Raw genomic sequence first — 57,671 nt, 5'->3', positions numbered from 1 at the left:
GACCGAACCCTTTAACTTCTGATACTGTCATCCCTTCGATACCGACATCAGCCAATGCTTCTCGTACATCGTCTAATTTAAACGGCTTAATAATGGCATTGATTATTTTCATTGAGTTATCTCCGAAGCTTTCATCCTGAAACACTTCTTATAATCCAATCTACGTGCCAAGTTTTTAAGTCATTGAATAATAAAAGCTAACCTCAATTTACATATCTATAAACAAAAAGAGCGCACCATATCGGTGCGCCCTTTTCACAAATTTAAAGCAACGGCAGAGAAATCACCCAAAACTGTGCATTAAATGTTCAAAAAGTCTTTCCACTGTTCGATAAGTGCCATGAAATCCTCTATCCCACAACTTGCTGTACTTTCTGCATTGTAGAAGTCGAACTCACTTTCCATCTCGACATCATATTCATGGGCTAATGCGTTTTCTTGAACAAGAACTTCATCGCCCTGAATCATCAAGCTAATTTCCGTGCCTGTTAGGTTATACTCCTGAGAAGGCGCTGAAAATGACTGCTCAATTAGCTTTTCAACCTGTGCAATCTTCATCGGATCGTTGCCAATTTCTTCTTGCAACCAGCGCCCTACAATCTCATGTCCCATGCTACATTTTACGTAGTACTCGCCCATCAACGTGTTACGAATGAATTCAAATTCCACCGAGATTGCCTATTTCGTATCAATTTGGTGCGAGTATAGCGAATTGCTCCCATAAAAAAAGCACCTCATATGAGGTGCTTTTGAATTGTGCATTTCTGATTATGCCGGTTCTTGGAAGATCACTTCGTCCGCTTTCTTGGTGTATTGATCCATTTTATGGAAGTTCAAGTAGCGGTACGTATCCGTTGCCGTAGCGTCGATTTGCTTCGCGTATTCTAGGTATTCTTCTTTGGTTGGAATCTTACCTAGAATTGCACCTACTGCAGCTAGCTCAGCTGACGACAGGTAAACATTCGCACCAGTACCCAGACGGTTCGGGAAGTTACGCGTTGAAGTCGACATTACTGTTGATTTATCTGCAACACGCGCTTGGTTACCCATACAAAGTGAACACCCTGGCGTTTCAATACGCACCCCTGCACGTCCGAAGATACCGTAGTAGCCTTCTTCAATCAGTTGGTCTTTATCCATCTTTGTTGGTGGCGCTACCCAAAGGCGCGTCGCTAACTGGCCATTGAACTTATCAAGCAATTTACCTGCCGCGCGGAAGTGACCGATATTCGTCATACAAGAACCGATGAACACTTCATCAATCGCTGTGCCTTGTACTTCAGACAACAAACGAGCGTCATCTGGGTCATTCGGTGCACATAGCACTGGCTCATTGATTTCAGCCATATCGATTTCAATCACATGTGCGTATTCAGCGTCTTTATCTGCTTGCATCAGCTCAGGGTTTGCTAGCCACTCTTGCATTGCAGTAATGCGGCGCTCGATAGTACGGCGATCACCGTAGCCTTCAGAGATCATCCACTTCAGCATCACGATGTTAGAGTTTAAGTACTCTTCGATCGACTCTTGAGACAATTTCACAGTACAACCTGCCGCAGAACGTTCTGCAGATGCATCAGAAAGCTCAAATGCTTGCTCAACCGTTAGCGTTTCTAAGCCTTCAATCTCAAGGATACGGCCAGAAAATTCGTTGATCTTGCCCGCTTTTTCTACCGTTAGTAGACCTTGCTGAATCGCGTAGTAAGGGATGGCATGAACAAGATCACGCAGTGTAATACCCGGTTGCATTTCACCTTTAAAACGAACCAAGATTGACTCTGGCATGTCTAGCGGCATAACGCCTGTCGCAGCAGCAAAGGCAACCAGGCCCGAGCCAGCTGGGAATGAAATACCCAGAGGGAAACGAGTATGTGAGTCACCACCCGTACCGACAGTATCCGGTAGTAGCATACGGTTTAGCCATGAGTGGATAATACCGTCACCAGGACGAAGAGATACACCACCGCGGTTCATAATAAAGTCCGGAAGTGTATGGTGAGTGTTAACGTCTACTGGTTTTGGATAAGCCGATGTGTGACAGAAAGACTGCATGACAAGATCAGCAGAGAAGCCGAGACACGCCAAGTCTTTAAGTTCATCACGAGTCATAGGGCCAGTAGTATCTTGCGAACCTACTGTCGTCATTTTCGGCTCACAGTAGGTTCCAGGACGGATGCCTTCTACGCCACATGCTTTACCAACCATTTTCTGTGCAAGCGTGTAACCCTTGCCAGAATCTGCGATTTCACCAGGTTTGCGGAATACGTCCGAAGGCTCAAGACCTAGCGATTGACGCGCTTTGTCTGTCAAACCACGACCGATGATCAATGGGATACGACCACCAGCACGAACTTCATCAATCAGTACTTCTGTTTTTAGCGAGAACTCAGCTAGAACCTCACCAGTTTCGTGGTTGCAAACTTTACCTTCATATGGGTAAACATCGATAACATCGCCCATGTTGAGCTTAGTTACGTCAACTTCGATTGGTAGTGCGCCAGCATCTTCCATTGTGTTAAAGAAGATAGGGGCAATTTTGCCACCAAGCACATACCCACCAGCTCGTTTGTTTGGAACGTAAGGGATATCATCACCCATAAACCAAAGCACTGAGTTGGTTGCAGATTTACGTGAAGAGCCAGTACCAACAACATCACCAACGTAAACCAATTGATGACCTTTGTCTTTTAACTCTTCAATTTGCTTGATCGGACCAATAGTACCCGGTTGATCAGGGTTTATTCCTTCACGCTCGTTTTTAAGCATCGCCAGTGCGTGTACTGGGATATCAGGACGAGACCAAGCGTCAGGTGCAGGTGAAAGGTCATCCGTGTTCGTTTCACCTGTTACTTTAAATACGGTTAGAGTGACTTTTTCTTCAAGCTTAGGCTTAGAAAGGAACCACTCAGCATCAGCCCATGATTGAAGTACTTTCTGTGCATGCGCATTGCCTGCTTTTGCTTTCTCTTCTACGTCATAGAAAGCATCAAACATTAGCAGCGTATGAGACAGCGCTTTTACTGCGATCTCTGCCAGTGCTTCATCATCCAATAGCTCAACTAGCGGTTCGATGTTGTAACCACCTTGCATAGTGCCTAGCAGTTCAGCCGCTTTTTCACGACTCACTAATGGTGATTTAACTTCACCTTTTGCTACTGCTGTTAGGAAACCCGCTTTTACATAAGCAGCTTCATCAACACCTGGAGGGATACGGTTTTCAAGTAGGTCAAGAATGACTTTTTCTTCACCTTGCGGGGGATTTTTCAGAAGTTCTACAAGTCCAGCAACTTGTTCTGCGTCTAGCGGTTTAGGAACAACTCCTTCAGCAGCACGCTCTTCGACGTGTTTACGGTAGGCTTCAAGCACGACTTTTTCCTCTCATTGCGGTTCCTCCTCTATTATTACTATTGTTAAAGTAAAGGAGTGAACATCCTTGGAAACTTGGCTCTCCATTGCCCTTGTTTTCATTCAATTATGATTGAGAAACAGCGCCGTAGAGGCCAAACTGTGGGCAAAATAATAGCAAATTTAACCTTAAATTAAAATCTTATCATTTTGACCAACATAGCAACTTACGACTAAAGTTCTGCTAATTTTGACCAAATATGCCAAGTTTTTGCTTTCTCATACCCGATTAATTAAACGATGTTCCTACGATCAAATACACAGCATCCAAATCTTGCTCGGTACGACCGTATGCCAACATTATTGGTCCTATTGGTGAGTCAACACCAAAGAAGATGGAGCCAGCATTGTAAAGCGGCGCTTCGTTTAGTTTCAGATCATTATCAGACCAAACACCGCCATATTCGACCGATGCGCCCAGGTAGACTGGAGCTTCAAACAATCCGAAATCATTATCAAACCACTTATATCGGTACACCAAACTGCTGAAAAATAAGTTCTGTCCGATCAGGCTATTTCTTGGGATTCCCGATAGGCTTAAGAAGCCGCCCAACTCTCTGGGATCAAGCGGTAAAGATGAGTTTTTACTCTCTACAAAACTATATTCAGCATGTCCGACTAAAGTATGACGCTGATGACTCACTGCACCTTTAAATCGTGCAGAGATTTCATAAACGGTATCTTCAATAATTTTGTCAGTTTCTAAAAGGCTAACGCCTTGAGGACTTTGATCATGAGACACTAAATATTCGAGATCGACTAAAAGCCCACGAGTCGGAAATGCGAAATCATCAAGTGTATCTAGGCGATAATTGGCAAACAGGCCACGACGTTCAAAATCCAATTTACCAGCAGAAGCCAAAGTAGAAAGCTCAATATCTCCGGTTGAGTAGCGAGCGCCAAATCGAAGTTCTTGCCACAATGTGGGTTGGATACCTATCGCTAACTCTGTTGTAAAATCATCGTAAGTGACCGGAAAAAAATCATTTACTGACTCTAAATCTGGTGCTTGAGGCTCTGTTAAAGGTAAGTTTCGGCTCTCACTGCCATAGGAAATACGCCCCGATACAAAAAGTTCTTGGCTAGATAAAACAGGGGAATACAACTCAGCTTCAATCAGCTTATCCGTGCCCATTTCTACGTTGAACGCCAACTCCGCGCCATGAGAGTTCAAGTTGGTAAAGTTGGTTGATATCCCTATGCCGTACTGGCTATCTGTATCGAAGTCATCTTCAAGAAAAAATCGGAAGTTGAGATAATTAGGCCCCCACGACTTCTCGTTAACATCAAAAACCAACAATGTCTCACCATCAACCTCTTCAAAGTGATAAGTGATGAGCTCGAACCGATCTAACGCGTAGAGGTTTTCAACGGCTTTCTCAATTTCGGCCGTTGAAATACGACGTCCGGTTTCTAATTCAATACGATTCGTCAATAGCACATCGCTGTAGTGCGTGTTATTTACAATCACAATGTCATCAACCACACGCTGATCGCCATAAATCAAAGTTTTACGAACTTCTTGTTTGCGGTCGATGTATTTTTGATAGTCCGCGTTGGACAAGCGTAACTCTTTCAGCTTGTCTTTTAATTGCTTGGTAATATCGTACCCAGCTTGAAAAGCCCAAGGCATTTTGTCGAACTCGACGGTTTCCATGGTGCCCACATTGGGACGAATATAGATATCTTGAGGTTCAAGCTCGTCCACTTGCTGTTGTGTACTACGACGAACGAGATAGTTAGAGAGTTGGTCCGCGACAGTAAACAGCCCCGTAAATTCATCTTCGGTTTTGTAGTCGGTGCTAATATCGACGGCAATAACGACATCAGCCCCCATGGCGCGAGCCACATCGACAGGCATGTTATTGACGACGCCACCATCGACAAGCATATGACCATTGAGCTTATAGGGAGGAAGTGCTCCTGGTACAGACATGCTAGCCATCATGGCATCCACAAGGTAACCATTACCCAGTACGACTTCTTCTAGGGCAAGAATATCAGTCGCAACAGAACGATAAGGAATGGCAAGCTCATCAAAAGAATCGAATCGCCCTAAGTTCCCTGTAGTCTCACGCAATACTCGCAACATGTTCTGGCCTTGCACCACACCCGTTGGTGCTCGTACCTCACCGAACCTTAAGCCGAGGTCGGTATTAATTTGATAGCGGTCTTCATACTCTTTGTCACGAACTCGACGTTGGCTACGGTCAACACGATCTCGATAACCGCTGCCCCAATCGACGGTGTAGATAAAACTCTCAATTTCATCAGCACTCATCCCCGTGGCATAGAGCCCACCCACATAGGCGCCCATACTGGTACCGGTCACAATATCGACAGGGATCTGCATTTCTTCCAATGCTTTTAAAACCCCAATGTGTGCCGCCCCTTTCGCTCCGCCACCAGCGAGCACAACCGCCACCTTTGGTCGAGGTTCCAAGTCATCCGTTTTTGTTAGAGAGTTTGCGAGGGAAACAGAAGGAGTGATCATCAAAAAGGTACTAACCCAAAGCGCAAAGTTGCGAACCGATGGGCTTGATAACAGCTTTTTGAACATTCACTTCTTCCTTTATTGAATATCTGATCAAGTAGGGCGTGCTAGCAGTACTGTACTAACACGCCCTAATATGTACTAAGAATTAATCAGATAAACAAGCTAATGTTGTTGATTTGGCGATGCTACCAATCAAATATGCTATTTAACCAGTTTGATTTCTTCTCACACTGTTGCTTTATCTGACCGGTTTTATCCCAAACCGGCAGTTTGTAATCACTACGGCAGTTCATTTCTAAACCTCCATCAGATGTAGGCTTGAACCCTAATGTGGTGATTTCTCTTGGCCATGGGAGCTCTAAGCGCTCAGGAATACGCTGCTTCAAGTACTCTGCGTACACTCGTAATGCACCACTCGACCCCGTTAGATTCACGGGTTTATTATCGTCGCGGCCTAGCCAAATTGTCGTCACCTCACGACCATCAACACCGACAAACCAACTATCGCGGTTGTCATTACTGGTACCCGTTTTTCCTGCCAATGCAGCCCAACCAAACTGGCTTTGTAAGAAGCGGCCAGTGCCTTGAGCAACCCCTTGTTTCATCGCGTAGGTCGTTAGCCATGCAGCTTGTTCATCCACGGCTCTTGATGAACGAGGCAAGGATTGATACAGCACATTACCTTCCATATCCATGACTGAGCGCAGAGCGGTCAGTTTTGCACGCTTACCTGAATTTGTCAGAGTCTGATACATCTGTGCGACTTCGAATGGCGTCAAAGAAAACGAACCCAAAAACATCGAAGGCACTGGGCGAATTTCGTCTTTGTTCACGCCCAAACGCTCTAAAGTATTGGATACTTCAGGAATGCCAAGTGCCATACCTAAGCGCACGGTTGGTACGTTAAGTGATTTCGCTAAAGCAATGTAAAGTGGCACATCACCACGATATTTTCTATCGTAGTTGCGCGGCGTCCACACGTTACCTTTACTGCTCTTCAGACTTAACGGCGTGTCGTGTAGCGTCGTGCCTAGGTTGTATTTATCCGGTTGTTCTAGAGCCGTTAAGTAAATCGCTGGTTTCACTAAAGAACCAATTGGACGACTGGCATTGAGCGCGCGGTTAAAGCCTTCATAACCGACACGTTTACCACCAACCATCGCACGGATTTCACCACTATGGCGATCAACGGCCACAGCAGCGGCTTCTAACTCTTTACCACCCCGTTTAGCTAGTTCTGGGATCTTTTTCGCGATAGCTTGTTCCATTTTGCTTTGCGATACTGGGTCCAGAGACGTAAACACGCGCAGTCCGGTCTCTGCTTTAAATCGCTCCCCAACTTTTTCTTTTAATTCAATGCTCAATTGTTGGAAATAAGCTGGCTGACGGCTCGCAATACGTGGCTTGCTTTGCGTATCGAGTGGACGACTTACAGCTTGTTCATACTGCTCTGAAGTCAACATGTTTTGCTGCATTAACAGGCGCAGAACGAGATCACGACGCTCTTTCGTTCTCTCAGGGTAACGAATTGGGTTGTAGTAAGACGGTCCTTTTACCATCCCAACTAACATCGCCAGCTGATCGATTCGCAACTCCTGGATTGGCTGCCCAAAATAGTAACGCGACGCCAAGCCAAACCCGTGGATCGCTTCACCTCCACTTTGACCTAGGTACACTTCGTTGAGGTAGGCTTCTAAGATACGATCTTTGCTGTAACGGTAATCCAAAATTAGCGCGATATACGCTTCTCGAACTTTACGCCACAGTGTTTTATCACGAGTCAAAAACAGGTTTTTTGCCAATTGCTGAGTCAGCGTACTACCACCTTGAACAGTACGACCGGCCTTAATGTTCGCAACCAATGCACGTGCAATCGCGAGCGGTGACACCCCGTCATGTTGATAAAAATCCCGGTCTTCGGTCGCAAGCAGTGCATCCACTAAAATTTCAGGGAACTGATCACGACGTAAGAAAAGACGCTGTTCATCACGGTCTTTCTCCAGCATGCCCAACATCTTCGGTTCTAGGCGCAAGTAACCAAGGTCTCCTCGAGATTCTAAAGACTGAATACGTTGCAAGCCGGAATCAGAGAAATGCAGCATAATGTGACGATCCGGCTCGGGACCATCGGCAAACTCGAATGGACGGCGAATCAATTCAATCCGAGTGGAAGAAGAGGAATATTCGCCTGGGTAACGAGGTTGACTCACTTTACGATAATTCAACACATCTAGCTCGTTGCGCAGTTCTTGGATGGTGATATTCTCACCAGGGCTTAGATTCAAGATACGGGCATAAACCACCGTTGGCAGCTCAAACAGCTGGCCTTCAAAGCGTTCTTTCACCACACTATCTAAGTAAATCCCAACAAACAGCAAAACAGCGGCAAGTGCAACGCCAGCTTTCCAGCTAAACGACCACAGAACTTTCAACCACGAACGTTTCTCGTTAGTCGGTTTTTTACTCGGCGTACGTCGAGTCTGTTTTGCGGTTCCTTTATTGGTTGTACTTTTCTTCGCTGGCGCTTTTTTCGCGCTAGGCTTCTTGCTGTCAGTCATTATTCAATTGTCTTTTTGTTTTCGTTGTTGCTACATGATTGGCAGGATCATCTGGCCAAACGTGTTTTGGGTAGCGCCCTTTCATCTCTTTTTGAACGTCTTTGTAGCTTCCGTTCCAGAAAGCCGCCAAGTCCGACGTTACTTGCAATGGACGTTGTGCCGGTGAAAGCAGTTCAAGCACCAAACGCTTGCGGCCAAGAGCCACCGTTGGGGAACCACTCTCCCCAAATACTTCTTGCATACGCACCGATAATATCGGCTCATGGCCATATTGGTAACGGATACGCTTCTTTGAACCTGTGGGCAGTTGGTAATGCTCAGGTAACCATTCATCCAGTTGTTGATTGAGTGGCCAACCTAATCGAGCATTAAGTGCTTCGACCAAGTTTATCTTGCTCAGGTCTTTAACCGAACTGACAGACGTCATGTATGGTTCTAACCACTCCTCTAATGAATCCAGCAAACTGGCTTCATCAAACATTGGCCATGACTGCTCAGGTAACCATTCCACCGCACAACGAATCCGAGCCAACAAGCTCTCCGCTGCCGGTGTCCAGTTTAGACTCTGTAAGCCCTGGCGGCGGACATACGTGAGTAAAGCTTGTGTCATTTTTTCTTTGCCCGGGCTTGGCAACGGCTCGCGTTCAACGACCAGCAGACCGAGTTTTGTTTGTCGCTCAGCTATTAGACGGCCTCTTTTTTCATCCCAGTCCACTACTTCTTCAGACGAAAATAGCGTATCAAAGGTCGTTCGCAATATATTGACATCCAATTCACATGCCGAATGAATTTGACTTGAATTAGAATGAGAACGCATTAAGTCAACGGCAACCAAATACTCACAGCCACCTAGCATGTCTTCCTGACGACATTCTGCACCATGACCATTAGCCAAAGTAAATCGCCCAAATTGATTTGTGCGCTGCTGTGCAATGCGATCTGGAAATGCCAAACTTAACACCAGCGGTAATGCATCTTCATCCACGCCTTTCAGGTCAAATACCGTATCCAATTTGTACGCTAGAGATTGAGCACGCTTGAACAACATCGACTTTTTTGGATGAGTACCAACAAGCCAACGATGCAAGCTATGAGCGATATTGGTAACACTCCTCTCTGGCTCTTCAATCAGTGCGACCGCCGCCAAAGCAGCATTTAACATCTTATCACTGTAAGATTGCGCTTTAATTAGCATCGCAGCCGCACGAGGCTCAACGCCTAGTTCATGCGCCTGTTTTCCTTCGGACGTTAATTGCCCTTTTTCCGTCAGTAGTCCCAATGACACCAATAGCTGCTTCGCTTGTTCCAATGACGCATTAGCGGGAACATCAAGCCACTTTAGATCGTGGATATCACTCGCTCCCCAAAAGGCAAGCTCCATAACTAAACTAGCTAAATCGGAATGCAAAATTTCGGGTTGGGGAACCAGCGGTTGCTGCTTGAACTGGCTTTCAGAATAAAGACGAACACAAATGCCCTCTTCTATTCGTCCCGCTCGTCCTGCACGCTGAATCGCTGAAGACTGTGCAATGCGTGTTTGCTCTAAGCGTGTTAAACCGTTTTTCAAATCAAAGCGGGCAATACGCTCTAACCCAGAATCAACGACGAGGCGAATGCCTTCAATCGTTAGTGAAGTTTCTGCAATGTTGGTCGCTAGAACGACTTTACGCTTACCTTGTTCTGCTGGCGTAATCGCTTTTTGTTGATCTGCAAAGCTCAGTTGACCATAAAGTGGGCATACGTCGATATCATCCGCTAAATGAGACAACCGCTCTTCAACTTGTTTTATGGCACCAACACCCGGCAGGAAAGCCAACAAAGATCCGGACTCTTTGTTCATAAGACTTTCTATTGTTTTTGCCATACTCGTAGGTAAATGCTCGTTCACACCTAACGGCTGGTAACGCATTGCCACATCAAAGCTGCGCCCTTCAGATTCAATGTAACTGGCTTCTGGCAACAGCGATTGTAATGCTTGTTGGTCAAGCGTTGCCGACATTACCACCAGCTTGAGATCGTCTCGCAATGCCTCTTGAACTTCTAAACTGAATGCCAAAGCGGTATCGGCATGAATGCTGCGTTCATGAAACTCATCAAAGATCAGTAGATCAACCCCATCCAACTCCGGGTCCGTTTGAATCATCCGAGTCATGATCCCTTCGGTCACGATCTCCAGCTGCGTTGCAGAACTTACCTTTGCCTCACCACGGACTCGATAACCCACGCGTTGACCTACTTGCTCTCCCAATTGCTCAGCAAGATAACGGGCAATGTTACGCGCCGCGAGTCGTCTTGGCTCAAGCATGATGATTTTTCCAGCAACCGAATGATTTAAGAGTAACTGCAAAGGGAAGTAAGTCGACTTACCGGCACCAGGCGCCGCTTTTAAGATCACTTGATGTTGATTTTTGACCGCCGTCAGCAACTCAGGCATCACGGCTTCAATCGGCAATTGTGACAAAGGAAATACCTTATGGTGTAATGGTGGCAACATTGTACATAAAAAATTTTTTGTCTAAATAAGCAAATGCATTTCACACCCGCTTTAGAGTCCGCCACTCTACTCAAACGTTATAAACGCTTTCTTGCCGATATCGAGCTCGATACTGGTGAAATCCGTACAATCCACTGCGCAAATACAGGTGCAATGACGGGTTGTGCAACGCCCGGAAACAAAGTTTGGTTTTCTACTTCCGACAACCCGAAACGAAAATACCCCAATAGTTGGGAGTTGAGTGAGACCGAACAAGGCCACCGTATTTGTATCAACACCGCGCGCGCCAATCAATTAGCCGTAGAGGCTATTGAAAATAATGTCATTTCAGAGCTTTATGGTTATGACACACTTCAAACTGAGGTGAAATACGGCAATGAAAATAGCCGAATTGATATCTTGCTCAGCGCAGACGACAAGCCAAAGTGCTATATAGAAGTGAAAAGCGTCACTCTTCTTGATGAGACCGACTCTACTGGACAAGGATACTTCCCAGATGCGGTCACGACTCGGGGACAAAAACACCTGAGAGAGCTCACAGAAATGGCACAAAATGGAAGTAGAGCCATACTTTTATTCACTGTTTTACATTCAGGTATTGAAAAAGTATCCGCGGCGCACCATATAGACGCGAAATATTCACTATTACTCAAACAAGCACAAGACGCTGGAGTGGAAGTTCTCTGCTACAAAGCTGAACTGAGCGATACTGGAATGAAGCTGATTTCCGCTATTGATTTTATCAATTAAGAGAAAAAATGATGTCGTCTTCACATTGACGATAACTTTGCGATTCAGTATTTGCTTGCACCGCCTCTTTTTGCTATAGATACCCGCCTTAAATTGACTGCGTAGCAGTTGACTAGGTGTAAGTAGGAGATGCTGTATGCCAGAATCAAAGAAGAAAACGATAGGCATCCTAGCCATTGCCGGCGTGGAGCCATATCAGGAAAAACCTGGTGAAGAGTACATGTCACCAGAGCAGGTTGAACACTTTACGAAAATCTTAACAGCTTGGCGCGACCAGCTAAGAGCTGAAGTGGATCGTACTGTTCACCACATGCAGGACGAAGCAGCAAACTTCCCAGATCCAGTTGACCGCGCCTCTCAAGAGGAAGAGTTCAGCCTAGAACTGCGTAACCGTGACCGCGAACGCCGTTTGATCAAGAAGATTGAAAAGACTTTGGATAAAATCAAAGAAGACGATTTTGGCTTCTGTGAGTCTTGTGGCGTAGAGATTGGCGTTCGCCGTCTTGAAGCACGTCCAACCGCTGACCTTTGTATTGACTGTAAAACACTTGCAGAAATCAAAGAGAAGCAAATGCAAGGTTAATCACCCAGCATTATGATTGTTGAAGGGAGCTCAGGCTCCCTTTTTGTTTTGGCTATCTTCGCACCCTATTTGTTTACTAAATTCGAGATACACGCATGACACGCTATGTAGGTCGATTCGCCCCATCTCCTTCTGGTCCACTGCATTTTGGTTCACTGATTGCCGCTCTTGGCAGTTATTTTCAAGCGAAAGCACAAAACGGAGCTTGGTTAGTACGTATTGAGGACTTAGACCCACCAAGAGAAATGCCAGGTGCAGCGCAACTTATCCTAGAGGCACTCAAGGCCTATCAGCTGCATTGGGATGGAGAAGTGGTATACCAGAGCGAACGTCACGACCTTTACCAAGCTCAAATAAACAAATGGCTCGAAAATGGAGAAGCCTATTATTGCCAATGTACTCGTAAGCAAATTAAAGAGCATGGCGGTTTTTATCCTGGCACTTGCCGCGATAAAAACTTGAAAGACGGCGCGATTCGCCTAAAAATGACCAAGCCTGTCGCTCATTTCCTCGACCAAAAGCGGGGAACCATTACTATTCCAGAGCAACTCGTTAATGAAGATTTCATTATTAAACGTCGAGATGGATTATTTGCTTATAATCTTGCGGTAGTATTGGACGACATCGACCAAGGCGTCACAGAAGTCGTGCGAGGTGCAGACTTAATCGAGCCGACAGGGCGTCAAATTAGCCTGTACCAAATACTTGGTCAGCCTGAAGTTAGCTACTTGCATTTACCATTGGCGATGGACAACAACGGCAATAAATTGTCGAAACAAAATCACGCGACGGCTATTGATATAGATACACCAAAACCTACTCTATTGCGCGCCATGACATTTTTAGGTTTCGAGATACCTGAAACCGTAAGGGCGGCCAACATAGAAGATATTCTTCGTTGGGGCTGCGAAAACTGGCGGTTGGAACAGCTTCCAGCAGAGATCGAGATCACACCGTGATTCTCAAATGGCATTGTGTAGGCTATCATTAGCCGCAAATTAGGCCCTAGAGGCGTATAAAACTAACCAAAGCAAGATTGGATTAAACCCAGTTATTGCCAGATGCACATGAATACAAACGACTATACACCAAGCGAACCTGCCACAATTCCAGAGCTCGCTCTCAATGTAATAACTCGTGAAGAGCACAACATTTCGCGTAAGCAGATCAGTGATAATGCGCTGAAGGTACTGTACCGCCTAAATGGTGCTGGTTTCGATGCTTTTCTTGTGGGTGGCGGGGTTCGAGACTTACTGCTTGGACAAAAACCAAAAGATTTTGACATTGCGACCAACGCAACGCCGGAACAGATCAAACAGCTATTTCGTAACTGCCGTTTGATTGGTCGCCGCTTCCGCTTGGCTCATATTATGTTTGGCCGAGACATCATTGAGGTTGCGACATTCCGTGGTCACCACCAAGAGCAAAAGAATAAGAGCATTTCTCAGCAATCAAAAGAGGGTATGCTGCTGCGTGACAACGTCTACGGCACCATCGATGAAGATGCTGAGCGCCGTGATTTTACGATTAACTCGATGTACTACAACATCGCAGATTACTCGATTCACGACTACGCACGTGGTATTGAAGATTTAGAAGATCGCCTAATTCGACTGATTGGTGATCCAGAAACACGCTACCGTGAAGACCCTGTGCGCATGCTGCGTGCGGTTCGTTTTGCGGTAAAACTAGACTTTGATATTGAAGAAGACACCGCAGCGCCAATCGAACACATGGCACCGTTGCTCGGTGACATTCCGTCAGCGCGTCTTTTTGAAGAGTCACTCAAATTATTGCAATCCGGTCATGGCTTAGAAACCTACCACCTACTGCGTGAGTACAACCTATTCCAGCAACTGTTCCCGACGATTGCAGCGCACTTTACAGAAGATTACTCCTCTCACACTGAGCAGATGTTGGATCTTGTCCTAGATTCTACCGACATGCGCATCGAAGATGGGAAACGCATCAATCCAGCATTTATGTTTGCTGCAATGCTGTGGTACCCACTGTGTGCGAAAGCCGATGAACTGATGGAAGAGCGCAACTTAGGCCATTACGACGCCATTATGGAAGCGAGCAACATCATTCTTGACGAGCAAGTTCGCACAATTGCCATTCCAAGACGCCACACTGCAACCATTCGCGAGATTTGGCAGTTACAGCTTCGTCTTCCACGACGTAACGGTAAACGTGCATTCCGTCTTATGGAGCTCAATAAATTTAGAGCTGGCTTTGATTTTCTTGAAATGCGCGGTGAAATTGAAGGTGGTGACACTCAGAAGCTTGCCAAGTGGTGGGAAACTTTTCAAAATGCAGGCCGAGAAATGCGTCAAGCAATGGCTGCCGACTTAGACGGTCAATCACCGAAAACAGGCCAGCGCCGCCGTAAAACTTATCGCAAGAAAAAGAGTAAGCCCAAATCATGATTACAGCGTACATTGCGGTAGGCAGTAACTTGGCTGATCCTGTCAGCCAAGCGAAGCAAGCGATTGAAGCATTAAAAACGCTGCCTAAATCAGAGTTTGTTCAAGCTTCTTCGCTATACAGCAGCACGCCAATGGGGCCACAAAACCAACCGGATTACATCAATGCGGTTGTGTCTATTAACACCAGTTTGACGCCTATTGAATTGCTCAATTGCACACAAGCTATAGAGCAAGAACAAGGGCGTGTCCGTAAAGACGAACGCTGGGGACCAAGAACCTTGGACCTCGACATTGTGCTTTATGGCAATGAGGTGATTAATTCCGAGAGGCTGATCGTTCCTCATTATGGAATGAAAGAGCGTGAATTCGTACTCTACCCTCTTGCGGAAATTGCACCAAGTTTACAACTCCCTGATGGGACCGAGGTCTCTGAACTACTGGAACAAGTAGATAGAAACGGCCTCAGTATCTGGCAGTCATAGCCAACTCCTAGTAAGGATAAAACCATGAAAAAAATGACCATCAACGACCTAATCAAGTGGAAGCAAGAAGGTCGTAAATTTGCTACTTCAACCGCTTATGATGCGAGCTTTGCCCAACTGTTTGAAAGCCAAGAAATGCCAGTACTTCTTGTTGGTGATTCTCTAGGTATGGTTTTGCAAGGTCACAACGATACTCTGCCAGTAACGGTCGATGATATCGCTTACCATACTCGTTGCGTACGCGCTGGTAGCCCAAATTGTTTGTTGATGGCAGACATGCCATTCATGAGCTACACCACGCCAGAGCAAGCTTGCGAAAATGCGGCTAAACTGATGCGTGCTGGTGCCAATATGGTAAAAATTGAAGGTGGTGACTGGCTTGTCGACACGGTGAAAATGCTCACTGAACGATCAGTTCCAGTTTGTGCTCATCTTGGTTTAACTCCTCAAGCTGTTAATATTTTTGGTGGTTACAAAATCCAAGGTCGCGATCAAGAAAAAGCAGATCGCATGGTAAAAGACGCATTAGCGCTGCAAGAAGCAGGCGCTCAAATCGTCTTACTAGAATGCGTACCAGCTGAGCTTGCTGAACGTATTACGCAAGTGCTTGACGTTCCTGTTATCGGTATTGGTGCAGGTAACGTAACAGATGGTCAAATTCTCGTAATGCATGATATGTTTGGTATTTCTGCCAACTACATGCCGAAATTCTCCAAAAACTTTCTTGCTGAAACAGGTGATATGCGCAAAGCCGTTACTAAATACATTGAAGATGTAGCCAACGGTGTATTCCCAGACGACGCTCATACCATTGCCTAGAGGATAAATGCATGCAAACTTTTGCGGAAATCTCAGCAGTTCGTGAACACCTTAAAACCTTTAAACGTGAAGGTCGTAAAGTGGCGTTTGTCCCTACCATGGGCAACCTTCACGAAGGCCACTTAACTTTAGTGCGTAAAGCACGCGAATACGCTGATATCGTTGTCGTAAGCATCTTTGTTAATCCGATGCAGTTTGATCGTGCAGACGATTTAAATAATTACCCACGCACGCTAGAGGAAGACTTAAGCAAGTTAACCTCTGAAGGGGTCGATGTGGTATTTACGCCAACACCAGAAGTTATCTACCCAGAAGGTCTGGATAAGCAAACCTTCGTCGATGTCCCTGGCCTATCAACAATTCTCGAAGGCGCGTCTCGACCAGGTCATTTCCGTGGCGTGACGACGATTGTGAATAAGCTGTTTAACATCGTACAACCGGATGTCGCGTGCTTCGGCGAGAAAGACTTCCAACAACTTGCTGTTATCCGCAAGATGGTTGATGACCTAGCAATGGACATTGAAATCATCGGTGTACCAACCGTACGTGAAATGGACGGTTTAGCAATGAGTTCACGCAATGGCTTGCTTACGCTGGACGAGCGTCAACGTGCGCCTGTACTTGCTCGTACAATGCGTTGGATCAGCAGTGCCATTCGCGGTGGCCGCGATGACTACGCATCGATCATCGAAGATGCAAGCGACCAACTTCGAGCTGCAGGTCTGCACCCTGATGAGATCTTCATTCGTGATGCTCGTACATTACAAGTGATCACACCAGAAACGACACAAGCTGTCATTCTGATGTCTGCGTTCCTAGGCAAAGCTCGTCTTATCGATAACCAAACGGTAGATATGGTTGTCGAAGCGAAGGAAGAAGCTGAATCTAACAATACAAACTCAGAGAACGCAGAGTAAGCTCTGAGTCATAAAAGTAAAAAGGTCGACTCTTAGTCGACCTTTTTTATACTCTACGTATAGACGCAATCTAACCCTTCAGGGCGAGTTTTAAACCGCTTGTGCAGCCACATCCACGCTGGAATATCACGTTTTATCATTTTCTCAAGCTCTTGATTCAAGATGCTTGCCGCTTTAACCGCATTACGTCTCTCGAAACGCTCGCTAATGTCTTTTCCAATGTACAGCGTGTAATGGTGATTTTTACTCACTGTAACGCCAGATATAACCGCGCACTTTGTTGCATCAATGAGAACACTAGACCCGACGGTACTCGCCGCTTGTTCAACAGCAAAAAACGGCGCAAAAACAGAATGGCTAACGCCATAATCATGGTCGGGCAAATACCAAAGTCGATGACCATTTTTCAGAACTTTGAGCATTGATTTCACGTCTTTTCGATCAATCATTTGATGTCCAAAACGAGTTCGACCTCGATGTTGAATAAACTCATAAGCAGGATTCGAATTTGGGCGATAAACGCCATAACCTTGGGCAAACTGGCTAAAAATACGAGCGGTTATCTCCAAGTTTAAATGGTGACTGCACACCACCAACACACCACGTCCATTCTTTTCCTCAGCGAGTAAACGATCTTTTCCAACAATAGAGGTTATCCGACGTATCCGCCAATCTGGCCAAAACCAAGCGATACCGGTTTCGATGATCGCCATTCCAGTATATTGAAAGTTTTTTCGTACTACGTCCTTACATTGCCAATCCGTAAAATCAGGGAAACACAGCTGGAGATTACGCAGAGCGATCTTGTGTCGGCGCTTCATTACATGCATCGCAATACAGCCGATGCTTCTACCTAAGATTCGCAATACTACGTATGGCAGTACATTAACAAGAATCGCTAAAGATCCAAATGCCAGCCATACAGACCAATATTTGGGCTTAAGTAACTGATAGGAGAAAGGCGGCGGCGGGACAATATTCATAGGATCACTCATTTATTACAAATGATTGAAACCTACCATGATAAAAACCGAAAAATTGTATGGGTATGTATTGTTATGCATGCGAAAGAGCAGCGTGAATCGCCGCTCTTTGCTTTATGAGAATGGCTTAGCTTCTTAGCCCAATCCCTTTGGTTACTAGATAATGCGCAATGGCATACAGTGCAACAACAAACACTGCAAGTACACTAAATGAAGTGATAATGCCTACATCCGAGACACCTAAAAAGCCGTAACGGAACGCATTCACCATGTAGACGATTGGGTTGATCTTAGAAACGCCTTGCCAAAATTCAGGCAGAAGACTAATCGAATAAAAGACACCTCCCAAGTAAGTTAGAGGAGTCAATACAAACGTAGGGATGATCGAAATATCATCAAATGTTTTTGCGTAAACCGCATTGATCAAGCCACCGAGAGCAAATACCACCGACGTCATGAAGACAGTCGCGACAATAATGCCCCAGTGCTCCACTTGCAAATCAACGAACAAAAGTGACACACAAGTAACAATTGCACCGACCAACAAACCTCGAGTCACGCCGCCCATCACATAGCCAGCAATAATCACATAGTTTGGTACCGGTGCCACCAGCAGTTCTTCAATATTCTTCTGTAGCTTTGCACTAAAGAATGAAGACGCAACATTCGAGTATGAGTTGGTGATCACCGACATCATGATCAAACCTGGAACAATGTACTCCATGTAACTAAAGCCGCTCATCTCACCAATTCGAGAGCCAATAAGATTACCGAAAATGATGAAGTACAACGTCATCGTAATGGCTGGCGGCACTAAGGTTTGCACCCAAATACGTGTAAAACGAGTGACTTCTTTGCTCAGCAAGCTGCGAAATGCCGTCCAATATAAACCGTACATTTAATTACTCCCCTCTCTTACAATGCTGACAAACAACTCTTCAAGTCGGTTGGCTTTGTTACGCATTGAGAGAACTTTAATGCCATGCTCTGTTAACTGACTGAATACCGAATTCAATCCTTGGCTCTTATCTAGTTCTATCTCTAAAGAGCCATCAACAATACTTTGTCGATTAACACCTTCAAGCTCAGGCACCTCGACTTCTGACTCAATATCCAAGATAAATGTCTCGACGCTTAGCTTACCTAGTAACGCCTTCATGGTGGTATTTTCAATCAGCTCACCACGATTAATAATGCCGATATTTCGACACAGCATCTCCGCTTCTTCTAGGTAGTGTGTCGTTAAAATAATCGTAATTCCTTGCTCTTGGTTGATCTCTTTCAGAAACCCCCACATTGAGCGGCGTAGTTCAATATCCACTCCAGCCGTTGGTTCATCTAAAATGAGTAATTGCGGCTCGTGCATCAAAGCTCTTGCGATCATTAAACGACGCTTCATCCCACCGGATAGGTTACGAGCACGCTCTTGGCGTTTTTCCCATAAATCCAATTTTTTCAGGTATTTTTCTGCTCTTTCTTTGGCTAACACTTTAGACACACCGTAATAGCCAGCTTGCTGCATCACAATTTGCTCAACGGTTTCAAACTGGTTGAAGTTGAACTCTTGTGGCACCAAGCCTAAATTCTGCTTGGCCAATTCGAGGTCGGTATCAATGTCATAACCGAAAACTTTCGTCGTTCCGGAGGTTTTATTCACTAAGGAGGAAATGATGCCAATCGTGGTCGATTTTCCTGCACCATTGGGACCCAGAAGCGCGTAGAAGTCACCCTTTTTCACTTGGAGACTTATACCTTTTAACGCCTCAAAGCCACCTGCATACGTCTTGCGCAGTTGTTCAATTTCTAATGCGTACATAAGGTCTTGATTGCCGTTTGTTTGTGATTACTAATACCGACTCATATTTAGCAGCGGTTTACTACAAAATCGCCTTGGGTATCGTATTGGAGGTCCATCAGTTTATCGTTGAATAACGATGATTACAAATAAACCTTTCGATAATATTGGAAATATAACCCTTACCTTGTAAAGGTTATCTCTGAGTAAGACAAAATAGAGCATAAAAAAACGCAACAGGACACTGCTGCGTTTTTAACTGTCAGAATGATTACGCCGTTATGCGCTGATACTGGTCTGCCTCAACATGTGCCACCGCCGCATTCAATGCTTCGTAACGGAATTGGTACATATTTTCATCAGGCACAAGGTCAATCACATGGAATTTCTCTAGCTGTTCTCGTGTTCGCTCATTCGGGCATAATAAATACACGGCACAATTGGCATCGAGAGCATCCTTAATCGCATTCTCTAACGCCAAACCGACGGTCACATCAATCATTGGTACATCCGTAAGATCGAGAATCATCACGTCATAGTCCGAAATACTAGAGTGCTGACGTGAAATGGCTTTAGAAACACTAAAGATCATCGGACCGGAAAGATAAAAGAACAGCACTTTACCATTCGCACGATCCAACAAGCCACGCTCGCTGTCAGTCAGCGGCACATCATCTTCATCCGCGTCGCTGATCGCTTTTACTTGTCGCGCCTGCTCTCGGCTCAAACGCTCGATGATGATAATGTTCGAGATAAAGACGCCTAAACCCACCGCAACGATAAGATCAACGAATACTGTAAGCAACATAACGCCATACATCACCGCCATTCCGGAAAAGCTTACCTTATGTGCCCTCTGAATAAAGCTCCAGTCTAGGATGTTAAAGCCAACATACACCGCAATGCCTGCTAACACAGCCATCGGGATTGGCTCTGTTAACCCGCCAGCAACCAGTACAACCAACGCCAACATTAGTGCACGAATCACACCAGATAATGGCGAACGAGCCCCAACTTGGATATTCGTTACCGTCCCCATGGTAGCCCCCGCCCCCGGCAGCGCACCAAACAAGCCTGAGATCATGTTAGCTAACCCTTGACCTCGCAGCTCTTTATCTGAGTCGTGTTCTTTACGAGTTAATGAGTCACCGATAACCGCCGTTAACAAAGTATCAATACAACCTAATGTGCCGAGCACTAATGCATCAATGACCATCTCGACAAACATATCTGTGTCAATATAAGGGGCGACGAGAGAAGGTAACCCAGCAGGAATTTCACCGATACGACGAATATCTTCTGTATCAAAGAGAATCACAGACAATAAAGTCACCGCGACCAATGCCACGAGCTGTGCAGGAACGTATTTACGATATTGCTTAGGGAAGAAAAAAAGAATCCCCAAAGTCAGTAGTCCCAAAAACAACTCACTGAACTTAAGGTTAGAAATGGTCTCCGGCAAAGCAGATAACGTTCCGAGTACTCCCCCTGAAGGCGCAGCATGCCCCATCAAAGGCGATAACTGCAGAATGATAAGAATCACACCAATGCCAGACATAAACCCGGAAATAACGCTATAAGGCATTAAGGTAACGTATTTACCCAGTTTTAACGTCCCCAATAGGATTTGGAACGCGCCAGCCATCATGACAACCGTGAAAGTCATAGCCATGCCCGTTTCTGGGTATTTCGCCATCATACTGGTTAATACTGCGGTCATGATTACCGTCATTGGCCCTGTCGGTTCTGATATTAACGTATTAGAACCACCAAATAACGAGGCAAACAAACCGACCATTATTGCTCCCCAAAGGCCGGCCTCAGCACCGGCTCCGGATGCAACACCAAACGCTAACGCCAGAGGGAGAGAGATAATCGCCGTGGTTACCCCGCCAAATACATCCCCTTTGAAATTGATATCTTCAAAACGACTACCGAACACTGCTGATTTTCCCTGCATTCAATTTTAAAAAGTAAAATATCACTACTTTAACGAGCTAGGCGAAAATTTAAACCATAAATAGATTAAGCCTAAATTCACACCACAAATAGTTTCATCAGATTTTACTTTTTTCTTAATGAAAACTAGTCAGATGAGTCCTATCTGACGAATATTTAACGAGATCGAAATTGTAACATTGTGTATAGTTACAACACTGATCGCTTGCATGTGCACACAAACAGCGGCAGCGATTTTGTCTTTTAAGGGAAGTAGTTTGCAAAATGCCGGAAATAAAACAGTTATTTGAAAACAATTCGAAATGGTCTCAAGAGATCAAATCTGATCGACCTGAATACTTCGCAAAACTCGCTGAGGGGCAAAAGCCTGATTTTCTTTGGATTGGCTGCTCTGATAGCCGCGTCCCTGCCGAGCGACTAACCGGACTATACTCAGGTGAACTCTTTGTTCATCGGAATGTTGCAAACCAAGTTATCCATACTGATCTCAACTGTCTATCCGTCGTCCAGTACGCCGTAGACGTTCTTAAGGTTAAACACATCATTGTCTGTGGACACTATGGATGTGGTGGCGTAAATGCAGCCATTGATAACCCTAAGCTAGGTCTTATTAATAATTGGCTGTTACATATCAGAGATATCTATTTCAAACACCGCACTTACCTAGATCAAATGCCGCAACAAGATCGAGCGGATAAACTAGGCGAGCTTAATGTTGCAGAGCAAGTGTACAACTTGGGTAACTCAACCATCCTGCAAAACGCTTGGGAGCGTGGACAAGATGTTGAAATTCATGGTGTGGTATACGGAATTGAAGATGGTCGCTTAGAGTACTTAGGCATTCGTTCTAACTCTAAGGAAACCGTAGAAGCGTCTTACCAGAAAGCTCTTTCGACGATTCTAAATACAGATAACAAGCTGCTTTGTCGCTAAGTCATATCTAAAAGTTGAACAAAAAACGCCCATCTTAGATGGGCGTTTTTTTTATATTTTTAATGCTGCTCTCAATGATTATTCTTGAGGTACAACTTTACCGATGTATGGTAAGTGGCGGTATTTCTGCGCGTAATCAATACCCACCCCAACGACAAATTCATCTGGAATTTCGAAACCAATCCAATCCACAGGAACATTCACTTCACGACGAGATGGCTTATCTAGGAGCGTACAAATCGCGATAGACTTCGGCTCACGTAGCGAAAGAATCTCACGGATTTTATTTAGTGTGTTACCAGTGTCAATGATGTCTTCAACAAGCAGAATGTCTTTACCTTTGATGTCATCATCCAAATCTTTCAAGATACGAACGTCACGTGAGCTTTCCATCGTGTTGCCGTAGCTTGACGCTGTCATAAAATCAACTTGGTGAGTCAGTTCGATAGCACGTGCCAAGTCTGCCATAAATACAAATGAGCCACGCAATAAGCCTACCAACACAAGATCTTCACTACCTTGATAACGCTCTGTAATTTGTTTGCCTAATTCACGAACTCGCTCCTGAACTTCTTGCTCAGAAATCATGACTTCTATTGTATGTTTCATACTGTGCTCAATCTAAATTTGTGGGTTGAGGTAAGTCGCACGCAAACGATCACCTAATCTTACGGCGTGTAGTGTATCACCACGTTCATTGGGTTGAAAGTCGCATCCTGTTGCCAAAAAATCTTGGAAGAAGGTCTTAGTTTTATAAAGTTCATAGCTAAATTTATCAATAATAATGACATTACTGTATATAAATTGTTCTACAGATGTTGACCTTGTGCATATGCACCATTACACTCATCACTGCTTTAAGCAACTATTAAAATAATCAATTAGGGGGTTACCCCCAATATCAACTCAAATGGCAAGGAAAATGGATATGGACTCAATTGCAAAGAGACCTAGAACTAGGCTTTCTCCAATTAAGCGTAAGCAACAGTTAATGGAAATCGCATTGGAAGTATTTGCGCGCCGCGGCATCGGTCGTGGTGGTCACGCAGATATCGCAGAAATTGCTCAAGTTTCTGTAGCGACTGTTTTTAACTACTTCCCTACACGCGAAGACTTGGTGGATGAAGTTCTCAATCACGTCGTACGTCAGTTCTCAAACTTCCTATCGGATAACATAGACCTAGACTTACATGCACGTGAAAACATCGCCAATATTACTAATGCGATGATCGAGCTTGTCAGCCAAGATTGTCACTGGCTAAAAGTATGGTTCGAGTGGAGTGCTTCAACACGTGACGAAGTATGGCCATTGTTTGTTTCAACTAACCGTACTAACCAGTTGCTGGTACAAAACATGTTCATTAAAGCAATTGAACGTGGCGAAGTGTGTGACCAGCACGATTCAGAACACTTGGCAAACCTGTTCCACGGTATTTGTTACTCACTGTTTGTCCAAGCGAACCGCGCTAAAGGTGAAGCGGAGCTGAAACATCTAGTGAATTCATACTTAGATATGCTTTGCATTTACAACCGTGAACACTAAAGCTTAGCTCGTAATATATGTCAGCCCACCGTTTGGTGGGCTTTTTATTGTCTGCTGTCAGCTAAGCACACATTTATATTTCTATATAACAAGCATAAAAAAACCGCTGCAATGCAGCGGCTTCTATCATTCAGTCAGAAAAAGCTTACTTCTTCTTAACTGCTTTTTTGTTTGGCAGGTCAGTGATTGAACCTTCAAATACTTCAGCAGCTAGACCTACAGACTCGTGTAGAGTTGGGTGAGCGTGGATAGTCAGAGCGATATCTTCTGCATCACAGCCCATCTCAATTGCAAGGCCGATTTCACCAAGTAGTTCACCACCGTTAGTACCAACGATAGCACCACCGATTACGCGGTGAGTTTCTTTGTCGAAGATTAGCTTAGTCATACCGTCTGCACAGTCAGATGCGATTGCACGACCTGATGCTGCCCATGGGAATGTTGCTACTTCGTACTTGATGCCTTCTTCTTTCGCTTCTTTTTCAGTCTTACCAACCCAAGCCACTTCTGGCTCAGTGTACGCAATTGAAGGGATAACTTTAGGGTCGAAGTAGTGCTTCTTACCAGAGATAACTTCAGCAGCTACGTGACCTTCATGCACACCTTTGTGAGCAAGCATTGGTTGACCAACGATATCACCGATCGCGAAGATGTGAGGAACGTTAGTACGCATTTGCTTATCAACGTTGATGAAGCCGCGCTCGTCAATTTCTAGACCCGCTTTTTCACCGTCGATTAGCTTACCATTTGGTACACGACCGATAGCAACTAGAACCGCATCGTAACGCTCAGCTTCAGCTGGCGCTTTCTTGCCTTCCATTGAAACGTAGATACCGTCTTCTTTTGCTTCAACTGCTGTTACTTTCGTTTCTAGCATTAGCTTGAACTTGTCTTTAATACGCTTAGTAAATACTTTCACGATATCTTTGTCTGCTGCAGGAATTACCTGGTCAAACATTTCAACAACTTCAACTTTAGAACCTAGAGAGTGGTAAACCGTACCCATTTCTAGACCGATGATACCACCGCCCATGATAAGCAGTTTTTCTGGCACTTCTTTTAGTTCTAGAGCGTCAGTAGAGTCCCAAATACGTGGGTCTTCATGCGGGATAAATGGCAGTTTGATTGGACGAGAACCAGCCGCAACGATTGCGTTGTCAAAGTTAACAACTGTTGGCTCACCTTCGCCTTCTACAAGGATAGAGTTAGGGCCAGTGAACTTACCGTAACCGTTAACTACTGTTACGTTACGCATCTTAGCCATACCGCTTAGGCCGCCAGTTAGTTGGTTAACAACTTTTTCTTTCCAGATGCGGATTTTGCTGATGTCTGTTTGAGGCTCACCGAACACAACGCCGTGGTCAGCCATCGCTTTCGCTTCTTCAATTACTTTAGAAACGTGAAGCAGTGCTTTAGATGGGATACAACCCACGTTCAGACATACACCGCCAAGCGTGCTGTAACGTTCAACTAGTACAGTTTCAAGACCTAAGTCCGCACAACGGAATGCAGCGGAGTAACCAGCAGGACCAGAACCAAGTACAACAACTTGGGCTTTAATTTCTTTGCTCATTTTGACCTCTTGTAGTCATTATCCCTAACAGGCTGAGTGGGTATCGATTTTTTATGTTTAAGAGAGATTTGTTTTAAACAGTTATTTTCAGACCGCTAACAGTTTACAGAGATGTTAATGGTGTGAAAAGTAAATCAATTTAGCCTGTGAGCTAGACAACAATTCGATTGTGAAAACCCTGAACGAAGCAAGGCTGATAACCAAATTGTCGGTAATTATGATTAGCAGAGGCGGCTAAGTTGCCGCCTCTCATTCATCTAATTTCTATTACAGAACTAGACGACGAATGTCAGATAGACATGAGTTTAGGTAAGTGATGAAGCGCGCACCTTCAGCACCATCGATCACACGGTGGTCGTATGATAGAGACAGTGGAAGTTGTAGACGCGGTTCGAACTCTTTACCGTTCCATACCGGTTTCATTTCTGACTTAGACACACCTAGGATACCAACTTCTGGTGCGTTTACGATTGGAGTAAACGCTGTACCGCCGATACCGCCTAGGCTAGAGATAGTGAAACAGCCACCTTGCATGTCAGCCGCAGTTAGCTTACCAGCACGTGCTTTCTTAGAAACCACCATTAGCTCTTCAGATAGCTCGTAGATGCCTTTCTTGTTCACGTCTTTAAATACAGGAACAACTAGACCGTTTGGTGTATCTACCGCGATACCAACATTCACGTATTTCTTCAGAATTAGGCTCTCACCGTCTTCTGATAGAGAAGAGTTGAACGCTGGGAACGCTTCAAGCGCTTTAGCTACCGCTTTCATGATGAACACAAGTGGTGTGATCTTCATGCCAGTGTCTTTCTTCGCTTCAATCGCGTTTTGCTCTTTACGGAATGCTTCAAGAGCAGTGATGTCTGCGTTATCCCACTGTGTAACGTGCGGGATCATTACCCAGTTACGGTGTAGGTTTGCGCCAGAGATCTTCTTAATGCGAGATAGCGGTTGAACTTCTGTCTCACCAAACTTGCTGAAGTCCACTTTTGGCCATGGTAGTAGACCAAGAGCCGCGCCGTCGCCTTTGCCAGATGCTGCTGCACCTGCGCCAGACTCAAGACGCTTAAGTGCATCTTTCACGTAAGCTTGAACGTCTTCTTTTAGGATACGGCTCTTACGACCAGAACCTTTAACCTTAGAAAGATTAACGCCAAATTCACGCGCTAGACGACGAACAACTGGAGACGCGTGAGCGTACTCATCGTTTTCTTTGAAATCGCCAGTCGCTGCTGGAGCTGCTGCCGCTGGAGCTTCTGCTTTAGGAGCCGGAGCTGCAGGTGCTGCCGCTTGAGCTGGAGCTGCTGCAGGAGCAGGTGCTGCACCCGCCACTTCGAATACCATGATTAGTGAGCCAGTAGACACTTTGTCGCCAGCTGCAATCTTGATTTCTTTAACTGTGCCAGCGAATGGTGCAGGAACTTCCATAGAAGCTTTGTCACCTTCAACAGTGATTAGAGATTGCTCTTCTTCCACTGTGTCGCCAACAGCAACCATGATCTCAGTAACTTCAACTTCGTCGCCGCCGATATCTGGAACGTTCACTTCTTTTGCCGCAGACGCTGCTGGAGCTGCTGCCGCAGGAGCTTCAGCAGCCGCTGGTGCTGCTGGAGCGCCTGAACCTGCTGTTTCGAACACCATGATAAGTGAGCCAGTCGATACTTTATCGCCTGCTGCAACTTTGATCTCTTTTAGAGTACCTGCGAATGGCGCTGGAACTTCCATAGAAGCTTTGTCGCCTTCAACAGTTAGAAGAGATTGCTCTTCTTCGATGCTGTCGCCAACGGCAACCATGATTTCAGTAACTTCTACTTCATCACCACCGATGTCTGGTACGTGAACTTCTTTTAGTTCTGCCGCTGCTGCTGGAGCTGGAGCTGCTGCTGGAGCTGCTTCTGCCGCAGGAGCAGGTGCAGCGTCAGCTGCACCCTCGGCTTCGAAAATCATGATTAGAGAACCAGTAGAAACCTTGTCGCCTTCTGCAACTTTGATTTCTTTAACGATACCCGCTTGAGAAGCAGGAACTTCCATAGAAGCTTTATCGCCTTCAACTGTGATCAGAGACTGCTCTTCTTCAACCTTGTCGCCAACGCTTACAAGAATCTCAGTAACTTCAACCTCATCCGCACCGATGTCTGGTACATTAATTTCGATTGCCATTTCTTATCTACCTTCTTAATTAAGCGTATAGCGGGTTTGTTTTCTCTGTGTCGATGTCGAATTTCTTAATTGCTTCTGCAACTACAGATTTCTCAACTTCGCCACGTTTCGCTAGTTCAGTTAGCGCTGCTACTACTACGTAACCTGCGTTCACTTCGAAGTGACGACGTAGGTTTTCACGGCTGTCTGAACGACCGAAGCCATCAGTACCAAGAACTTTGAAAGACTCAGCAGGAATGTATGCACGAACCTGCTCTGCGTAGTTCTTCATGTAGTCAGTTGCTGCGATAGCAGGTTCAGTACCCATTACTGTTTGGATGTAAGGTACTTTCGCTTCCGCTTCTGGGTGAAGCATGTTGAAACGCTCTGCATCTTGGCCATCGCGAGTTAGTTCGTTGAATGACGTTACAGAGTAAACATCAGAAGCAACACCGTAATCTTCGCTTAGGATTTGAGCTGCTTTACGTACTTCATTCATGATAGTACCAGAGCTCATTAGCTGAACTTTCGCTTTGTCGCCCGTGTAAGTTTCTAGCTTGTAGATACCTTTACGGATGCCTTCTTCAGCGCCTTCTGGCATTGCTGGCATTGCGTAGTTTTCGTTCATTAGCGTTAGGTAGTAGAACACGTTTTCTTGTTCTGGACCGTACATGCGACGGATACCGTCTTGCATGATTACTGCTACTTCGTACGCGAATGTTGGGTCGTAAGAAATACAGTTAGGAACCGTACCCGCCAAAATGTGCGAGTGGCCGTCTTCGTGCTGTAGACCTTCACCGTTCAACGTTGTACGACCCGCAGTTGCACCTAGTAGGAAACCACGTGCTTGTTGGTCACCAGCCATCCACGCCATGTCGCCAACACGTTGGAAGCCGAACATTGAGTAGTAGATGTAGAACGGGATCATTGGTAGGTCGTTTGTCGAGTATGAAGTCGCAGCAGCAACCCATGAAGACATAGCACCTAGCTCGTTGATACCTTCTTGTAGAACCTGACCTGAAGTCGCTTCTTTGTAGTAAGAAACAACGCCACGGTCTTCTGGTGTGTAAGTTTGGCCGTGCGGGTTGTAGATACCGATTTGACGGAACAGACCTTCCATACCGAATGTACGTGCTTCGTCAGCAATGATAGGAACGATGTTCTTACCAATGTTCTTGTTCTTAAGTAGAACGTTTAGCGCACGTACGAATGCCATAGTAGAAGAGATATCACGCTTCTGTTCTTCTAGTAGTGGCTTGAATTCTTCTAGCTCAGGAACGATGAATTCTTGAGTGAATTTTGGTAGACGCTGTGGCGTGTAGCCGTGTAGCGCTTTACGACGAGCGTGTAGGTATTCGTACTCTTTTGAACCTTCTTCAAGTTTCAGGTACGGAAGTTCTTTCACTGCTTCGTCAGTTAGGATGTCTTGAAGACCTAGACGGTCACGTAGGTGTAGTACGTGAGTCATGTCCATCTTCTTAACTTGGTGCGCGATGTTCTTACCTTCAGCCGCTTCACCCATGCCGTAACCTTTAACAGTCTTAGCTAGGATTACTGTTGGACGACCTTTAGTTTCTGCCGCGTTTTTGTATGCCGCGTATAGCTTAGAAGACTCGTGACCACCACGCTTAAGTGCGAAGATTTCGTCATCAGTCATGTCAGCAACAAGTGCAGCTGTCTCTGGGTACTTACCAAAGAAGTGCTCACGTACGTACGCGCCATCTTTTGATTTGAATGTTTGGTAGTCGCCGTCGATCGTTTCATTCATAAGCTGTAGAAGCTTACCAGTCGTATCTTTAGCTAGTAGTGAATCCCAGTTGTTACCCCAGATTACCTTCACTACGTTCCAACCAGCACCTTTGAACAGACCTTCAAGTTCTTGAATGATCTTACCGTTACCCATTACAGGGCCATCTAGACGCTGTAGGTTACAGTTGATTAGGAAGCATAGGTTGTCTAGTTTCTCACGCGCAGCGAAAGAGATAGCACCACGTGATTCTGGCTCATCCATCTCACCGTCACCTAGGAACGCGTAAACGCGCTGTTCTGAAGTATCTTTAAGACCACGGCCTTCTAGGTACTTAAGGAAACGAGCTTGGTAGATAGAAGCGATTGGACCTAGGCCCATCGATACTGTCGGGAACTGCCAGAATTCAGGCATCAGTTTAGGGTGCGGGTATGAAGGAATACCTTTGCCGTCTACTTCTTGACGGAAGTTGTCTAGCTGCTCTTCAGTTAGACGACCTTCAACGAATGCACGTGAGTAGATACCTGGTGAAATGTGACCTTGGTAGTAAACTAGGTCGCCACCATCCTTCTCGTTTGGTGCACGGAAGAAGTGGTTGAAACATGTCTCGTAGAACGCAGCAGAAGACTGGAAAGACGCCATGTGGCCGCCTAGCTCTAGGTCTTTCTTAGATGCACGTAGAACGATCATGATAGCGTTCCAACGAATAATTGAGCGAATACGACGCTCAAGTGTTGTGTCACCTGGGTATGCTGGTTCTTGGTCTGCAGGAATCGTGTTGATGTAGTTAGTTGTGATACCTGTTGGCATATCAACACCGTCTAGACGTGCTTTATCTAGAACTTGCTCTAATAGGAATTGAGCACGCTCTAGACCTTCTTCACGTACAACTGACTCAAGCGCTTGTAGCCATTCTTGAGTTTCCAGTGCATCTACGTCATGCTTCATATCAGACATGGCGATCTATCCTTCTGTTGGTTGGATCTACTTATTTAAGTAACGCTCTTACGAGTCATTACCCTGCTGAATTCGACGTAGAGAACGCTCTCGTCGAGACTCTTCTCGAGTCAAATCCAACAATGTTTCTTCGATGTAAGCCAAGTGCGAGTGGGACATTTCTCGCGCCTTTTCAGGCTGACCAGAAACAATCGCATCCACGATATTGGCTCGGTGTTTACTGACTTTCTCGACCGCTTCTGGGCGGCGACGTAGTAATTTAAAATTTTGTAGAATATTTTGCTCAAGCAAAGGTGCTAAGCTTCGAACAATGTGCAACAAAACCACGTTGTGCGCGGCTTCTGTCAAAGCGATCAAAAATTGCATTACTTCCGCAGATTCAGCTTCGATATCGTTGTTTGCTTGCTCTTGGCTAATGCGCTCAAGGCAACCTTGAATACGCGCAAAATCTTCTTCGGTACCACGTAAAGCTGCAAAGTAGGCTGAAATTCCTTCCATCGCATGACGAGACTCAAGCACATCAAGCTGGGTTTCAGAATGACTAGACAACAAATTCAACAAGGGATCTGAAAAGCTCTTCCAGATATTCTCACTTACGAATGTTCCGCCACCTTGGCGACGAGTCAACAAACGCTTCGCTTCCAAGCGTTGAATGGCTTCTCGGACTGAAGGACGAGACACATCGAACTGTTTTGCCAGTTCACGCTCTGGAGGCAGTTGTTGCCCCGGAGACAATGTTCCTTCCACTATCAACCTTTCTAACTCTTGTTCTATAACATCAGAGAGTTTTGGCTGACGAATCCTTTGATAAGCCATAATTTATTGTTCTTCTACTCTTGCAGGTAATTGGTAATACCAATTTTAAGTTGGTGCAGAAATTAACATAATTAAAACGCCACTGTCCAGCCGAAAATTGACCTAAATCATAGAACGAGCTTACTTCCAACACTCTGATAACAATCGACTGTTAAAACAGCAATAGAATTGGTATGACCAATTACATAAAGCATACAAATGGGAAGTCGACGTGCTAGCAGTTTTGGAAAAGAAATACAGAAAATGACAAAATTATCAGTCTATTTATTCACCAAAACGGCATGTGCGAGCGTAAAAATGTAGTTAACTTTTAACAATCATTAATATTTCTGGTATCAAAAAAAGGCATACCTGATCGTATGCCTTATTTATTTCGCTTTTTTGAATTTACACTTTCGCTACAAATCAACGCTGTATAAGCAGTCTATATTTCACCCAATCAAAGCTTAGACCAGGATCGCTTTTTCTCAAGGGCGCAATATATTGATGACCGGTAATTCGTGGCGGGGTGATTTGAGGATAAGACTGCATAATCACCTCAGTAATCTCTGCAAGTGATTGATATTGCGCTTCTGTGTAGGCAGTAAATTCTGTCCCTTCAAGCTCGATACCAATGGAATAGTCATTACAACGCTCCCTGCCCGCGAAACTGGATTGACCGGCATGCCATGCTCTATCAAGAAAAGAAACAAATTGAACAACCTCGCCGTTTCTTTTAATCAAGCAATGTGCAGAAACGCCCATTTTGTGAATAACTTCAAAAAATGGATGTTCATTTGGGTCTAGCTTGCCAGTGAAGAAGTCCTCTATATATGGTCCACCAAACTGCCCAGGAGGCAAACTGATGTTGTGTACCACCAGCAGAGAGATGTCGTTTATATCAGAGCGGGCATCAAAAAATGGTGACGGAACATGCTTTGCCTGTGTCAGCCAGCCATTCTCGATAATTGGGCGCATATCAACCTCTCTACTTTGCAAATTAACTGCTGAAATTATTGACACCGGAGAGTATCATTCGTTGCCATCTCCCTTTCAAGACAAGATTTGCGATGAAGAACACACACAACATTCAAGAACGCCTAGAATACCTTAAACAACAACTCCCTTTAGAGATCACTCGCTCTGTCGCTGATACCTTAAAAGAAGATCTAGGTGGCAGTGTCGATGTAGATAACGACATTACTGCATCTTTGATCCCTGCCGAGGCGGTTAATACCGCAACGATTATTACTCGTGAGCATGGTGTGTTCTGTGGTCAAGCATGGGCTGATGAAGTTTTTAAACAGCTCGGTGGCAAGGTCAGTATTGAATGGCACGTAAAGGACGGCGATAAAGTCGAGCCTAACCAAACCCTTTGCACGCTGACAGGCCCTGCTCGTGACTTGTTGACTGGTGAGCGTAACGCAATGAACTTCATCCAAACGCTGTCTGGCTGCGCAACAGTTACCGCAGAGTACGCTGAAAAAATCGCGCATACTGAGTGTCGTCTACTAGATACACGTAAAACCATTCCAGGTCTGCGTAGCGCACTAAAATACGCCGTGACGTGTGGTGGTGGCCTTAACCATCGCATCGGCGTGTTCGACGCTTACCTCATTAAAGAAAACCACATTATTGCTTGTGGTGGCATCACCCAAGCCATCCAAAGAGCGAAAGAGCTTAACCCAAGCAAACCGGTAGAAGTAGAAACGGAAAGCTTAGAAGAGTTGAAGCAAGCGATAGAGGCTGGTGCCGACATCATCATGCTCGATAACTTCACAAAAGAAATGATGCGTGAAGCCGTAGCGATTAACGCAGGTCGTGCCGCTTTAGAGAACTCCGGCAACATTACGCTAGAGACCATCGCAGAATACGCAGAAACCGGTGTCGATTACATTTCGGTAGGCGCGTTGACTAAGCATCTAAAAGCGATGGATCTTTCGATGCGCTTCAAATAATAAAAGCAACACAATCTAAATTACTTCAACTAACTCAGTAAGTTGTGAGTAATTCATCATTAAAAAGGGCCAATAGGCCCTTTCTTTTTATCCACTAAAAAATAGTACTACTCGCAAAACTCTGCATGCGATATGCAACTTTTCACCAAAGAGTTTTACCTCACTCGAGAGCCCATCCCTTCCCCATTTTCAACCCACCTTAACTCTCCATAATCTTTCGCTAATGCAAGAGCATTATTAATTTTTAGGAAAGGGTTAAAAATGAAAAACAGTAAACAGAAAAAGCAACAGGGTTTTACTCTGATCGAATTGATGATTGTGGTGGCGATTATTGGTGTTTTGGCTGCTTTTGCAATTCCTGCATACCAAAATTATACAAAGCGAGCTCACGCGAGTGAGATGTTACACGCGTCGAATGCATTTAAAACCGCCGTGGGTGTCTGTCTATTAAGTTCTGAAACGGACTGTACGGACGGTACTGGTGGGGTTCCTAACGGGCAAACTTTTGATAAGGCAACTGGTGACGATAAGTTTGCTATAAGCTCTTCTGTATTGCAAACAACACTAGGAACAGTTGATACGGACACATTTATCAGCGCAACTATTGATGCTACTGATGGCAAAGGTGGATTACCAGCCGGTTTTGAAGTGCGTTTAACACCAACTTTAAGTAACAGTGGAGTGGTATGGGGAGTAACATGTAATTCTACTGGTGGTAACCACGCAGATTTCTGCCCAACTAACTAGTAATGCTAACCAACCTCTCAACGGTTCTTCGTCAAGCGGGAATACTGTCTTTTTCCCAAGAAGAATCGTTACTTGAGCAAGCTAAAGCTTCTGGCATTTCAATGCCGGAGGCTTTGCTCAGTTGTGGCTTTTTCCAATCACATGAGCTGACTGAGCACCTTAGCTCTATCTTTGGACTTTCCTGCACATCACTCAGTCAGTATGAGTACTCGTCGCTGTGCCAAAAGCTTGGCTTGCGCGATCTGGTCACTCGACATAATGCCTTGCCACTCAATCGCACATCTTCCACATTAACACTCGCGGTTGCAGACCCAACTAACTTACAAGCGGAAGATGACTTTCGTTTTGCGACAGGGTTGCAAGTAGAGCTTGTTCTCGCTGATTTTCGCGAGCTGACCGCTGCGATTCGGCGCTTATATGGCCGAGCACTTGGGCAAGAAAAGTCTGGATTAAAAGAGATCAACCAAGAAGAATTAGCCAATCTGGTTGACGTGGGCGCAGATGAAATCGACAACATTGAAGACTTGAGCCAAGACGAATCTCCTGTTAGTCGTTATATCAACCAAATTCTGTTGGACGCTGTGCGCAAAGGCGCATCCGATATCCACTTTGAACCTTATGAAAAGATGTACCGCGTTCGCCTACGCTGTGATGGCATCTTAATTGAAACACAGCAGCCACCAAGCCACTTAAGTCGCCGCTTATCCGCTCGTATCAAAATCCTCTCTAAGCTTGATATTGCCGAAAGGCGCTTACCACAAGATGGGCGTATTAAGCTCAAGTTGAATCAAGACACCGCAATTGATATGCGTGTATCCACGCTACCTACTCTATTTGGAGAGAAAATTGTACTACGACTGCTCGACAGCAGCTCTGCGTCATTGGATATCGACAAGCTTGGTTATAGCAAACAACAAAAACAATTGTACTTGGATGCGCTGCGTCGCCCACAAGGCATGATTCTGATGACAGGGCCAACCGGGAGCGGAAAAACCGTTTCTCTGTACACTGGGCTGAGTATTCTCAATAAACCAGAAATCAACATTTCCACGGCAGAAGACCCAGTAGAAATTAACTTATCGGGCATTAACCAAGTTCAAGTTCAGCCTAAGATTGGTTTTGGTTTTGCCGAAGCCCTGCGCTCTTTCTTACGTCAAGACCCCGATGTAGTAATGGTCGGTGAGATTCGTGATTTAGATACCGCCGAAATCGCCATAAAAGCATCGCAAACCGGTCACTTAGTACTTTCAACCTTACATACCAATTCTGCGGCTGAAACGGTTATTCGTTTATCAAACATGGGCGTAGAAAGCTTTAACTTGGCCTCATCTCTTAGTTTGATTATTGCCCAGCGCTTAGCCCGTAAACTGTGCTCGCACTGCAAACAATCACAAGAGCTTACCGTTCAGCTACAACATCTCGGAATTCAAGCAAGCGACAACATTTTTAAAGCCAATCCCGATGGATGCAATGAGTGTACCCATGGTTATTCCGGCCGAACGGGGATTTATGAAGTGATGCGCTTTGATGAATTTCTTTCCGAAGCGCTTATTAAAGGTGCCTCGGTACATGAACTAGAAAAACTCGCCATCGCAAATGGTATGAGCACGTTACAAATGTCGGGCATAGAAAAACTCAAACAAGGGATCACAAGTTTTAGTGAACTACAGCGCGTACTTTATTTTTAATCCTTTAATCAGCAGTCACCTCTATGAAAAGCACTACACCACAACTTAAAAACTTCCGCTGGAAAGGCATCAACAGTTCAGGCAAAAAGACGTCTGGACAAACCCTCGCGATGACAGAAATTGAAGTACGCGAGCGTCTAGACGCACAGCACATCAAGATCAAGAAGTTAAAGAAAAGCAGTATCTCGTTTCTCACTAAACTCAGCCATCGCGTGAAAGGCAGAGACATCACGGTGTTTACCCGTCAGATTTCGACGATGTTGATAACCGGTGTACCCTTAGTTCAGGCTTTAAAATTGGTCTCAGAAAATCATAAAAAAGCAGAGATGAAATCCATTTTGATGAGCGTGACACGCGCCGTTGAAGCGGGGACGCCCATGTCAAAAGCCATGCGCACTGCAAGTGAACACTTTGACCCACTCTATACCGACCTTATCGCAACAGGTGAGCAATCCGGTAACTTAGCGGAAGTGTTCGAGCGCTTAGCCACCTACCGAGAAAAAAATGAGCAGCTTCGTGCGAAAGTGATCAAAGCACTGATTTACCCAGCCATGGTAGTGCTAGTAGCGTTAGGAGTGTCGTTTATCATGCTCACCAAAGTCATTCCCGAGTTTGAAAAAATGTTTGTTGGTTTTGGTGCTGACTTACCGTGGTTTACCAGGCAAGTGTTAGATCTTTCCGCCTGGACACAAAACTGGAGCCCATTTATAGCACTAGGCTCTATCAGTCTATTCATCTCAGCGAGAATCCTCTCTAAGCGTTCAGATTCTTTTCGCTTAATGCTCAATCGCTCTGTGCTTAAATTTCCTGTCCTCGGGCCCGTATTATCAAAAGCCGCTATCGCCAAATTTAGTCGAACACTCGCCACAAGCTTTACAGCGGGTATTCCAATTCTAACCAGTTTAAAAACCACATCAAAAACCTCAGGAAACTTGCACTATCAACTCGCCATAGAAGAAGTTTACCGTGATACCGCCGCAGGTATGCCAATGTATGTAGCCATGCGCAACTGTAATGTGTTCCCTGAATTGGTGTTACAAATGGTTATGATCGGTGAAGAGTCTGGTCGACTTGACGATATGCTCAATAAAGTTGCAACAATCTACGAGTTTGAAGTCGACAACACCGTCGACAACCTTAGTAAAATCCTAGAGCCACTAATTATCGTTTTTTTAGGTATCGTTGTTGGCGGATTAGTGACAGCAATGTACTTGCCAATCTTTAACTTAATGAGTGTATTGGGCTAGAATGAGCTGTTAACTCCTTTAAAACAGCATCTTGCTGATTTCACTCATCGCTCAAGAGACAAATATGGAAGTATTCCAGTACTACCCTTGGCTATTCGTTGTGTTTGCCACCATCTTCGGTCTGATCGTGGGTAGCTTCCTCAATGTGGTTATTTATCGACTACCTAAAATCATGGAGCTAGAATGGCGACGCGAATGTGCCGAGTCATTTCCTGAATACAAAATAGAACCTCCTAAAGAAGTGCTGACCTTGAGCGTTCCACGCTCCTCCTGCCAGAAATGCGCAACACCGATACGTATTCGCGACAACATTCCTGTGATTAGCTGGCTGCTTTTAAAAGGCAAATGTCACAACTGTCAGGCAACCATTAGTGCACGCTATCCACTGATTGAACTGCTCACCGCGTTCTGTTCTGGCTTTATCGCTTATTACTTTGGTTTTAGTTACTTTACCGTTGCCCTACTCTTTTTTACTTTTATCTTAATCGCCGCAACATTTATCGATCTCGATACTATGTTGTTACCTGACCAATTAACATTACCATTAACTTGGGCTGGCATTGCCTTAGCATTAGTCGAAATAAGTCCTGTTACTCTACAAGATTCTGTCATTGGTGCTATTGCTGGTTACCTATGTCTCTGGTCCGTTTACTGGGGCTTTAAGTTACTTACCGGTAAAGAAGGAATGGGGTATGGTGATTTTAAACTACTGGCGGCACTAGGAGCTTGGCTAGGTTGGCAGTCACTGCCGATGATCATTCTACTTTCTTCTGTGGTTGGCATCGTATTTGGCATCATTCAACTACGCTTGCAAAAGCAGGGAATTGAAAAAGCTTTCCCTTTCGGTCCTTACTTAGCAATTGCTGGTTGGATAAGCTTAATTTGGGGCGACCAGATTTTAAACTGGTACTTTACTTCAGTTCTAGGAGTGTAAATGGCTTTGGTTATTGGTTTAACAGGTGGTATCGCTAGTGGAAAAACAACCGTCGCGAATCTGTTCAAACAACAATTTAAAATCGATATCGTCGATGCCGACATTGTCGCAAGAGAAGTTGTCGAGCCAGGTACTCCCGGCCTAAACGCGATTATTGAACACTTTGGTCACGATATCGTTCGTGAAGACCAAACTTTAGATCGCGCAAAGCTGAGAGAAAAAATCTTTTCGAATTCAGATGAAAAAGCATGGCTCAACGCACTGTTGCACCCGATAATTCGTGAAAAGATGATCGAAGATTTGCAGCAAGTCACTTCAGAGTATGCGTTACTTGTGGTGCCGTTGCTCGTAGAAAACAAGCTAGATAGTTTGTGTGATCGCGTTCTTGTCGTCGATGTAGAACCGAATACACAGATATCTCGCACGATGAAACGAGACAATGTGAGTGAAGATCAAGTTCGCGCCATCCTTGCCTCTCAAGCATCAAGAGAGCAAAGGCTCGCGCTTGCAGACGATGTGGTTAAGAATAATCCAAGTGACCCTGATCTTTTGCTTCAAATCACAGATTTGCACGAAAAGTACCTAGCCATGTGTAAGAAAAATCTGCGAAAATAGGAACGAAACTCACAAAGGCTTATGTCGATGACCACGCACAAATTTGAACATCCGTTAAATGAGAAAACTCGTATTTATCTAAGAGTGGAGTCTCTGCTGCGTCAGGCTCACTTGGCCTCTGGGTTTAGCGAAAATCATCAGTATCAACTGTTTTTCCGTGCGTTATTCGATATGGTTGAGATCTTCGAACAAATCCAACTGAAAAGTGAACTGGCTAAAGATCTTGAGAAGCAACGGCTGTCGTACCGCCATTGGCTCAATGTTGATGGTGTCGATCAAGACGCATTAAATACCTTGCTACAAGAGATAGATGTCGTTCATAGCCAACTAATGAGTGCTGAACGTTTTGGCCAAGCATTAAAAGAAGATCGCTTCCTAAGCTCTATCCGTCAACGCTTTAATCTACCGGGTGGTTCATGCTGTTTTGATCTGCCAGCATTACACTACTGGCTTCATCTACCTATTGAACGTAAAAAGCGTGATGCACAACAGTGGCAAGCAAGCTTAAAGCCCTTATCTGATGCGCTTTCGTTATGGTTAAAGCTCACTAGAGAGACCGGACATTTCAAAGCTCAAATCGGTCGTGCAGGTTTCTTCCAAAGTGACGCTGATGAAGCCAACATTCTAAGACTTCACATCCCAATGGAATATGGCGTGTATCCTATGATTTCAGGCCATAAAAACCGCTTTGCGATCAAGTTCATGTCGTTTGAAAACGGTCAAGCATGCACACAAGATATTGAATTTGAACTTGCTGTTTGCAGCTAAGACGACACTACGCCTCGCCTCCATAATCTAAAATTCAACGCTTTATTGCGCTTATATTTGATAAAATTTCGTAGCAGCAATAGCGCGTTGAATAAGCCATCTTTAATTCGTTTAGGTATACTACCCTTTAACACCAATTAGTAATGGGACGCTCAACTATGTCTAAAGTTACCATCGTTCAATGCCCACAATGTGGCGCCGACGTAGAATGGGGAGAACAAAGTCCTCATCGCCCTTTCTGCAGTAAACAATGCCAAATGATTGATTTTGGTGAATGGGCAGATGAAGAAAACACCATCCCAGGCGCACCCGATATGTCCGATAGTGATGGCTGGTCTGAAGACCAGTATTAAATTGAGACCTAGGGTAAAGGAATACCCTAGGTTTCTTCTTGGGGAATCTGAATCACGGTCCTTCGTCGCTATCCAGAATGACGAATTTTAACCACGGTACTCTGTAATCTTTGACCATCATTTCCTGTCATTCCGAGGAGCCATAGCGACATTAAGAATCTACTAACAGCAAAGATGAAGCTAACAACTTAAACAATTGCATTCTCGACTAGTAGATTCTGAATCACGCTCCTTCGTCGCCTTCAAAATGACGAATTTTAACCTCGGTGCTATATAATCTTTGGCCATCATTTCCCGTTATTCAGAGAAGCCATAGCGACATCAGGAATCTATTCACAGCAAGGTAGAGGCGTGGAGTGTACGTCAGTGCAGGCGGATGAAAAGAAACGAGCAAGCTAATTACACAAATAAAAAAACGGAGCCCTAAAAGGACTCCGTTTAAGATGAGAACGCTAGTTATAGCATTACTTCTTAGCAAGTTTCTCTTTGATACGAGCAGACTTACCAGAACGCTCACGTAGGTAGTACAACTTGGCACGACGTACTGCACCACGGCGTTTAACTTCGATGCTATCAACGATTGGAGAGTGTGTTTGGAACGTACGCTCAACACCTTCACCGTTAGAGATCTTACGTACAGTGAAAGCAGAGTGTAGACCACGGTTACGGATTGCGATTACAACGCCTTCGAAAGCCTGTAGACGCTCACGGTCACCTTCTTTTACCTTAACTTGAACTACAACAGTGTCACCTGGTGCAAATTTAGGTAGGTCTGATTTCATTTGCTCTTCTTCAAGAGCTTTGATGATGTTACTCATTTTTTAAATTCCTAGAATAAACTGATACTAAATAAATTAGGTTACTTTGCGTTATGTTCTTTAATGGCTTTATGCTCATTAACAAACTCAGCAAGTAATTGTTCCTGTTCGTCAGTCAGAGCTAGGTTTTCCAGGAGCTCTGGTCTTCTTAGCCAAGTACGGCCCAACGACTGCTTGAGTCGCCATTGACGAATGTCCTTGTGATTGCCTGACATCAGTACCGCTGGTACCTCTTTGTCATCCAATACTTCTGGACGCGTATAGTGAGGGCAATCTAACAAGCCATTTGCAAAAGAGTCTTCTTCTGCTGACGCGAAATCCCCTAGTACACCCGGAACAAACCGAGAGACAGAGTCGATTAACGTCATGGCTGGTATCTCACCACCCGTCATCACAAAATCACCAATCGACCATTCTTCGTCGACTTCAGATTGAATGATGCGCTCATCTACCCCTTCATAACGACCACAAATCAGAAGCAAGTTCTCATTCGTTGCCAGTTCTTCCACTCCTTTCTGGTCGAGCTTGCGACCTTGAGGAGAAAGGTAGATGACTTTCGTCTTGCCCGGTGAGGCTGCTTTCGCGGTATGAATGGCATCGCGCAAAGGCTGAACCATCATTAACATACCAGGGCCTCCACCGTAAGGTCGGTCATCGACTGTGCGATGTTTGTCGTGAGTGAAATCTCTAGGATTCCAAGTCTCAATCGACAAAAGACCTTTTTTAACCGCTTGACCTGTTACTCCAAAATCAGTAACAGAACGGAACATTTCTGGAAAAAGGCTAATAACGCCAACCCACATGTTTATCTCGCTCTGTAATTTTGGAGATTAGAATCCAGGATCCCAGTCAACTTCGATCCGTTGAGCTTCGCGATCAACATTAATGATCACTTGCTCTTCAAGGAACGGGATTAATCGTTCCTTCTGCCCGAAAGCATCTTTAAGATTTGCTTTAACAACCAGAACATCGTTTGAGCCAGTTTCTAGCATGTCAGTAACGACACCTAGATCGTAACCTTTAGTAGTTACAACTTGCATCCCAAACAATTCGCGCCAGTAGAACTCATCTTCTGACAATTCAGGAAGTACCGCAGGGTCAATAGCAATTTCAAAGTTCGTCATTAGATGCGCGTCTTCACGAACATCCATGCCTTCCAGCTTAGCCACCATACCTTTGTTATGGCGCTTCCAGCTTTCTACTTTGTACTCAACCCACTTGCCCTTTTGGTTAATGTACCAAGGGCTGTAATCGAAAATGCTTTCAGCATTGTCTGTGTAGGAAAAAACCTTAAGCCAACCACGAATGCCGTAAGTAGCACCAAACTTGCCTACAACAATCTTTTCGTTGCTCATTGTTTCTTTACCTTTCATCGACATAAACTAGTTTCTACTTTTCAAGTAAAAAATTAAGCCGCTTTTTGAGCGTCTTTAACTAGCTTAGCAACACGGTCAGATACTGACGCGCCTTGACCAACCCAGTGGTTAACGCGGTCTAGGTCTAGACGTAGACCTTCTTCTTGACCTTTAGCAGTTGGGTTGAAGAAACCAACTTTCTCGATGAAACGGCCAGTTGCAGCGTTGCGGCTGTCCGCTACTACGATTTGATAAAATGGACGCTTTTTAGCGCCGTGACGTGCCAAACGAATGGTTACCATGTCGTCCTCTTTGCTTTCTCAAAAATAAAATTAACCCCAAAAACCATTCAATAAATTAAACAGTTTGGGGTCTCGTGCCAAAATAAAGCTCCGGAATTTTACTCTTCTCCCGGAGCAATGCAAGGAGTTTAGTTACTTTTTCACCAACATAAATTGAATTTAAAGTTTGTGACGTACCTAACACCCTGAATCTATGCGTGATCGATTAATTAACGACCAAATGGATTGAAGCCACCGCCACCACCCATGCCGCCCATCATGCCTTGCATATTGCGCATCATGCCTTTCATTCCACCTTTTTGCATCTTTTTCATCATTTTCTGCATTTGGGTGAACTGTTTTAGTAAGCGGTTTACATCTTGAACCTGCACACCAGAACCAGCCGCGATACGCTTCTTGCGCGAGCCCTTGATAATTTCTGGGCGTTGACGTTCTTTCATTGTCATGGAGCTGATGATCGCTTCCATCTGTTTGAACATCTTGTCATCGACTTTGTCTTTTACATTGTCTGGTAGCTGGGACATTCCTGGAAGCTTATCCATCATCCCCATCATGCCGCCCATGTTTTGCATCTGGCCTAGCTGTTCACGGAAATCTTCAAGGTCAAAACCTTTCTTCTCTTTGAACTTCTTCGCTAACTTTTCTGCCTTTTCTTGGTCAACGTTGCGTTGTAGGTCTTCAATCAAAGACAAAACGTCACCCATGCCAAGAATACGTGAAGCAACACGATCTGGGTGGAACGGTTCTAGCGCGTCAGTTTTTTCACCGACACCCAAGAATTTGATTGGCTTGCCCGTGACATGGCGTACTGAAAGTGCCGCACCACCACGAGCATCACCATCAACCTTAGTTAGAACTACACCGGTAAGAGGTAGCGCATCGCCAAAGGCTTTTGCTGTATTTGCTGCGTCTTGACCCGTCATGGCGTCAACAACAAATAGCGTTTCTACTGGGTTGATAGCTGCGTGAAGATCTTTGATCTCCCCCATCATCTCTTCATCAATTGCCAAACGACCTGCGGTATCGACAATAAGTACGTCGTAGAATTTTTTCTTCGCATGGTCAATCGCTGCATTGGCGATATCAATAGGCTTTTGGTCTGGTGATGATGGGAAGAAGTCAACACCGATGTCTGATGCCAGTGTTTCAAGCTGCTTGATTGCCGCAGGACGGTAAACGTCGGCAGACACAACCAAGACTTTCTTCTTGTCACGTTCTTTTAGAAGCTTAGATAACTTACCTACCGATGTGGTTTTACCCGCACCTTGTAGACCAGCCATAAGAAGCACTGCAGGTGGTTGAGCAGCAAGGTTTAGCGCCTCATTCGACTCACCCATTACGGCTTCAAGTTCTGTTTGAACGATCTTGATAAATTCCTGACCTGGAGTCAGAGATTTAGAAACTTCTACGCCCACCGCTTTTTCTTTAACGCGGTTCACAAATTCACGAACGACCGGAAGCGCAACGTCAGCTTCAAGTAGAGCCATTCGGACTTCACGCAGGGTTTCTTTAATGTTGTCTTCGGTCAGACGACCTTTACCACTGATATTTTTCAGCGTTTTGGATAATCGATCCGTTAAATTCTCAAACATCTTTGTCTCTTCGCTAAAATGGCGATTAATTAGTGTGAGTATACATTAGCCAAGGTCTGAGTCATACCCGTACCGCTGTCCTATTCTTGTCTCTATTTATATATGGTGCGGTAACTTATTAATTTCAATATCTCATCTCTCACGATTGATGTCGGATATATCGTAGCCCCAAAGTGTAATGCAAGGTATAATTTCTCCATCGTGCACAATAATATTTAGGATTCATGGATAGCTTAATAGCCATCGCGGCCGCCATACTTTATGTCTTGGCGATTGCGACCATCATACCCGGACTCTCACAACAGTCAGGAATCAAAGCAAAAACAGTGTTTGCTAGCGCTGCCTGTGCGCTTGTTTTTCATGCGTGGATTTTGAGTGATCTGATTTTTGATGGTTCAGGTCAAAACCTGAGTATTCTCAACGTGGCTTCTTTGATCAGTTTTATTATTTCTCTGGTCATGAGCCTTGCTATGTTGAAAAACCGACTGTGGTTTTTATTGCCTGTCGTTTATAGCTTTGCTGCCATCAATTTATCTGCTGCCACATTTTTGCCAAGCACGTTTATAAAGCACCTAGAGAATGACCCTAAGCTACTCATTCATATTTCATTTGCGCTCTTCTCATACGCGACTTTAACTATCGGGGCACTCTATGCGCTTCAGTTGGCTTGGCTGGATCACAAACTGAAAGCAAAAAAATCTTTGGCGATTAACCCAAACCTGCCGCCTCTATTAATGGTGGAGCGTCAACTCTTCAAAATCATTTTGATCGGTAACTTATTGTTAACTGCCACGCTCATTACTGGCTTTGTCTTTGTGCAGGATATGTTTGCCCAAGGTAAGGCACATAAGGGCATTCTTTCTTTCATCGCTTGGGTGGTGTACTCAATACTGCTTTGGGGTCACTATCAAAAAGGCTGGCGTGGTAGAAAAGTCACATGGTTCGCTGTTGCAGGAGCAACACTGTTAACTCTGGCATATTTTGGCAGTCGCTTTGTAAAAGAAATCATCTTGAATTAAGGAGCTCTAGGGCTCCTATCCTTTATATTTTAGGCTAGATAAAATACAGTACGCCTTAACTCTTTGACTTAACGGACTTACTCAACCGTTATATAACCCAATACTTACAAGGAACAGCAACGTTTTGGACGACATCTCTACGGGTATCTTGTTTGCGCTACTCGCGTGTCTTATCGTCATATCAGGTTACTTTTCCGGTTCAGAAACAGGGATGATGTCTCTGAATCGTTATCGCTTAAAACACTTAGCCAAAAACGGGCATAAGGGTGCTAAGCGAGTCGAAAGACTATTAGACCGTCCAGATCGTTTGATTGGTCTTATTCTTATCGGCAACAACCTCGTTAATATTCTCGCGTCTGCTATCGCAACCATTATTGGTATGCGTTTGTATGGTGATTTAGGTGTCGCTATCGCAACCGGTGCACTAACTATGGTTGTATTGGTTTTTGCCGAGGTTACCCCTAAAACAATTGCAGCGCTTTACCCTGAACGTGTGTCCTACGCGAGCAGTATATTATTGACCATACTGATGAAGTTACTGTCGCCTTTAGTGATGCTTGTTAACTTTATTACGAATGGCTTTATCCGCTTACTTGGTGTAAGAGCGGATCACTCAGCAGAAGATCATCTTAGCTCCGATGAGCTGCGTACGGTAGTAAATGAAGCTGGCGGTTTGATCCCTCGCCGACACCAAGACATGCTGGTGTCTATTTTGGATCTTGAGCACGTCACCGTGAACGACATTATGGTCCCACGCAATGAAATTACTGGTATCGATATTAACGACGACTGGAAATCCATTGTTCGTCAACTAACCCACTCACCACATGGGCGCATAGTTTTCTATCGTGACCAAATTGATGAAGTGGTTGGCATGCTGCGCTTGCGTGAAGCTTATCGTCTGATGTTGGAAAAGAACGAATTCAACAAAGAAACGCTATTACGTGCTGCTGATGAGGTCTATTACATCCCAGAAGGCACACCACTGAACGTGCAAATGTTGAAATTCCAACGTAACAAGCAACGTATCGGTCTGATCGTGGATGAGTACGGTGATATCATCGGTCTAATTACTCTTGAAGATATTCTGGAAGAGATCATTGGTGAGTTCACGACGTCAATTTCTCCAAGCCTCTCTGATGAAATCAGTCCTCAAGGTGACGGAAGCTTTCTTATTGAAGGCAGCACCAATATCCGAGATATCAACAAAGGCCTGAAATGGGATTTACCAACGGATGGTCCGAGAACGCTAAACGGGCTCATTTTAGAACACTTGGAAGATATTCCTGAGAGCCATCTAAGTGTGAGAGTGGCTGGTCATCCAATGGAGCTTGTTGAGATTGAAGAGAACCGAATCAAGCTCGTTCGTGTTTATCCGAAGAAGAAAAAATCGACATCCAAATAACCAAAAGAAAAGCCTGACTCATGTCAGGCTTTTTACTTATTGGGGCAATATGCTTCTTAATGAGCACCTAGTCGATGCGCAACTCTTTTAACATCGACTCAGGCAAAGCAAGTTCATCATTTTTGTTCACCGAAACACCAGCATCCAAAATGTTCTTTGCGATCTGTTGTGCTTCTTTTAAAGAGTGCATTGCTGCCGTGCCGCATTGGTATTCGTTAAGTTCAGGGATCTTATTCTGACTTTCTACCTTCAGCACATCTTCCATTGCTGCAATCCAAGCATCTGCGACTTGCTGCTCTGATGGTGTGCCAATCAGGCTCATGTAAAAACCTGTGCGGCAACCCATAGGCGAAATATCGATGATCTCAACAGAATCACCGTTTAGGTGATTACGCATAAAGCCTGCATAAAGGTGCTCTAGGGTGTGAATACCTTTTTCAGAAAGAATGTCTTTGTTTGGCGCAGTAAAGCGTAAGTCGAAAACAGTAATCGTATCCCCTTTTGGGGTCTGCATGGTTTTCGCCACTCGTACAGCGGGTGCGTTCATACGAGTGTGGTCCACGGTAAAACTATCGAGTAAAGGCATTACATCTCTCCTGATTGTAACTCCAGTACCTTTCGGTAATGGATAAATGTCATTCATCCCTACAGCACATGAACTGACTGTGGGCTAAAAGAACCAGCTGCTGTTGTCTTCTAATTCCTGACGACATTGCTTCAGCTGCCAGCCATAAGTTTTCGCTGTTTGTTCAACACGTCGAGCGACTTTGATTAAACTAGGCTTTCGATTATAAGTACCTCGCTTATACCCACCTCGCCCTTCATGATAAGCCAGATACTGGTTATAGGGATCCCATAATGAAATCCCTAGCTGACGCCGTGTTTCATGAGTATACCAACCGACAAACATCATAGAATCATCGAAGTTGGTACGAGAGCCACCCTGACCTGTGGCATCTTGGAAGTCTTCCCAAGCAGGGTCTTGAGCTTGAGCGTAACCATACGCACTGCTGACTCGTCCCCAAGGAATAAACCCTAGCAAATAATCTTTAGGTGGTTTTGCATCGTGCCGAAAGCTGCTTTCTTGTTTAATGATGGCCATAGCGACATGAATAGGGGTCCCCCATTCATCTTCCATATCTTTGGCATCATCGTACCAACCGGATTTCTCTCGGAATATCTCGCATAAGTTATTCTGCTGCTTTGGCGGTGCCGTAGCACAACCTGCAAGTAACACGCTTCCAAGTACCGCTACTACTGACGACTTAATGTTCAACCGCACCAATCCTTAGTTAGTCATTACTGCTTCAGGTAAGCAAAGTAATCTTCCAAAAAATCATCAAAAGAAAGCGTATCACTCTGCTCTGCTTGCTTTTGTTTTTCCACGGACGACGCTACTTCCGTTTCCATCGTATCTTGTGAATAGTACTGATAACCGTGAGCTAGGTTTTCATCACGGTACTTCATACCAAGAGTACAACCAACTTTACCTAGCCCACCCAGCTCTTTCGTTAGCTCTAATAGTTGACCAGAGATCGTTAGTTCTGGGTTATCAATCCATGTCTCGAGTTGATTACACACATCTTGGTATGCACTGCCACCAGCGGTCATATCCATTTGCTGTGCTATTTGACGTAACTCGACGAAAACTCGGTGTGCCCAATCTTGTAGAGATAGACGCTCACCTTGGCAACCAATTTGCAGCATTAGACCTTTTTCACGGCCAGAAACAATGACTTTATTCCAGTTATCGCGCCAACACTCTAATTCACAGTTATCCATAGGGTCTGAGTCTGACAAGGCCGCCCAGGTAAGGAAGAGATCCAAGAATCGTACTTGCTCTTCATTTAAACCCACTGCGCTGAATGGGTTAACATCTAGAGAACGAACTTCAATGTATTCGACACCACCGCGTCGTAACGCATCTGAAGGCTTCTCACCACTTTTCGATACACGTTTTGGACGAATCGGAGCGTACAGTTCATTCTCAATTTGTAAGATATTGGAATTAAGCTGGCGGTATTCACCATCAACTTTTACCCCAATTTTCGCAAACTCTTCTGATGGGTGGCGAATCGCATCACTCAAACCATCGAGGTATTGGTCAATGCTGTTAAAACCAATTTTCAGCACACTTTGAGCACTATTGGTATAGCCAAGATCGCTCAAACGCAAAGACGTCGACTTCGGCAAATATAATGTCCCGCCAATCTTCTCGAATGGCAGATCGGTTTCACGACCTTGAATAAAAGAGCCACACAACGCTGGTGATGCACCAAAGAAGTAGGGAATCATCCAGCCAAAGCGGTAGTAATTACGGATCAACGCAAAGTACGCATCAGACTTAGCATCTTGGCGGGCTTGTTCATCTTGCTCGCCATAGAGCGCATCCCAAAATGTTTCAGGAAATGAGAAGTTAAAATGGACACCTGAAATTATTTGCATCAGGCTGCCATAGCGACGCTTTAGACCTTCTCGGTACAGCGTTTTCATTTTCGCTGCATTCGAAGAGCCATACTGGGCTAACTGAATATCATCCTCTGAGCCGACGTAGCAAGGCATTGATAGTGGCCACATTTTCTCTTCACCCATTTTGGTTTGAGTGAAATGATGGATATCTTTCAGCTGTGCCATCAGTTCTGGAATTTCATGTGACACAGGCGTAATGAACTCTAACAATGATTCCGAAAAATCCGTTGTGATCCATTGATTTGTGAACGCAGAGCCTAACCCTTCAGGATGAGGAGTTGTAGCTAGATGTCCATCCTGACGATAGCGCAAAGTTTCTCGCTCAACACCGCGTCCAAACTGCTTAAATACTTCGGGGTTTGATGCAACTTTTTTTAGTCGCGCAGCAAAATCAGTCAAAATGAGGTTCGCTTATATTGGGAGCAGGACACTTGTTACATAACACAAGTGTAAGCTAAGTTATTGATAGTTAATGCATCTAGATAAATAACCCACGAAAAGTTGCTTATCTAGATGAATAGCGGAGAAACGTTTCTCCGCTATTAAATGTGTACTCTATCGAATGATTTCAAGCTCTTCTACGTCTTTCCCCAACTTTTCTAATTGAGGACGCAACGATTTAGCATCACCAACGACGATAATTTGATAGTCATTTGGATCAAACCATTTCTGAGCCAGCGCATTCAACGTCTGCTTATCGACTTTTTCTACGATAGCGTTTCTTTGCTGCAAGTAATCATGATCGAGGTTGTACTTAAGAATATCACTGATGAGCTCCGCTTTTTGTGTTGGCGTTTCATATTTCAGTGCATCTTTTTGACCGACCGCTTGACGCATAAATTTCATCTCTTCATCAGTAATACCTGACTGCGAGTATTCATTTAGCTCATTTTCCATCTCAATGATCGAAGCAACCGTTGCATCCGCTCGTACTTGCGCGGTGAAAACCACCGAGCCTGTTTCTGGATTACCAGAGAAGTAGCCGTAAGCACCGTATGTGTAACCCTTGTCTTCACGTAGATTTTGGTTAATGCGGCTATTGAAGTTCCCAGCTAAGTTGAAGTTTGCCAGTTGGCTTAGGTAAAAATCGCCCGTTGCGTCGTAAGGCATACCTTGACGAACCATCATGACCACACTTTGCGGCGCTCCTGGTTTATCAACAAGATGGATCTTTTGTTCACCTAATGCAGCAATGCTTTGCGGTGCATACAATGGCGCAGCTTCATCTTGCCAGTTTTTCCAGAACGTCAGTTGCTGCTCAATTTCCTGTTTATTGATGTCACCAACAACGACGATTTGCGCACTTTGTGGCGTGTAATGCTTCGAGTAGAATTCACGGACATCATCCAACGTTAATGCACTGACACCTGCTTGCGTGCCGTCTTTTGGTCGAGCAAAAACCGAATCCCCATAGAGCACCTGGCGACTCGCTTGTGACGCCATCCAACTTGGATTTTGGTGCTCATATACCAGGCCTTCTAGCGCTTGCATTTTTACACGCTCGAAATCATCTTGATTAAATGCAGGAGACAGCAACATCTCTTCGACAATTTTTAACGTCGGCTCTAAGTTCTTTTCTAGAGCAGAAACACTGATGTTTGTTGTATAACCTGTGGCATTAACAGAGATAACACTACCCAGTTTATCAAGCTCAGCTTGAATCTCTTCGACACTGCGTTTCGTTGTGCCTTCTTGCAACATCGCAGCGGTCAATTGGGCAAGACCTTCTTTACCCTTTTCAACAAAACGTGTCCCGGCAGGTAGACTAAATTGCATCATCACCGTCGGCGTTTCATCGCTAACTGCACCAAGCAGCTCTAAGCCATTCTTGAAATGTAACTCGTACAGCTCTGGCATCGTCGCTTTCACTGGTTCTCCTACTGGCGGTTGCACTGAGCGATCGAAGTTATCGGTCGCACGACGATACGCCAATTGGTCATCGGAAATCTTCTCATATTCTGGCAACGTACGCTTTGGTGTCACAAAGGTCGCAGGTTTTACGACAAGGTCTGTTTTTCCTTTTGGGACCACGCTTAGGGTCACTTTGTTCTTACCTTGGATAAAGTCCGTATACGCTTTTTCTACCGAAGTCGGCGTAACTGCACGGATTTGTTCAAGCTGTTGCTCAAGACGATCAGGATCGCCGAAAAATGTCTCGTTGGAAGCCAACTGAGTCACTTTACCTTTAACGCTTTCTAGCGCAAAAATAGCATCCGCTTCCGCTTTACCCTTCAACTGCTCAAGGCGATCTTCTGTCACGCCTTTTTCCGCAAACTGATTCAGTGATTGTAAAAGCTCGTCGTACAGTTTTGATAGGTCGCCTTTGTCTCCAGAATCACCCATTGCGTAAACGTAAAAGTTACACGCCAGTTCAGCACAGTCATGGAATGAACCAGCATCGACCGCTTTTTGAGTCTTCACTAGGTCTTGATAGAGCACGCTGTTGGTACCGCCACCCAATACTTCTGATAACGTGTCGAGAGACGCTTGGCTTTCTTCGCCGTTGTAGGTTGTTGGCCACGCGATCATCACCATAGGTTGTTGAATACGATCTTCTAGCGTGATGTATTTGTCTTCTTGCAGTTTTGCAGGTTGTTTCGGCGCATTTTCAACCTCAGGACCACGAGGAATCGAACCGAAGTACTTATTTACCCACTCTAGAGTTTGTTCAACGTCTAAGTCACCACCGATCGTGATAGTCGCATTGTTTGGGCCATACCAACGCAAGAAAAACGCTTTGAGGTCGTTCACATCAACACGATCAAGATCTTCAACATAACCAATGGTTTGCCACGAATACGGATGACCTTCAGGATATAGCGCTTCGGACATGCGCTCCCAAATCAAGCCATAAGGACGATTATCGTAACGCTGAGCTCGCTCATTTTTTACAGTCGAACGCTGAATTTCAAATTTGCGTTGAGAAACCGCATCCAGCAAAAAGCCCATACGGTCAGACTCTAACCACAGCATTTTCTCGAGCTGGTTAGCAGGGACAGTTTCAAAGTAGTTAGTACGATCGCGGTTTGTTGTACCATTTAACGTGCCGCCAGCCTCTGTGATGATTCTGAAGTGCTCTTGGTCACCAACGTTCTCTGAGCCTTGGAACATCATGTGCTCAAAGAAATGCGCAAAACCAGACTTACCCACTTCTTCACGAGCTGAACCAACATGGTAAGTCACATCCACATGGACCAATGGGTCAGAATCTTCAGGAGCTAAGATCACCGTTAAACCATTATCGAGTTTATACTTTTGGTATGGAATCTTAACTTTGCCTTCTTCAGCTTTCGATGACTCAACGAAAGTTACCCCTTTCGGCAGTGATGAAACTGGCGTATTTGATGCACAGCCCGTGATCACCAACAGTGAACACGCGCCAACCCAAAACATCTTCATGTACTTTCCTTAAAATAATCCGAGATAGATGGCCGCAAGTAAGCTATACCTAGCAGCCTTTCCTAAAAATATTAAAATCACGCAAGGCAGAAACTTCATTCTTAGCCACCCTGCGGCTAAACACAGCGGGTCTCCAATTACAGGTAACCAGCTAAAAAATAATCCCCAATAGCCATACTTAGAGAGCCACTTTAATGCGGTATGACCGTGCTTTTCCTCTTGTGCTTTGTTGGGAATCCACAAGCCAAGCCAATAATTTGTTAAGCCACCAAGCGTATTACCGATAGTAGCGACCATAACAATTGAAGAAACGGAGTATTGATTTAATGAGAGAGTGGCAACTAAGCCCGCCTCAGAACCACCAGGCAACAACGTGGCACTGAGAAAACCGGTCATGAAAAGCACCCATAATGCTGAATCTGAAAACCAAAGCGCTAAACTTTCAAAACTCGTGTTAAATGCTTCTAGCATGTCATATCAAGCAACACCTTGCCTCTGGTTCTTCCTGATTCGACCTGCTGGTGAGCACCAATGACATCACTCATAGGATAAACCTGTTGAATTTCAGTCTTCAGTAAGCCAACGCCGACCATATACAACAAGGTATCTAACTGCGCAGGGTCTGGTTCAACCAACATGCCACTAGCCTCAAAGCCTAGGAGTTTGGCTTTTTCACAAATCAGCTCAGCTGTGATGGTTGGAACGGTGATGACTCTCGCATTGTCTTTCAGGCATTTAAGCGCATCTAACGCAGCATCTCCGCCTACTAAATCAATCAAAACATCAACATCTTCAACACGTTCTGACACTGGTGCAAATTGATAGTTCACTGCATGAGCACCGAGCGTCGCAAGGTAATCTAAATTTCGTTCACTGCAGGTTGTAAAGACTTCCGCTTTCGTCGCGATCGCAATTTGTACCGCGAGGTGTCCAACACCACCGGCACCAGCGAGGATAAGTACGCGATCGTTTTCCGTCACATTAGCCTTACTGAGAGCTTGTGCCGCAGTTTGTCCCGCCAACGGTAATGCAGCAGCTGCCTCTAAAGTGACAGAGCTAGGAACATGACTTAACTCAGTTTCTGGAACACATATGTATTGACTGTAACCACCGCCTCGAACTGGGAAACCAATAAATCCAGCCACCTCATCACCTTCATTAAAACGTGATGCCCCCTCTCCACAAGACATCACTTTTCCTGAGATGTCGTAACCTGGCACCCAAGGTAAATTATCCTTATTCTGCGCTGCCGCCCAACCGAGCCCAGCTCGAGTTTTGACATCAATAGGATTTACGCCTGAAAAAGCGACTTTTACTAAGGCTTCACCAGGCTGTGGTGATGGTGTAGAAGCATGTTGAATCGCGAGTACGTTGGCATCACCAAACTCAGTGATAACGATCTGTTTGTGTTCCATAAACCATTCCCTGCAAGAAAACAAAAAGGGATGCGAAAGCATCCCTTTGACTATAAACCATTTTGTTAACCTAAGTTAATCGTGATTTTGTAAATTGGTTGATCATTCCATTTTCAATAATGTCTAACCAACAAGTGCTAACAATATACCAGCCGCAACGGCTGAACCCAGCACACCAGCAACGTTTGGTCCCATCGCATGCATTAACAAGAAGTTTTGCGGGTTAGCTTGTAAACCAACTTTGTTTACGACTCGCGCGGCCATTGGTACCGCAGAAACGCCAGCCGCACCAATAAGTGGGTTGATGTCTTCTTTCGAGAACTTGTTAAGCAGTTTCGCCATCAGGACGCCCGCACCAGTACCGATACTAAATGCAACTGCGCCTAACCCCAAGATACCTAACGTTTCTAGGTTCAAGAACTGCTCAGCTTGCAGCTTAGAACCAACACCAAGACCTAAAAAGATAGTCACTATGTTGATCAATTCATTTTGAGCAGTTTTCGATAAACGATCGACCACACCAGCTTCACGCATCAAGTTACCCAAACAGAACATACCAACCAATGGCGTAGCTGAAGGTAAGAACAGAATCGTCATCAGTAATACAGCAAGCGGGAAGATGACTTTCTCCCATTTACCAACATGACGAAGCTGAGCCATCTTGATTTGACGCTCTTCCTTGGTTGTCAGTGCTTTCATGATTGGTGGCTGGATGATCGGCACCAATGCCATATAGCTGTATGCCGCTACTGCAATCGCACCTAGCAGATCTGGAGAGAGCTTACTTGCTAAGAAAATCGCTGTTGGCCCATCAGCACCACCGATGATCGCGATAGACGATGCATCCGCCATGGAAAACTCCATGCCAGGTACATAGTTGAGTAAAATAGCGCCAAACAGTGTTGCAAAAATACCAAACTGCGCAGCCGCACCTAACCACAACGTTTTTGGGTTTGCGATCAAAGCACCAAAGTCGGTCATCGCGCCCACACCCATGAAGATCAATAGCGGGAACACACCCGATTCAATCCCAATGTAGTAAACGTAGTAGAGCAAGCCACCAGGCTCAGTAAAGCCAGCATTTGGAATATTCGCCAAAATAGCACCGAAACCAATCGGCAATAACAGTAAAGGTTCAAATCCTTTTTTAATTGCCAAAAACAGCAAGGTACAACCAACCAGCATCATACAGATTTGGCCGAACTCGAAGTTAGCGATCCCTGTTTCTGCCCAAAGGGTTAACAATCCGTCCATGATACTCCCTTACGCCAGGCTCAACAGAGGCGCACCTACTGTGACAGCATCGCCTTCTTTAACGTTCAGCTCTTGAACCACACCACCACGCGCCGCTCGTACTTCAGTTTCCATTTTCATCGCTTCAAGGATGAGCAATACATCGCCTTCAGCTACCTCAGCACCAGGTTGAACATTCACTTTGAAGATGTTACCTGCAAGAGGAGCAGGTACCGCTTCTGCTGAAGCATTAGAAGGTGCGCTAGGTGTAGCCGATTTTGCCGGTGCATTAGAAGGAGCAACAGATGTCAGTTCACCTTGAGGGCCAACTTCCACCTCATACACCTGCCCGTCAACACGTACACTATAAGTTTCTACACCACCAGTTGCTGGTTGAGCTACAGGTACAGCAGGCTTCTCAGCTTCTAGCGTTGGTGCAGGCTCAAATGCTTCTGGGTTTTCACGATTCTTAAGGAACTTAAGCCCAACTTGAGGGAAAAGTGCATAAGTGAGTACGTCATCAACACGCTCACTTGCTAGCTTAATGCCTTCTGATTTCGCTTTCTCCATCAGATCAACCGTAAGCGTCTCCATTTCAGGCTCAAGTAAATCGGCAGGACGACAGGTAATTGGCTCTTTACCATCAAGCACTTTCGCTTGCAGTTCTGCATTTAACTCGGCTGGCGCTTGACCGTACTCACCTTTCAATAGGCCAGCGGTTTCCTTGGTAATACTCTTATAGCGCTCGCCAGTAAGCACGTTAATCACCGCTTGAGTACCGACGATCTGTGAAGTTGGAGTCACCAATGGAATGAAACCAAGATCTTCACGTACACGAGGGATCTCTTCTAATACTTCATCAATGCGATCCGCAGCACCCTGCTCTTTCAACTGGCCTTCCATATTGGTCAGCATACCACCAGGCACTTGAGCAATCAGGATGCGTGAATCGACTCCTTTTAACTGGCCTTCCCACTTCGCATACTTCTTACGTACCTCACGGAAATATGCGGCGATAGGTTCCAGTTGCTCGAGTTTCAAATTGGTATCTCGCTCGGTGCCTTCTAGCATAGCGACTACCGTTTCAGTCGGTGTATGACCGTAAGTACAACTCATTGAAGAAATCGCAGTATCGAGAATATCAATACCGGCTTCGACTGCTTTTACCGCTGTTGCTGTAGACAGCCCCGTTGTTGCATGACAATGAAGTGCCAATGGCACATCACAAGACGCTTTGATACGCGTGATAAGCTCTTCCGCTTCATAAGGCTTAAGTAAGCCAGACATATCTTTAATACACAGCGAGTGACAACCTAAATCCTCTAGGCGTTTTGCCAAGTCAACCCAAGTGTCTGCGTTATGCACTGGGCTCGTAGTGTAAGACAACGTACCTTGAGCATGCGCACCAACATCAACCGTTGCTTTAACGGCTTTCTGGAAGTTTCGCACGTCATTCATTGCATCAAAAATACGGAATACATCCATGCCGTTAGCATGCGCGCGTTCAACAAACTTCTCTACTACGTCGTCGGCATAATGGCGGTATCCTAAAAGGTTTTGACCACGCAGTAGCATTTGCATTGGTGTATTAGGCATCGCTTTTTTTAGTTCACGTAAACGCTCCCAAGGGTCTTCTCCTAAGAATCGAATACAAGAATCAAATGTTGCACCACCCCAAGTCTCTAGAGACCAGTAACCAACCTTATCCAACTCAGCTGCGATAGGCAGCATATCCTCAATACGCATACGCGTAGCAAATAGTGATTGATGGGCATCACGAAGGACCACATCAGTAATAGCTAGTGGTTTAGACATGCTCTTAAACTCCTTTTTAATCCTAGTTCGGCTACTTCGCGAATGAGGCGCGATGTTTATGAATCGCAGCCGAGATCGCCGCCACTACTTGTGGACTAACAGCTGAAGAGGTTGATTGAATATTAGTGTTTGTTTTTGGTGCTGCGATCGGCTCTGGTACTTCTTCTGGTACCAATTTCGACATTAACCGAACGAGATAAACAAGAATAGTGAGGAAAATAAATACGACCGCCATCCCCGTTAGCATCAGGGTGGCCGCATCTACTAGCAGGCTTCCTATATTAGTCATGTTGCTTCCTTTCTTTGTCATCCTGACAACGTGCAGGACTTTAATAGTGTCAAATCCCGACCCATGGATTATCTCGATTGGTTAAATTTTGTCAATTTTGTTTAAGGAAGGTTTGTAGTAATCCTGATAAATGATTATTTATTCACTACACAGATCACAGTTCATGACAAAATAATCACTTCAAATCGCTATCACCTTACGAACAGAGTAAAGGAGGACATAAATAAAAACTGCGATTTAGATTTCAAAATCAAATCGGTACTCACGCAGTAAAAACCAACAAAAACAAAAAGATGAATAAAATTAACAATTAATAAACAAATAAAAAACAAAGTAACTACATGAGAGTAATTGAAATGAAAAATGGAAGTCAGTGTATAGGAGGGATAATCAGGATGATTTCACACGATGCGACAGAAGCTTGATAGCAAATTGCTTAGATACGCACATATTCGCTTTTAAAAAAGAGGAACATAGGCTCTAGTGATCCTACGCCATATTTCAGATGTCTAGATACAAAAAAGCCTCGCAATTGCGAGGCTGTTTCAATGAGTGGCGCGTCCTGGAGGATTCGAACCTCCGACCGCCTGGTTCGTAGCCAGGTACTCTATCCAGCTGAGCTAAGGACGCGCAGTTTTCGATATCGACTTTCGTCAACATCAGGGCATTACCCTTTAATAAGTGGCGCGTCCTGGAGGATTCGAACCTCCGACCGCCTGGTTCGTAGCCAGGTACTCTATCCAGCTGAGCTAAGGACGCGCAGTTTTCGATATCGACTTTCGTCAACATCAGGGCATTACCCTTTAATAAGTGGCGCGTCCTGGAGGATTCGAACCTCCGACCGCCTGGTTCGTAGCCAGGTACTCTATCCAGCTGAGCTAAGGACGCGCAG

Annotated in this window: 49 protein-coding genes and 3 tRNA genes (1 of these 52 running past the window's edge); 19 read left to right on the top strand and 33 right to left on the bottom strand. The window is 45.0% G+C overall.

The window, feature by feature from the left end; genetic code table 11:
• The 6 genes from R7Q39_RS08305 to hrpB form a co-directional block, all read right to left on the bottom strand.
• Positions 1 to 112, bottom strand: the 5' portion of a protein-coding gene (locus R7Q39_RS08305) for a P-II family nitrogen regulator (RefSeq protein WP_005386570.1). It extends 227 nt beyond the left edge of the window; only the first 112 of its 339 coding nucleotides appear in the window; it begins with the start codon at positions 110 to 112; its stop codon lies beyond the left edge, outside the window.
• 188 nt (positions 113 to 300) lie between these two features.
• Positions 301 to 669 (bottom strand): YacL family protein, encoded by a 369-nt coding sequence (locus R7Q39_RS08300; RefSeq protein ID WP_151515100.1) that lies wholly within the window; start codon positions 667 to 669, stop codon positions 301 to 303.
• Between the two features lie 99 nt (positions 670 to 768).
• Entirely contained in the window at positions 769 to 3,366 is a 2,598-nt protein-coding gene (gene acnB, locus R7Q39_RS08295; protein ID WP_047102649.1) for a bifunctional aconitate hydratase 2/2-methylisocitrate dehydratase, read from the bottom strand.
• A gap of 268 nt (positions 3,367 to 3,634) precedes the next feature.
• A complete protein-coding gene (locus tag R7Q39_RS08290; protein ID WP_033905586.1) occupies positions 3,635 to 5,965 on the bottom strand; it encodes a patatin-like phospholipase family protein in 2,331 nt (776 codons plus the stop codon).
• A gap of 122 nt (positions 5,966 to 6,087) precedes the next feature.
• On the bottom strand, positions 6,088 to 8,460 hold the full coding sequence (gene mrcB, locus R7Q39_RS08285; protein WP_005380020.1) for a penicillin-binding protein 1B: 2,373 nt from the start codon (positions 8,458 to 8,460) through the stop codon (positions 6,088 to 6,090).
• Positions 8,453 to 10,921, bottom strand: coding sequence for an ATP-dependent helicase HrpB (gene hrpB, locus R7Q39_RS08280; RefSeq protein WP_318056154.1), 2,469 nt, complete (start codon positions 10,919 to 10,921; stop codon positions 8,453 to 8,455). Before hrpB ends, mrcB begins: the two co-directional genes overlap by 8 nt.
• 66 nt (positions 10,922 to 10,987) lie before the next feature.
• Between hrpB and sfsA the strand changes: the two genes are divergently transcribed.
• From sfsA to panC, 7 genes are all read left to right on the top strand, one after another.
• Positions 10,988 to 11,704, top strand: a complete 717-nt coding sequence (gene sfsA / locus R7Q39_RS08275; RefSeq protein ID WP_005380023.1) for a DNA/RNA nuclease SfsA — start codon at positions 10,988 to 10,990, stop codon at positions 11,702 to 11,704.
• A 136-nt stretch (positions 11,705 to 11,840) separates the two neighbouring features.
• Positions 11,841 to 12,287, top strand: a complete 447-nt coding sequence (gene dksA / locus R7Q39_RS08270) for an RNA polymerase-binding protein DksA (protein ID WP_005386584.1) — start codon at positions 11,841 to 11,843, stop codon at positions 12,285 to 12,287.
• A 95-nt stretch (positions 12,288 to 12,382) separates the two neighbouring features.
• Positions 12,383 to 13,246, top strand: a complete 864-nt coding sequence (gluQRS, locus tag R7Q39_RS08265) for a tRNA glutamyl-Q(34) synthetase GluQRS (protein WP_005386586.1) — start codon at positions 12,383 to 12,385, stop codon at positions 13,244 to 13,246.
• 102 nt (positions 13,247 to 13,348) lie between these two features.
• Complete coding sequence (gene pcnB / locus R7Q39_RS08260; protein ID WP_005386589.1) at positions 13,349 to 14,716, top strand: polynucleotide adenylyltransferase PcnB; 1,368 nt, start codon at positions 13,349 to 13,351, stop codon at positions 14,714 to 14,716.
• Complete coding sequence (gene folK, locus R7Q39_RS08255; protein ID WP_017635910.1) at positions 14,713 to 15,198, top strand: 2-amino-4-hydroxy-6-hydroxymethyldihydropteridine diphosphokinase; 486 nt, start codon at positions 14,713 to 14,715, stop codon at positions 15,196 to 15,198. The genes pcnB and folK overlap by 4 nt, the downstream gene beginning before the upstream one ends.
• A gap of 24 nt (positions 15,199 to 15,222) precedes the next feature.
• Positions 15,223 to 16,017, top strand: a complete 795-nt coding sequence (panB, locus tag R7Q39_RS08250; RefSeq protein WP_005386592.1) for a 3-methyl-2-oxobutanoate hydroxymethyltransferase — start codon at positions 15,223 to 15,225, stop codon at positions 16,015 to 16,017.
• A gap of 11 nt (positions 16,018 to 16,028) precedes the next feature.
• Positions 16,029 to 16,934, top strand: a complete 906-nt coding sequence (gene panC, locus R7Q39_RS08245; RefSeq protein WP_161440654.1) for a pantoate--beta-alanine ligase — start codon at positions 16,029 to 16,031, stop codon at positions 16,932 to 16,934.
• Between the two features lie 53 nt (positions 16,935 to 16,987).
• Here panC and R7Q39_RS08240 read toward each other — a convergent pair whose 3' ends face one another.
• The 4 genes from R7Q39_RS08240 to R7Q39_RS08225 all read right to left on the bottom strand — a co-directional run bounded on the left by R7Q39_RS08240 (position 16,988) and on the right by R7Q39_RS08225 (position 21,654).
• Positions 16,988 to 17,917, bottom strand: a complete 930-nt coding sequence (locus tag R7Q39_RS08240) for a Kdo(2)-lipid IV(A) acyltransferase (protein ID WP_053304122.1) — start codon at positions 17,915 to 17,917, stop codon at positions 16,988 to 16,990.
• Between the two features lie 127 nt (positions 17,918 to 18,044).
• Complete coding sequence (locus R7Q39_RS08235; RefSeq protein ID WP_005380002.1) at positions 18,045 to 18,815, bottom strand: ABC transporter permease; 771 nt, start codon at positions 18,813 to 18,815, stop codon at positions 18,045 to 18,047.
• A complete protein-coding gene (locus R7Q39_RS08230; RefSeq protein WP_005380000.1) occupies positions 18,816 to 19,733 on the bottom strand; it encodes an ABC transporter ATP-binding protein in 918 nt (305 codons plus the stop codon).
• A gap of 250 nt (positions 19,734 to 19,983) precedes the next feature.
• The gene (locus R7Q39_RS08225) at positions 19,984 to 21,654 is read right to left on the bottom strand and encodes a SulP family inorganic anion transporter (RefSeq protein ID WP_005379997.1); all 1,671 of its coding nucleotides are present in this window, start codon (positions 21,652 to 21,654) and stop codon (positions 19,984 to 19,986) included.
• 281 nt (positions 21,655 to 21,935) lie between these two features.
• Here R7Q39_RS08225 and can point away from each other — a divergent pair, with 281 nt between their 5' ends.
• Complete coding sequence (gene can / locus R7Q39_RS08220; RefSeq protein ID WP_005379996.1) at positions 21,936 to 22,604, top strand: carbonate dehydratase; 669 nt, start codon at positions 21,936 to 21,938, stop codon at positions 22,602 to 22,604.
• A 78-nt stretch (positions 22,605 to 22,682) separates the two neighbouring features.
• On the opposite strand, the gene hpt is transcribed toward can, so the two are convergent.
• Positions 22,683 to 23,213, bottom strand: coding sequence for a hypoxanthine phosphoribosyltransferase (gene hpt / locus R7Q39_RS08215; protein ID WP_005379995.1), 531 nt, complete (start codon positions 23,211 to 23,213; stop codon positions 22,683 to 22,685).
• A 319-nt stretch (positions 23,214 to 23,532) separates the two neighbouring features.
• Between hpt and opaR the strand changes: the two genes are divergently transcribed.
• Positions 23,533 to 24,147 carry a transcriptional regulator OpaR gene (gene opaR / locus R7Q39_RS08210; protein WP_005379994.1) on the top strand — a complete coding sequence of 205 codons (615 nt, stop codon included), beginning with the start codon at positions 23,533 to 23,535 and terminating at the stop codon, positions 24,145 to 24,147.
• 145 nt (positions 24,148 to 24,292) lie between these two features.
• Here the strand turns inward: opaR and lpdA are convergent, their stop codons facing one another.
• The 5 genes from lpdA to ampD form a co-directional block, all read right to left on the bottom strand.
• Positions 24,293 to 25,720, bottom strand: coding sequence for a dihydrolipoyl dehydrogenase (lpdA, locus tag R7Q39_RS08205; protein ID WP_005379993.1), 1,428 nt, complete (start codon positions 25,718 to 25,720; stop codon positions 24,293 to 24,295).
• Positions 25,721 to 25,987: 267 nt separating this feature from the next.
• Positions 25,988 to 27,880 (bottom strand): pyruvate dehydrogenase complex dihydrolipoyllysine-residue acetyltransferase, encoded by a 1,893-nt coding sequence (gene aceF / locus R7Q39_RS08200; protein WP_132936923.1) that lies wholly within the window; start codon positions 27,878 to 27,880, stop codon positions 25,988 to 25,990.
• Positions 27,881 to 27,899: 19 nt separating this feature from the next.
• Positions 27,900 to 30,563: a pyruvate dehydrogenase (acetyl-transferring), homodimeric type gene (gene aceE / locus R7Q39_RS08195; RefSeq protein WP_005386612.1), complete on the bottom strand. Its 2,664-nt coding sequence runs from the start codon at positions 30,561 to 30,563 to the stop codon at positions 27,900 to 27,902.
• A 48-nt stretch (positions 30,564 to 30,611) separates the two neighbouring features.
• A complete protein-coding gene (pdhR, locus tag R7Q39_RS08190; protein ID WP_005379989.1) occupies positions 30,612 to 31,379 on the bottom strand; it encodes a pyruvate dehydrogenase complex transcriptional repressor PdhR in 768 nt (255 codons plus the stop codon).
• 405 nt (positions 31,380 to 31,784) lie between these two features.
• Positions 31,785 to 32,336 (bottom strand): 1,6-anhydro-N-acetylmuramyl-L-alanine amidase AmpD, encoded by a 552-nt coding sequence (gene ampD, locus R7Q39_RS08185; RefSeq protein ID WP_042521337.1) that lies wholly within the window; start codon positions 32,334 to 32,336, stop codon positions 31,785 to 31,787.
• Positions 32,337 to 32,428: 92 nt separating this feature from the next.
• Between ampD and nadC the strand changes: the two genes are divergently transcribed.
• The 8 genes from nadC to yacG all read left to right on the top strand — a co-directional run bounded on the left by nadC (position 32,429) and on the right by yacG (position 39,668).
• Entirely contained in the window at positions 32,429 to 33,316 is an 888-nt protein-coding gene (nadC, locus tag R7Q39_RS08180; RefSeq protein ID WP_318075994.1) for a carboxylating nicotinate-nucleotide diphosphorylase, read from the top strand.
• 261 nt (positions 33,317 to 33,577) lie between these two features.
• Entirely contained in the window at positions 33,578 to 34,063 is a 486-nt protein-coding gene (locus R7Q39_RS08175; RefSeq protein WP_025768185.1) for a pilin, read from the top strand.
• Between the two features lie 2 nt (positions 34,064 to 34,065).
• Positions 34,066 to 35,751 carry a type IV-A pilus assembly ATPase PilB gene (pilB, locus tag R7Q39_RS08170; protein WP_318075993.1) on the top strand — a complete coding sequence of 562 codons (1,686 nt, stop codon included), beginning with the start codon at positions 34,066 to 34,068 and terminating at the stop codon, positions 35,749 to 35,751.
• Between the two features lie 23 nt (positions 35,752 to 35,774).
• Entirely contained in the window at positions 35,775 to 36,998 is a 1,224-nt protein-coding gene (locus R7Q39_RS08165) for a type II secretion system F family protein (protein ID WP_017635918.1), read from the top strand.
• Positions 36,999 to 37,062: 64 nt separating this feature from the next.
• Positions 37,063 to 37,932, top strand: a complete 870-nt coding sequence (locus R7Q39_RS08160) for a prepilin peptidase (RefSeq protein WP_017635919.1) — start codon at positions 37,063 to 37,065, stop codon at positions 37,930 to 37,932.
• Positions 37,933 to 38,547: a dephospho-CoA kinase gene (coaE, locus tag R7Q39_RS08155; RefSeq protein ID WP_017635920.1), complete on the top strand. Its 615-nt coding sequence runs from the start codon at positions 37,933 to 37,935 to the stop codon at positions 38,545 to 38,547.
• Positions 38,548 to 38,574: 27 nt separating this feature from the next.
• The gene (gene zapD, locus R7Q39_RS08150; RefSeq protein ID WP_017820392.1) at positions 38,575 to 39,315 is read left to right on the top strand and encodes a cell division protein ZapD; all 741 of its coding nucleotides are present in this window, start codon (positions 38,575 to 38,577) and stop codon (positions 39,313 to 39,315) included.
• A 158-nt stretch (positions 39,316 to 39,473) separates the two neighbouring features.
• Positions 39,474 to 39,668 (top strand): DNA gyrase inhibitor YacG, encoded by a 195-nt coding sequence (yacG, locus tag R7Q39_RS08145; protein WP_017635922.1) that lies wholly within the window; start codon positions 39,474 to 39,476, stop codon positions 39,666 to 39,668.
• Positions 39,669 to 40,132: 464 nt separating this feature from the next.
• On the opposite strand, the gene rplS is transcribed toward yacG, so the two are convergent.
• The 5 genes from rplS to ffh all read right to left on the bottom strand — a co-directional run bounded on the left by rplS (position 40,133) and on the right by ffh (position 43,735).
• Positions 40,133 to 40,486, bottom strand: a complete 354-nt coding sequence (rplS, locus tag R7Q39_RS08140) for a 50S ribosomal protein L19 (RefSeq protein ID WP_005379971.1) — start codon at positions 40,484 to 40,486, stop codon at positions 40,133 to 40,135.
• 41 nt (positions 40,487 to 40,527) lie between these two features.
• Complete coding sequence (gene trmD, locus R7Q39_RS08135; protein WP_005385420.1) at positions 40,528 to 41,289, bottom strand: tRNA (guanosine(37)-N1)-methyltransferase TrmD; 762 nt, start codon at positions 41,287 to 41,289, stop codon at positions 40,528 to 40,530.
• Between the two features lie 27 nt (positions 41,290 to 41,316).
• Positions 41,317 to 41,865 (bottom strand): ribosome maturation factor RimM, encoded by a 549-nt coding sequence (gene rimM / locus R7Q39_RS08130; protein ID WP_005379964.1) that lies wholly within the window; start codon positions 41,863 to 41,865, stop codon positions 41,317 to 41,319.
• 29 nt (positions 41,866 to 41,894) lie between these two features.
• Complete coding sequence (rpsP, locus tag R7Q39_RS08125) at positions 41,895 to 42,143, bottom strand: 30S ribosomal protein S16 (RefSeq protein WP_005379962.1); 249 nt, start codon at positions 42,141 to 42,143, stop codon at positions 41,895 to 41,897.
• A 209-nt stretch (positions 42,144 to 42,352) separates the two neighbouring features.
• Positions 42,353 to 43,735, bottom strand: coding sequence for a signal recognition particle protein (ffh, locus tag R7Q39_RS08120; RefSeq protein WP_005385423.1), 1,383 nt, complete (start codon positions 43,733 to 43,735; stop codon positions 42,353 to 42,355).
• Positions 43,736 to 43,959: 224 nt separating this feature from the next.
• Here ffh and R7Q39_RS08115 point away from each other — a divergent pair, with 224 nt between their 5' ends.
• Together R7Q39_RS08115 and R7Q39_RS08110 are read left to right on the top strand one after the other, a co-directional pair.
• Positions 43,960 to 44,754 carry an inner membrane protein YpjD gene (locus tag R7Q39_RS08115; protein ID WP_005379950.1) on the top strand — a complete coding sequence of 265 codons (795 nt, stop codon included), beginning with the start codon at positions 43,960 to 43,962 and terminating at the stop codon, positions 44,752 to 44,754.
• Positions 44,755 to 44,878: 124 nt separating this feature from the next.
• Positions 44,879 to 46,159, top strand: a complete 1,281-nt coding sequence (locus R7Q39_RS08110; RefSeq protein ID WP_005379948.1) for an HlyC/CorC family transporter — start codon at positions 44,879 to 44,881, stop codon at positions 46,157 to 46,159.
• Between the two features lie 67 nt (positions 46,160 to 46,226).
• Here R7Q39_RS08110 and luxS read toward each other — a convergent pair whose 3' ends face one another.
• From luxS to R7Q39_RS08050, 12 genes are all read right to left on the bottom strand, one after another.
• Positions 46,227 to 46,745, bottom strand: coding sequence for an S-ribosylhomocysteine lyase (luxS, locus tag R7Q39_RS08105; RefSeq protein ID WP_017820391.1), 519 nt, complete (start codon positions 46,743 to 46,745; stop codon positions 46,227 to 46,229).
• An 84-nt stretch (positions 46,746 to 46,829) separates the two neighbouring features.
• Positions 46,830 to 47,435, bottom strand: coding sequence for a hypothetical protein (locus R7Q39_RS08100; RefSeq protein ID WP_005379943.1), 606 nt, complete (start codon positions 47,433 to 47,435; stop codon positions 46,830 to 46,832).
• A 23-nt stretch (positions 47,436 to 47,458) separates the two neighbouring features.
• Complete coding sequence (gene gshA / locus R7Q39_RS08095; RefSeq protein ID WP_005385430.1) at positions 47,459 to 49,027, bottom strand: glutamate--cysteine ligase; 1,569 nt, start codon at positions 49,025 to 49,027, stop codon at positions 47,459 to 47,461.
• A 156-nt stretch (positions 49,028 to 49,183) separates the two neighbouring features.
• Entirely contained in the window at positions 49,184 to 52,027 is a 2,844-nt protein-coding gene (locus R7Q39_RS08090) for a pitrilysin family protein (protein ID WP_318075992.1), read from the bottom strand.
• A 9-nt stretch (positions 52,028 to 52,036) separates the two neighbouring features.
• Complete coding sequence (locus tag R7Q39_RS08085) at positions 52,037 to 52,498, bottom strand: YqaA family protein (protein ID WP_005379938.1); 462 nt, start codon at positions 52,496 to 52,498, stop codon at positions 52,037 to 52,039.
• Positions 52,492 to 53,442, bottom strand: coding sequence for an NADP-dependent oxidoreductase (locus R7Q39_RS08080; RefSeq protein ID WP_017820388.1), 951 nt, complete (start codon positions 53,440 to 53,442; stop codon positions 52,492 to 52,494). Before R7Q39_RS08080 ends, R7Q39_RS08085 begins: the two co-directional genes overlap by 7 nt.
• A 123-nt stretch (positions 53,443 to 53,565) precedes the next feature.
• Entirely contained in the window at positions 53,566 to 54,696 is a 1,131-nt protein-coding gene (locus R7Q39_RS08075; protein WP_005379935.1) for a sodium ion-translocating decarboxylase subunit beta, read from the bottom strand.
• A gap of 9 nt (positions 54,697 to 54,705) precedes the next feature.
• Entirely contained in the window at positions 54,706 to 56,490 is a 1,785-nt protein-coding gene (oadA, locus tag R7Q39_RS08070) for a sodium-extruding oxaloacetate decarboxylase subunit alpha (protein WP_017820387.1), read from the bottom strand.
• Positions 56,491 to 56,521: 31 nt separating this feature from the next.
• Positions 56,522 to 56,779, bottom strand: coding sequence for an oxaloacetate decarboxylase subunit gamma (locus R7Q39_RS08065; protein WP_005379932.1), 258 nt, complete (start codon positions 56,777 to 56,779; stop codon positions 56,522 to 56,524).
• A 553-nt stretch (positions 56,780 to 57,332) separates the two neighbouring features.
• Positions 57,333 to 57,409: transfer RNA gene (locus tag R7Q39_RS08060), tRNA-Arg, on the bottom strand.
• 52 nt (positions 57,410 to 57,461) lie between these two features.
• Positions 57,462 to 57,538 (bottom strand) — tRNA-Arg (locus tag R7Q39_RS08055).
• Between the two features lie 52 nt (positions 57,539 to 57,590).
• A tRNA-Arg gene (locus R7Q39_RS08050) sits at positions 57,591 to 57,667 on the bottom strand.
• Positions 57,668 to 57,671 lie beyond the last annotated feature (4 nt).

It is taken from the genome of Vibrio sp. 947 (assembly GCF_033339115.1).
GTDB classification, from domain to species: domain Bacteria; phylum Pseudomonadota; class Gammaproteobacteria; order Enterobacterales; family Vibrionaceae; genus Vibrio; species Vibrio alginolyticus.
Note: the sequence above shows the minus strand (reverse complement) of the source record. Positions and strands in the feature narration are given on the sequence as shown.

Coding starts and splice junctions, on each gene's coding strand:
- R7Q39_RS08175 (WP_025768185.1), top strand. CDS start 33,578: ATGAAAAACAGTAAACAGAAAAAGCAACAGGGTTTTACTCTGATCGAA.
- mrcB (WP_005380020.1), bottom strand. CDS start 8,460: ATGACTGACAGCAAGAAGCCTAGCGCGAAAAAAGCGCCAGCGAAGAAA.
- R7Q39_RS08115 (WP_005379950.1), top strand. CDS start 43,960: ATGGATAGCTTAATAGCCATCGCGGCCGCCATACTTTATGTCTTGGCG.
- luxS (WP_017820391.1), bottom strand. CDS start 46,745: ATGCCTTTACTCGATAGTTTTACCGTGGACCACACTCGTATGAACGCA.
- panB (WP_005386592.1), top strand. CDS start 15,223: ATGAAAAAAATGACCATCAACGACCTAATCAAGTGGAAGCAAGAAGGT.
- R7Q39_RS08085 (WP_005379938.1), bottom strand. CDS start 52,498: ATGCTAGAAGCATTTAACACGAGTTTTGAAAGTTTAGCGCTTTGGTTT.
- R7Q39_RS08090 (WP_318075992.1), bottom strand. CDS start 52,027: ATGAAGATGTTTTGGGTTGGCGCGTGTTCACTGTTGGTGATCACGGGC.
- aceE (WP_005386612.1), bottom strand. CDS start 30,563: ATGTCTGATATGAAGCATGACGTAGATGCACTGGAAACTCAAGAATGG.
- zapD (WP_017820392.1), top strand. CDS start 38,575: ATGACCACGCACAAATTTGAACATCCGTTAAATGAGAAAACTCGTATT.
- R7Q39_RS08240 (WP_053304122.1), bottom strand. CDS start 17,917: ATGAATATTGTCCCGCCGCCGCCTTTCTCCTATCAGTTACTTAAGCCC.
- opaR (WP_005379994.1), top strand. CDS start 23,533: ATGGACTCAATTGCAAAGAGACCTAGAACTAGGCTTTCTCCAATTAAG.
- rpsP (WP_005379962.1), bottom strand. CDS start 42,143: ATGGTAACCATTCGTTTGGCACGTCACGGCGCTAAAAAGCGTCCATTT.
- R7Q39_RS08160 (WP_017635919.1), top strand. CDS start 37,063: ATGGAAGTATTCCAGTACTACCCTTGGCTATTCGTTGTGTTTGCCACC.
- rimM (WP_005379964.1), bottom strand. CDS start 41,865: ATGTCGATGAAAGGTAAAGAAACAATGAGCAACGAAAAGATTGTTGTA.
- R7Q39_RS08075 (WP_005379935.1), bottom strand. CDS start 54,696: ATGGACGGATTGTTAACCCTTTGGGCAGAAACAGGGATCGCTAACTTC.
- gluQRS (WP_005386586.1), top strand. CDS start 12,383: ATGACACGCTATGTAGGTCGATTCGCCCCATCTCCTTCTGGTCCACTG.
- yacG (WP_017635922.1), top strand. CDS start 39,474: ATGTCTAAAGTTACCATCGTTCAATGCCCACAATGTGGCGCCGACGTA.
- hpt (WP_005379995.1), bottom strand. CDS start 23,213: ATGAAACATACAATAGAAGTCATGATTTCTGAGCAAGAAGTTCAGGAG.
- panC (WP_161440654.1), top strand. CDS start 16,029: ATGCAAACTTTTGCGGAAATCTCAGCAGTTCGTGAACACCTTAAAACC.
- pcnB (WP_005386589.1), top strand. CDS start 13,349: ATGCACATGAATACAAACGACTATACACCAAGCGAACCTGCCACAATT.
- oadA (WP_017820387.1), bottom strand. CDS start 56,490: ATGTCTAAACCACTAGCTATTACTGATGTGGTCCTTCGTGATGCCCAT.
- ffh (WP_005385423.1), bottom strand. CDS start 43,735: ATGTTTGAGAATTTAACGGATCGATTATCCAAAACGCTGAAAAATATC.
- trmD (WP_005385420.1), bottom strand. CDS start 41,289: ATGTGGGTTGGCGTTATTAGCCTTTTTCCAGAAATGTTCCGTTCTGTT.
- R7Q39_RS08235 (WP_005380002.1), bottom strand. CDS start 18,815: ATGTACGGTTTATATTGGACGGCATTTCGCAGCTTGCTGAGCAAAGAA.
- dksA (WP_005386584.1), top strand. CDS start 11,841: ATGCCAGAATCAAAGAAGAAAACGATAGGCATCCTAGCCATTGCCGGC.
- R7Q39_RS08080 (WP_017820388.1), bottom strand. CDS start 53,442: ATGGAACACAAACAGATCGTTATCACTGAGTTTGGTGATGCCAACGTA.
- aceF (WP_132936923.1), bottom strand. CDS start 27,880: ATGGCAATCGAAATTAATGTACCAGACATCGGTGCGGATGAGGTTGAA.
- R7Q39_RS08165 (WP_017635918.1), top strand. CDS start 35,775: ATGAAAAGCACTACACCACAACTTAAAAACTTCCGCTGGAAAGGCATC.
- folK (WP_017635910.1), top strand. CDS start 14,713: ATGATTACAGCGTACATTGCGGTAGGCAGTAACTTGGCTGATCCTGTC.
- R7Q39_RS08065 (WP_005379932.1), bottom strand. CDS start 56,779: ATGACTAATATAGGAAGCCTGCTAGTAGATGCGGCCACCCTGATGCTA.
- coaE (WP_017635920.1), top strand. CDS start 37,933: ATGGCTTTGGTTATTGGTTTAACAGGTGGTATCGCTAGTGGAAAAACA.
- R7Q39_RS08290 (WP_033905586.1), bottom strand. CDS start 5,965: ATGTTCAAAAAGCTGTTATCAAGCCCATCGGTTCGCAACTTTGCGCTT.
- nadC (WP_318075994.1), top strand. CDS start 32,429: ATGAAGAACACACACAACATTCAAGAACGCCTAGAATACCTTAAACAA.
- lpdA (WP_005379993.1), bottom strand. CDS start 25,720: ATGAGCAAAGAAATTAAAGCCCAAGTTGTTGTACTTGGTTCTGGTCCT.
- rplS (WP_005379971.1), bottom strand. CDS start 40,486: ATGAGTAACATCATCAAAGCTCTTGAAGAAGAGCAAATGAAATCAGAC.
- can (WP_005379996.1), top strand. CDS start 21,936: ATGCCGGAAATAAAACAGTTATTTGAAAACAATTCGAAATGGTCTCAA.
- ampD (WP_042521337.1), bottom strand. CDS start 32,336: ATGCGCCCAATTATCGAGAATGGCTGGCTGACACAGGCAAAGCATGTT.
- pilB (WP_318075993.1), top strand. CDS start 34,066: ATGCTAACCAACCTCTCAACGGTTCTTCGTCAAGCGGGAATACTGTCT.
- pdhR (WP_005379989.1), bottom strand. CDS start 31,379: ATGGCTTATCAAAGGATTCGTCAGCCAAAACTCTCTGATGTTATAGAA.
- sfsA (WP_005380023.1), top strand. CDS start 10,988: ATGCATTTCACACCCGCTTTAGAGTCCGCCACTCTACTCAAACGTTAT.
- R7Q39_RS08230 (WP_005380000.1), bottom strand. CDS start 19,733: ATGTACGCATTAGAAATTGAACAACTGCGCAAGACGTATGCAGGTGGC.